This is a genomic window from Paenibacillus sp. SORGH_AS_0306 (assembly GCF_030819345.1).
Taxonomy (GTDB): domain Bacteria; phylum Bacillota; class Bacilli; order Paenibacillales; family Paenibacillaceae; genus Saccharibacillus; species Saccharibacillus kyungheensis.
This window is the reverse complement of record NZ_JAUTBP010000001.1, coordinates 3,114,257-3,171,927: the sequence shown is the minus strand read 5'-3', so window position 1 is coordinate 3,171,927 and position 57,671 is coordinate 3,114,257. Positions and strand designations below refer to the sequence as shown.

51 protein-coding genes and 1 pseudogene (1 of these 52 cut by a window edge) are annotated in these 57,671 nt (G+C 39.5%); 40 read left to right on the top strand and 12 right to left on the bottom strand.

Annotated elements, in window-relative coordinates; genetic code table 11:
• The first annotated feature begins 103 nt into the window (after positions 1 to 103).
• Both QE450_RS13745 and QE450_RS13740 read left to right on the top strand, forming a co-directional pair.
• The gene (locus QE450_RS13745; RefSeq protein ID WP_307299818.1) at positions 104 to 1,681 is read left to right on the top strand and encodes a PTS sugar transporter; all 1,578 of its coding nucleotides are present in this window, start codon (positions 104 to 106) and stop codon (positions 1,679 to 1,681) included.
• A complete protein-coding gene (locus QE450_RS13740) occupies positions 1,678 to 2,154 on the top strand; it encodes a GNAT family N-acetyltransferase (protein ID WP_307299816.1) in 477 nt (158 codons plus the stop codon). Before QE450_RS13745 ends, QE450_RS13740 begins: the two co-directional genes overlap by 4 nt.
• Before the next feature lie 157 nt (positions 2,155 to 2,311).
• Here QE450_RS13740 and QE450_RS13735 read toward each other — a convergent pair.
• Together QE450_RS13735 and QE450_RS13725 are read right to left on the bottom strand one after the other, a co-directional pair.
• Positions 2,312 to 4,055: pseudogene (locus QE450_RS13735) on the bottom strand (glycoside hydrolase family 13 protein).
• An 85-nt stretch (positions 4,056 to 4,140) separates the two neighbouring features.
• Positions 4,141 to 4,695 carry a GNAT family N-acetyltransferase gene (locus tag QE450_RS13725; RefSeq protein WP_301262748.1) on the bottom strand — a complete coding sequence of 185 codons (555 nt, stop codon included), beginning with the start codon at positions 4,693 to 4,695 and terminating at the stop codon, positions 4,141 to 4,143.
• A gap of 244 nt (positions 4,696 to 4,939) precedes the next feature.
• Here QE450_RS13725 and QE450_RS13720 point away from each other — a divergent pair, with 244 nt between their 5' ends.
• Positions 4,940 to 6,139: an acyltransferase family protein gene (locus QE450_RS13720; protein ID WP_307302707.1), complete on the top strand. Its 1,200-nt coding sequence runs from the start codon at positions 4,940 to 4,942 to the stop codon at positions 6,137 to 6,139.
• Here the strand turns inward: QE450_RS13720 and QE450_RS13715 are convergent.
• A complete protein-coding gene (locus QE450_RS13715) occupies positions 6,055 to 6,942 on the bottom strand; it encodes a LysR family transcriptional regulator (protein ID WP_307299808.1) in 888 nt (295 codons plus the stop codon). The genes QE450_RS13720 and QE450_RS13715 overlap by 85 nt on opposite strands.
• Before the next feature lie 48 nt (positions 6,943 to 6,990).
• Between QE450_RS13715 and mdcA the strand changes: the two genes are divergently transcribed.
• From mdcA to QE450_RS13660, 11 genes are all read left to right on the top strand, one after another.
• On the top strand, positions 6,991 to 8,658 hold the full coding sequence (gene mdcA, locus QE450_RS13710) for a malonate decarboxylase subunit alpha (protein ID WP_301262750.1): 1,668 nt from the start codon (positions 6,991 to 6,993) through the stop codon (positions 8,656 to 8,658).
• A 1-nt stretch (position 8,659) separates the two neighbouring features.
• Positions 8,660 to 9,631, top strand: coding sequence for a triphosphoribosyl-dephospho-CoA synthase (locus tag QE450_RS13705; RefSeq protein ID WP_307299804.1), 972 nt, complete (start codon positions 8,660 to 8,662; stop codon positions 9,629 to 9,631).
• Positions 9,631 to 9,930: a malonate decarboxylase subunit delta gene (locus tag QE450_RS13700; RefSeq protein WP_307299801.1), complete on the top strand. Its 300-nt coding sequence runs from the start codon at positions 9,631 to 9,633 to the stop codon at positions 9,928 to 9,930. The genes QE450_RS13705 and QE450_RS13700 overlap by 1 nt, the downstream gene beginning before the upstream one ends.
• Positions 9,920 to 11,650, top strand: coding sequence for a biotin-independent malonate decarboxylase subunit beta (locus QE450_RS13695; protein ID WP_307299798.1), 1,731 nt, complete (start codon positions 9,920 to 9,922; stop codon positions 11,648 to 11,650). The genes QE450_RS13700 and QE450_RS13695 overlap by 11 nt, the downstream gene beginning before the upstream one ends.
• Positions 11,641 to 12,303, top strand: coding sequence for a malonate decarboxylase holo-ACP synthase (locus QE450_RS13690; RefSeq protein WP_307299795.1), 663 nt, complete (start codon positions 11,641 to 11,643; stop codon positions 12,301 to 12,303). Before QE450_RS13695 ends, QE450_RS13690 begins: the two co-directional genes overlap by 10 nt.
• Before the next feature lie 28 nt (positions 12,304 to 12,331).
• A complete protein-coding gene (gene mdcH, locus QE450_RS13685) occupies positions 12,332 to 13,264 on the top strand; it encodes a malonate decarboxylase subunit epsilon (protein ID WP_307299793.1) in 933 nt (310 codons plus the stop codon).
• Between the two features lie 180 nt (positions 13,265 to 13,444).
• Complete coding sequence (locus QE450_RS13680; protein WP_301262756.1) at positions 13,445 to 14,914, top strand: carboxylesterase/lipase family protein; 1,470 nt, start codon at positions 13,445 to 13,447, stop codon at positions 14,912 to 14,914.
• A gap of 542 nt (positions 14,915 to 15,456) precedes the next feature.
• Entirely contained in the window at positions 15,457 to 16,359 is a 903-nt protein-coding gene (locus QE450_RS13675; protein ID WP_307299790.1) for an HD-GYP domain-containing protein, read from the top strand.
• 193 nt (positions 16,360 to 16,552) lie between these two features.
• Positions 16,553 to 17,512, top strand: coding sequence for a DNA-3-methyladenine glycosylase family protein (locus QE450_RS13670; RefSeq protein ID WP_307299787.1), 960 nt, complete (start codon positions 16,553 to 16,555; stop codon positions 17,510 to 17,512).
• 501 nt (positions 17,513 to 18,013) lie between these two features.
• The gene (locus QE450_RS13665) at positions 18,014 to 20,056 is read left to right on the top strand and encodes an alpha/beta hydrolase family protein (RefSeq protein WP_307299785.1); all 2,043 of its coding nucleotides are present in this window, start codon (positions 18,014 to 18,016) and stop codon (positions 20,054 to 20,056) included.
• A gap of 59 nt (positions 20,057 to 20,115) precedes the next feature.
• The gene (locus QE450_RS13660; RefSeq protein WP_274172883.1) at positions 20,116 to 20,667 is read left to right on the top strand and encodes a GNAT family N-acetyltransferase; all 552 of its coding nucleotides are present in this window, start codon (positions 20,116 to 20,118) and stop codon (positions 20,665 to 20,667) included.
• A 190-nt stretch (positions 20,668 to 20,857) separates the two neighbouring features.
• On the opposite strand, the gene QE450_RS13655 is transcribed toward QE450_RS13660, so the two are convergent.
• Positions 20,858 to 21,580, bottom strand: coding sequence for an S-layer homology domain-containing protein (locus tag QE450_RS13655; protein ID WP_307299782.1), 723 nt, complete (start codon positions 21,578 to 21,580; stop codon positions 20,858 to 20,860).
• Between the two features lie 799 nt (positions 21,581 to 22,379).
• Between QE450_RS13655 and QE450_RS13650 the strand changes: the two genes are divergently transcribed.
• A complete protein-coding gene (locus QE450_RS13650; RefSeq protein ID WP_307299779.1) occupies positions 22,380 to 23,171 on the top strand; it encodes an alpha/beta hydrolase in 792 nt (263 codons plus the stop codon).
• Between the two features lie 137 nt (positions 23,172 to 23,308).
• On the opposite strand, the gene QE450_RS13645 is transcribed toward QE450_RS13650, so the two are convergent.
• The 3 genes from QE450_RS13645 to QE450_RS13635 all read right to left on the bottom strand — a co-directional run bounded on the left by QE450_RS13645 (position 23,309) and on the right by QE450_RS13635 (position 25,972).
• Positions 23,309 to 24,394 carry a mechanosensitive ion channel family protein gene (locus QE450_RS13645; protein WP_307299777.1) on the bottom strand — a complete coding sequence of 362 codons (1,086 nt, stop codon included), beginning with the start codon at positions 24,392 to 24,394 and terminating at the stop codon, positions 23,309 to 23,311.
• 154 nt (positions 24,395 to 24,548) lie between these two features.
• Entirely contained in the window at positions 24,549 to 24,806 is a 258-nt protein-coding gene (locus QE450_RS13640) for a GlsB/YeaQ/YmgE family stress response membrane protein (protein ID WP_069329254.1), read from the bottom strand.
• A 263-nt stretch (positions 24,807 to 25,069) separates the two neighbouring features.
• Positions 25,070 to 25,972 carry a manganese catalase family protein gene (locus tag QE450_RS13635; protein WP_273613280.1) on the bottom strand — a complete coding sequence of 301 codons (903 nt, stop codon included), beginning with the start codon at positions 25,970 to 25,972 and terminating at the stop codon, positions 25,070 to 25,072.
• Positions 25,973 to 26,321: 349 nt separating this feature from the next.
• Between QE450_RS13635 and QE450_RS13630 the strand changes: the two genes are divergently transcribed.
• The 3 genes from QE450_RS13630 to QE450_RS13620 all read left to right on the top strand — a co-directional run bounded on the left by QE450_RS13630 (position 26,322) and on the right by QE450_RS13620 (position 29,318).
• Positions 26,322 to 27,257 (top strand): DNA-binding transcriptional repressor DeoR, encoded by a 936-nt coding sequence (locus tag QE450_RS13630; RefSeq protein WP_273613279.1) that lies wholly within the window; start codon positions 26,322 to 26,324, stop codon positions 27,255 to 27,257.
• A 174-nt stretch (positions 27,258 to 27,431) separates the two neighbouring features.
• Positions 27,432 to 27,890 carry a MarR family winged helix-turn-helix transcriptional regulator gene (locus tag QE450_RS13625; protein WP_307299772.1) on the top strand — a complete coding sequence of 153 codons (459 nt, stop codon included), beginning with the start codon at positions 27,432 to 27,434 and terminating at the stop codon, positions 27,888 to 27,890.
• Between the two features lie 54 nt (positions 27,891 to 27,944).
• A complete protein-coding gene (locus QE450_RS13620; protein ID WP_307302703.1) occupies positions 27,945 to 29,318 on the top strand; it encodes an MFS transporter in 1,374 nt (457 codons plus the stop codon).
• Positions 29,319 to 29,415: 97 nt separating this feature from the next.
• On the opposite strand, the gene QE450_RS13615 is transcribed toward QE450_RS13620, so the two are convergent.
• Complete coding sequence (locus QE450_RS13615; protein ID WP_307299770.1) at positions 29,416 to 30,423, bottom strand: formylglycine-generating enzyme family protein; 1,008 nt, start codon at positions 30,421 to 30,423, stop codon at positions 29,416 to 29,418.
• A 305-nt stretch (positions 30,424 to 30,728) separates the two neighbouring features.
• On the opposite strand from QE450_RS13615, the gene deoC reads away from it, so the two are divergent.
• The 7 genes from deoC to QE450_RS13580 all read left to right on the top strand — a co-directional run bounded on the left by deoC (position 30,729) and on the right by QE450_RS13580 (position 37,643).
• Positions 30,729 to 31,394, top strand: coding sequence for a deoxyribose-phosphate aldolase (gene deoC / locus QE450_RS13610; RefSeq protein WP_069329256.1), 666 nt, complete (start codon positions 30,729 to 30,731; stop codon positions 31,392 to 31,394).
• A gap of 146 nt (positions 31,395 to 31,540) precedes the next feature.
• Entirely contained in the window at positions 31,541 to 31,948 is a 408-nt protein-coding gene (locus QE450_RS13605; RefSeq protein ID WP_069329257.1) for a cytidine deaminase, read from the top strand.
• A 148-nt stretch (positions 31,949 to 32,096) separates the two neighbouring features.
• The gene (locus tag QE450_RS13600) at positions 32,097 to 33,278 is read left to right on the top strand and encodes a NupC/NupG family nucleoside CNT transporter (RefSeq protein WP_307299767.1); all 1,182 of its coding nucleotides are present in this window, start codon (positions 32,097 to 32,099) and stop codon (positions 33,276 to 33,278) included.
• Between the two features lie 246 nt (positions 33,279 to 33,524).
• Entirely contained in the window at positions 33,525 to 34,706 is a 1,182-nt protein-coding gene (gene deoB / locus QE450_RS13595; RefSeq protein ID WP_137223376.1) for a phosphopentomutase, read from the top strand.
• A 405-nt stretch (positions 34,707 to 35,111) separates the two neighbouring features.
• On the top strand, positions 35,112 to 35,825 hold the full coding sequence (gene deoD / locus QE450_RS13590) for a purine-nucleoside phosphorylase (protein WP_069329260.1): 714 nt from the start codon (positions 35,112 to 35,114) through the stop codon (positions 35,823 to 35,825).
• 24 nt (positions 35,826 to 35,849) lie between these two features.
• Entirely contained in the window at positions 35,850 to 37,151 is a 1,302-nt protein-coding gene (locus QE450_RS13585; RefSeq protein ID WP_273613273.1) for a pyrimidine-nucleoside phosphorylase, read from the top strand.
• Between the two features lie 309 nt (positions 37,152 to 37,460).
• A complete protein-coding gene (locus QE450_RS13580) occupies positions 37,461 to 37,643 on the top strand; it encodes an aspartyl-phosphate phosphatase Spo0E family protein (RefSeq protein ID WP_274172111.1) in 183 nt (60 codons plus the stop codon).
• A 2-nt stretch (positions 37,644 to 37,645) separates the two neighbouring features.
• Here the strand turns inward: QE450_RS13580 and QE450_RS13575 are convergent, their stop codons facing one another.
• Positions 37,646 to 37,879 (bottom strand): hypothetical protein, encoded by a 234-nt coding sequence (locus QE450_RS13575; protein ID WP_273613272.1) that lies wholly within the window; start codon positions 37,877 to 37,879, stop codon positions 37,646 to 37,648.
• Positions 37,880 to 38,281: 402 nt separating this feature from the next.
• Here QE450_RS13575 and QE450_RS13570 point away from each other — a divergent pair, with 402 nt between their 5' ends.
• The 7 genes from QE450_RS13570 (at position 38,282) to QE450_RS13540 (ending at position 44,777) form a co-directional block, all read left to right on the top strand.
• Positions 38,282 to 38,899, top strand: coding sequence for a hypothetical protein (locus tag QE450_RS13570; protein ID WP_273613271.1), 618 nt, complete (start codon positions 38,282 to 38,284; stop codon positions 38,897 to 38,899).
• 208 nt (positions 38,900 to 39,107) lie between these two features.
• A complete protein-coding gene (locus QE450_RS13565) occupies positions 39,108 to 39,848 on the top strand; it encodes a hypothetical protein (protein ID WP_307299761.1) in 741 nt (246 codons plus the stop codon).
• A gap of 220 nt (positions 39,849 to 40,068) precedes the next feature.
• Complete coding sequence (locus tag QE450_RS13560) at positions 40,069 to 40,923, top strand: amino acid ABC transporter substrate-binding protein (protein WP_307299759.1); 855 nt, start codon at positions 40,069 to 40,071, stop codon at positions 40,921 to 40,923.
• A gap of 138 nt (positions 40,924 to 41,061) precedes the next feature.
• On the top strand, positions 41,062 to 41,730 hold the full coding sequence (locus tag QE450_RS13555) for an amino acid ABC transporter permease (RefSeq protein ID WP_307299757.1): 669 nt from the start codon (positions 41,062 to 41,064) through the stop codon (positions 41,728 to 41,730).
• 49 nt (positions 41,731 to 41,779) lie between these two features.
• Positions 41,780 to 42,532: an amino acid ABC transporter ATP-binding protein gene (locus tag QE450_RS13550; protein WP_274172884.1), complete on the top strand. Its 753-nt coding sequence runs from the start codon at positions 41,780 to 41,782 to the stop codon at positions 42,530 to 42,532.
• 138 nt (positions 42,533 to 42,670) lie between these two features.
• The gene (locus QE450_RS13545; RefSeq protein WP_307299755.1) at positions 42,671 to 43,411 is read left to right on the top strand and encodes an MORN repeat-containing protein; all 741 of its coding nucleotides are present in this window, start codon (positions 42,671 to 42,673) and stop codon (positions 43,409 to 43,411) included.
• Positions 43,412 to 43,748: 337 nt separating this feature from the next.
• Entirely contained in the window at positions 43,749 to 44,777 is a 1,029-nt protein-coding gene (locus QE450_RS13540; protein ID WP_273613267.1) for a Gfo/Idh/MocA family protein, read from the top strand.
• A gap of 135 nt (positions 44,778 to 44,912) precedes the next feature.
• Here the strand turns inward: QE450_RS13540 and dctA are convergent, their stop codons facing one another.
• The gene (gene dctA / locus QE450_RS13535; protein ID WP_307299752.1) at positions 44,913 to 46,280 is read right to left on the bottom strand and encodes a C4-dicarboxylate transporter DctA; all 1,368 of its coding nucleotides are present in this window, start codon (positions 46,278 to 46,280) and stop codon (positions 44,913 to 44,915) included.
• A 330-nt stretch (positions 46,281 to 46,610) separates the two neighbouring features.
• Between dctA and QE450_RS13530 the strand changes: the two genes are divergently transcribed.
• Positions 46,611 to 46,844: a hypothetical protein gene (locus tag QE450_RS13530; protein WP_273613264.1), complete on the top strand. Its 234-nt coding sequence runs from the start codon at positions 46,611 to 46,613 to the stop codon at positions 46,842 to 46,844.
• Here QE450_RS13530 and QE450_RS13525 read toward each other — a convergent pair.
• Entirely contained in the window at positions 46,812 to 48,119 is a 1,308-nt protein-coding gene (locus QE450_RS13525) for an MFS transporter (RefSeq protein ID WP_307299749.1), read from the bottom strand. The two genes, QE450_RS13530 and QE450_RS13525, sit on opposite strands and share 33 nt — an antisense overlap.
• Positions 48,120 to 48,286: 167 nt before the next feature.
• Entirely contained in the window at positions 48,287 to 48,610 is a 324-nt protein-coding gene (locus QE450_RS13520) for a DUF3817 domain-containing protein (protein ID WP_273613261.1), read from the bottom strand.
• Positions 48,611 to 49,003: 393 nt separating this feature from the next.
• On the opposite strand from QE450_RS13520, the gene QE450_RS13515 reads away from it, so the two are divergent.
• From QE450_RS13515 to QE450_RS13485, 7 genes are all read left to right on the top strand, one after another.
• A complete protein-coding gene (locus QE450_RS13515; RefSeq protein ID WP_273613260.1) occupies positions 49,004 to 50,560 on the top strand; it encodes an ABC transporter substrate-binding protein in 1,557 nt (518 codons plus the stop codon).
• A 135-nt stretch (positions 50,561 to 50,695) separates the two neighbouring features.
• Positions 50,696 to 51,637, top strand: a complete 942-nt coding sequence (locus QE450_RS13510; RefSeq protein WP_307299746.1) for an ABC transporter permease — start codon at positions 50,696 to 50,698, stop codon at positions 51,635 to 51,637.
• A 12-nt stretch (positions 51,638 to 51,649) separates the two neighbouring features.
• Positions 51,650 to 52,480, top strand: coding sequence for an ABC transporter permease (locus QE450_RS13505; RefSeq protein WP_307299745.1), 831 nt, complete (start codon positions 51,650 to 51,652; stop codon positions 52,478 to 52,480).
• Between the two features lie 29 nt (positions 52,481 to 52,509).
• Positions 52,510 to 53,229 (top strand): DUF1028 domain-containing protein, encoded by a 720-nt coding sequence (locus QE450_RS13500; RefSeq protein ID WP_301262777.1) that lies wholly within the window; start codon positions 52,510 to 52,512, stop codon positions 53,227 to 53,229.
• 4 nt (positions 53,230 to 53,233) lie between these two features.
• On the top strand, positions 53,234 to 54,502 hold the full coding sequence (locus QE450_RS13495; protein WP_307299744.1) for an amidohydrolase: 1,269 nt from the start codon (positions 53,234 to 53,236) through the stop codon (positions 54,500 to 54,502).
• 58 nt (positions 54,503 to 54,560) lie between these two features.
• On the top strand, positions 54,561 to 56,330 hold the full coding sequence (locus QE450_RS13490; protein ID WP_307299743.1) for a helix-turn-helix domain-containing protein: 1,770 nt from the start codon (positions 54,561 to 54,563) through the stop codon (positions 56,328 to 56,330).
• A 189-nt stretch (positions 56,331 to 56,519) separates the two neighbouring features.
• On the top strand, positions 56,520 to 57,671 hold the 5' portion of the coding sequence (locus tag QE450_RS13485) for a methyl-accepting chemotaxis protein (RefSeq protein ID WP_307299742.1). It continues 534 nt past the right edge of the window; 1,152 of the gene's 1,686 nt are visible here — the first part of the coding sequence; the start codon lies at positions 56,520 to 56,522; its stop codon lies beyond the right edge, outside the window.

Below are 57,671 nucleotides of genomic sequence, written 5' to 3'. Positions count from 1 at the left end.
TACTTCCGGTTAAGTATATCGGGTTAATGAGTTATCGCTTTACCACAGAATCGTTAAAAAGGTATAGTAATTAGAATCGAACACATAGACAGGGGAGGATCGTATGAAAAATATTATTATTTTAGGGAGTAGCGGAGGCAATTTATATAGTCTTGGTGGCAAAAATCCAGAAGGGCTATTGCAAGAATTACTGATACAATTAGAGGCAGCAGAGCTTCATTGTGTAGGTATCCAATTTATTGCTGCGCAAACATCTATGGATCATATCAAAGAATCCACCCCTGCTTCTTTATACATATGGAACGAAGAAGAACAACGTCCGGTGATTAGTGTGGAAGGCACGTTAGAAGAAATCAATCAAGCGGCTGTAGCCCAAGATGAGCGATTAGCTGCGATGATTGCTAGTGGTGAAGTTGATGGTGTTATTTTGATGAGTGCAAGCCCTGGTGGAGCGAACCGATTAGCGATTGAAGCGGCTGCAACTGCTCAATTGCCCGTTACAGGTACAGGTGGAACATCGATGGCGGCAGCGGCAACCAAAGGATTGAAAGTGATCTCTACGTCCGGTACAACAGGAACAACGAACCGTACGCGCGCAGTTTCTTTTGTTACTTCTTTGAGCAAGTATTGGGGTCTATCGTACCGTCCGGTGATCGGCAAAGCTTCCGGCGGGCAAGGGATACAGCAAGGTACAGGATTTTCACGTATTAATATTCGAGGGATTATGCTGGCATCACTACCGGGATTTATAGCGATGGCGTTGATTCTAGCGGCAAGTCAGATTCCCGGATTGACTGCTTTGAGTAAAGTGTTTGATATTATGATTGCGGCATTGCCTGTTATTATTGCAGTGGTTGCCGCCAAGCAAGTGGCTGAATTAGATGAAGTATCGATTGTAGCTGGTATTGTAGCCGGTGTATTGTCTGTGAATGGTGGTATTATTGGCGGGTTGATTGGTGGGATCGGAGCTGGATTGTTAGCCAATTATTTATTTCGTAAATGTGTCGAATGGCGATTTCCTGCCACAACCGTTAATATAGTAGCAGGTGGAGTATCGGGTCTTGTAGCCGGGTTAGTGGTGTACTTTTTTATCGCACCTCTTGCCGCTCAAGCTGGTGAAGGGATACGATATTTATTAGAAACACTGGTAGCCGCCAATAGTGCACTTGCTGGTCTAATTGCTGGATTGTTAATCTGGCCTGCTATTTTGGGTGGAGTCTATCATGCTGCCATTTTGCCAATCGTATTGTTAGAAATGGAACGAAGCGGTAACAGCTTTTTGGGAGCTGTCGATATGACAGGCTTGGTGATGGTATCCGCAGGGATTACACTTGCCAATATTATTGCTCCACAAGATAAAGGCGCAGCCGCTGTAGCCGCACCCGGATTTCTAATTAATATTGGCTTTGGCACATTTGTAGAAGCGGCTTATCCGTTTATGTTTGCAAGTAAATGGGTATTTGGAGGAGCGATTGTATCTGCTGGGTTAGGTGGATTGTTAGTTGGTGTACTGAATGTACGTGGGATTGCCTATGTTCCAGCATTTGCCGCTCCATTCTCATCGAATCATATCGCAGGTTTTGCTATCGCTATGTTGGGAAGTCTTACCTGTTCGTTTGTAATTACGTTGATCATTAATCTTATTTTTAAAAACCGCAAAAAGAAAGAGGCTATTGTATGATTGAATTAGTATTGATGAATCAGAAGCAATATGAAGCTTTTCGCGATCAATCGGCAGCGGATTATGCTGCTGAAAAAGTATTGGCAGGTACATGGGATGCTGCCGATGCACAGCGATTAGCCCAAGAAAGTTTTGCCAAATATTTGCCTCAGGGAAAAGATACACCGGGAGCTTATATTTATCATATTGTTGAGGTGGCGAGTGAGCAGATTATTGGATATATCTGGTTACATATCAGTGAGGCTCCAGCAGGGAAGCAAGCCTTTTTATACGATATTTTGATCTATGAGGAACATCAAGGCAAAGGATATGGTCAAGCAACGATGCAAGCACTTGATCAGGTGGCAAAACAAGAAGGAGCAGTTAAAATAGGACTGCATGTATTCGGTCATAATCTTAAAGCGCTACATGTATACGAAAAAGCAGGCTATCAGATTACAGACTATCAAATGTCCAAAACATTAACTCCATAAAGAAATACAACATTATTTATACATTTAAAAAAGCTAGAAGCTACAGATTTTTATTAAAAAGACCTTTTTCTAATCTGCTTGATTGTGCAGATGAAAAAGGTCTTTTTGATCATTAGATTCATTTATTCGATGATAAGTGTTGATTGGATCGGCGGAATTACATTCGATAAATCAATACTTCATAAGGGCGCAAATATTGCAGATCATCAATATGATGTTCTTCTTCCAGATGAGGAGGGTGAGCATTATGAGGATAATTGCCGAGAATTTTGACCATCGAAGTAGGAAAGACTCTATATTCCTGCGTCCAATCAATCTCGGCTTCTATATCAGCAAAATTCAGTAAAATTAACCATCGTTGTCCTTGCCATTCTCGTATAAAAGCAAACACTTCTGGATGATCTTTTAATAACATTGTAAACGAACCATGCGACATAATCGGGAACTGCTTACGCATCGCAATCAGATGGCGGTAATACGAAAGGACAGAGCCGCGCTGTTCTTCTTGTTCAGTGACACTCAAGTGGGTTAGATTCTCTTTAGCTGGAAAAGGAATCCAGGGTGTTGTAGTAGCAGATGGGCTAAAGCCAAAGTTCTCACGATTTCCATCCCACGGCATAGGTGAACGTGAACCATCACGACTGCGCTTATGAATACCAGATAACACTTCTTGCGAAGACTTACCTTCTTGTATCGCTTCGTTATAATAATGAATTGTTCCTTGATCCCGATAATCTTCAATTCGATCGTAAGTAGTATTACGTAGTCCCAATTCTTCACCTTGATAGACCAGTGGTACACCGGGAATAAGATGGAGAAATGTGCCTACTAATTTGGCGGCTGTCATATTATGTTCATTATGCCCGATCACATCAGGAATCATACGTGGATGATCATGGGTACTCAAGTACACACCATACTCTCCACGGGCAAAAACATGTTCATACCATTTGGATACCGATTCTTTTAACTGTAATACCGACCAATCGGCTGAATCCCAGGGATCATGAGGGTCTTTACCAATACGCATCATATCCATTGCCAGTACCATATTCAATTCTTTGCGTTCAGGCAACGTATATTCCAACACTTGTTCCATCGTTAATGAAGGCGCTTCCCCTATTGTCAAAATATGTGGATAATGAGCAAACGTTTCTCGATGTAACTCTTGCAAAAACTCATGAATACGAGGACCATTTTTATAAAATTTTTGCCCGATTGGATGTGGATCGTCTTCTGAAGCATCAGGAAGATCAGGATGCTTGGAGATCATATTAATCGCATCCAGACGAAAACCATCAATCCCTTTATCTAACCACCAGCGTATCATTTTGTAGACTTCCTGCCGTAATGGTGGATGTTCCCAGTTCAGATCAGGTTGTTTGCGGTCAAATAGATGTAGATAATACTCGTCAGTCTGCTCATCATACGTCCAAGCCGATTCACTTTGAAAAGAACGCCAGTTGTTCGGTTCAGTGCCATCGCTTTTGGCAGGTCGCCATATATAATAATCCCGATAAGGATTGTCTTTCGCACTTTTGGATTGTTGAAACCATGGATGTTCGTCTGAAGTATGATTAATGACCAGATCCATAATTAGCTTCATATCTATATCATGTAACTGATCAAGTAAAGACTCGAATTGTTCCATCGTGCCATACTTGGGGTCAATCTGATAATAATCTCTGATATCATAGCCATTATCAATCATCGGCGAATCGTAAATAGGGCCGAGCCAGATCGTATCAATGCCTAGTTGATGAAGATAAGGAATCCGCCGAAGCAATCCCATTGAGATCTCCCCAACCATCGTTGTTGCTATCCATAAAACTAGGCGGATAAATCTGATAAATAACAGATTCTCTAGCTTTTTTGTTTTCCATGATGATCCTCCTATGCATGTTAACCAAGCTATTAATTTCAATTATTTAACATAATTAGCCTTTAATACATGGTTAAACATCGGAGTACATGTTCAAACAATAGCTACACTATCTTAATCATCCGATAAAATTCATGTCCATTCACAGTGATCTGACCATCTTCGGTATAGCCTAACCGCTCATATAATTTTCTCGCTTTAGGATTTTCTTTATCAACAATCAACATTACTTTGTGATGCCCTAATTGCTGTGCTTGCTGTTCAAAAGCATGGATTAATACTGTTCCGATCCCTTGTCCTTGATAAGCCGCATCGACAGCAAGTGAGTCGAGATAATATTCGTCTTCCCGGGCTTCAGGAATAATAGCTGATGGATCTTGTCCACGTTGTCGAACACGTTCGATAAGGGGCGCATCGAGTGAAGCAATCTGACTGCCATGATAGGCAAGCACAAAGCCAATCACTTGATCTTCACGTTCTTCTACAAATATATTTTCATAACTGATTCGATTGCCGGTTTGCTCAAACAATGGACGAAGAGCAAGTAGAGATTGTTCTTTGTTATTTGTCCCTGTAAAAGCATGGGCGATATCACCAATAGCGGTATACATTAATTCTAAAACAACAGGTGCATCTGTAGGTGTAGCGGGTCTTATCATAATATCCTCCTGATTTGAAACATGATTTGTACGTCTTGTTCTATACCAAATAGGTTATAAGCTGATAACTCGTTCTGTATTATACATAGCCGTATATCTGTTCTACTATTATAAATGTAAGGGAATTGAATATGAGATTTCAAGCGCTTGATGATACATATTCATCGTAAGGATTTTATTCAAAAAGAACCGTTAAGCCATGTGCAATACATTGTGGCTGGTCACTGGAGGTGTCATTTTGAGTATGTCATCCACATCTCCTGCTGTGCGTGTAAGTGGAGCGACTGAGCCGGAGATCATGAAGACGTTAGCGGTAAGTGCTGTAATATGGCAATTGATGTTAAATGTTATGTTACTTCATTACCATAGTACAGCCCAAAAGATAGAAATTGGCATATTATACGATCTGGTTAAATTTTCAGCACCTATGTTTATTTTTGCGATTGCGTTTGATCTGGCGAAGTTAAGAGACACCTATTATTCTCATTATGTATGGCACAAAACGAAAGAGATTATAGGGCCTTATCTTGCCTGGACAGCTGTCTATATGATTGCTTTTAATGCAGGTCATTATTCAACGATCTGGAGTGTTGTTAAAGGTATTTTACTCGGCGGTGCCGCACCACAGCTCTGGTATACGATTATGATGTTTCAGATTCATCTGTTGTTGCCACTGCTTACAGGATTGGTATTCTTTTTACTGAAAAATAAAAAGAATACGATTGGGGTAATGATCATTACCGTAATCATCTATGCAGGATTGATTGCATGGTACTCTATTTATGCGTTTCATAATCAAGAACATCCCGGCTGGGTTCAGTGGGATCGGCTATTGTTCATGTTTGGCATTTATGCAGTACTCGGTGTGATTGCATCTACGTACAATCAGCAATGGCGTGCATTAGTAGAACGTATTCGCTGGTGGGCATTACCTGTCGGTGCATTACTATTTATAGTGGTCAATCATGAATTATTTTCATTCGGACTGGATACGCTAAATTTACTAGATGCCAGTTATTTGAAATGGTCGATGGTGCTATTCAATATTACATTGATCATTATCGTGTATGGATTCACTGTATCGTTAATCAACACAGGCTCCCAATCGTTACAGCACTTTAAATTTATCGCTAAATATGCATTTCGTGCGTATCTCGCCAGTTATTTTGCGCTCCAACTTACAGTGGCTTTGATAGGAGATTATTTTAGTGAGATTCCTTTAGGTCTGAATCTGTTGATAACTTTTGGAATAACTGCTTTTTTCTCCTTTACTATCGTGTATATCGTAGAATGGATTTGCAAAAAAATAATGGCTTTATTTCACAAATCATCCCTACCGACATCACAGCAGACGACTACTCAAGATAATGTGGTAGGATCAGAAGCATTGGCAAAAAATTCAATCGTAAATTCACGAAATACGAGTGCAGCACGAGACAAATAATGATCTCCACGCCATGAGATACCAATCGTGCGCTGACAGACAGGTGTATGGATAGGAATAAGCGAAATATCCGGTCCTGTTGATCCTTCCCACGAGACAGCCGGAATAAAAGCAACACCTTGTCCAGCTCGAATCAGACCGCGTACTGTAGCAGGATCGTCACTTTCAAAAATATGCTTGGGCTTAAAGCCAGCCATATGACAATAATCATCGGTCGTCTCACGCAAGCTATGCCCATGACGAAGCCCGATAAAATGTTCGTGAGCGGCTTCAGACAGAGCAATACTAGGGCGATCTGCTAGAGCATGACCTTTGGGTACAGCTAGAAATATCTGTTCTGTTACCAGTGGAATACTTTGCATATGTTCATAATTCAGCGGCAATGAAGAGATGCATAGATCGAATTCAGGTTTGACATTTTCTTCGTAATGCTGAAGCAATTGAAAATGAATATCAGGATATTGTTCACGAAAAGCTGTGATTAGATTCGGTACGATATGTGAGCCTACAGGAAAAGCAAGCTTAATATAGCCTACAGTACCTGTCGCCAGATCATGAACTTCGCGGGTAGCATCTTCCAGCGATTGTAGCGCCTTTTCCACATGTTTGAGAAATGTTTTTCCATATTCGTTGAGTGTAATATAACGTCCGGTACGGTCAAATAAAGAAACACCGAGTTCGGTTTCGAGCATTTTAATCGATTTACTCAGTGCAGGTTGAGCGATATGAAGTTCTTCCGCAGCATGGGTCATATGTTGAAGTTTTGCCACTTTGCAAAAATATTTTAAGTGAAGCAGTTCCATTCAGAACACCATCCAATCTCAGTTAATCAAACATCAAGGAGGAGTATCATGTCAACCCACATCAGCAAGTTGAAAACTGGAACACCGCGTATTTGGACGACCCGTCGTGATGAAAAAAAACGTCGTATGGAAAAAGTTCGCTCGATGTTAAACGGTGTGATTTTGCCTACAGATCATATTGTAGATGCACTGGAAGTACTATTGGTTAGCGGTGATCGAGTAGCTTTAGAAGGGAACAATCAGAAGCAAGCTAGCTTCTTATCTCAAGCACTATCCAATGTGAATCCACAAGTAGTGAACAATCTGCATATGATTATGTCCAGTGTATCTCGTCCCGAACATTTAGATATTTTCGAGAAAAATATTGCGAGCAAACTCGATTTTTCTTATGCAGGGCCTCAAAGTCTACGGATTGCACAAATGGTGGAAGATCAGACACTGAGTATCGGTTCGATTCATACGTATCTAGAATTGTATGGTCGGATGTTTGTTGATCTGACTCCCAATATCGCACTGGTTGCCGCAGACAAAGCGGATCGTCAAGGAAATCTCTATACAGGAGCCAATACCGAGGAAACGCCAACGATTATTGAAGCGGCTGCTTTCCGCGATGGGATTGTAATTGTACAGGTCAATGAAATTGTAGACGAATTACCACGTGTCGATGTGCCAGCTTCATGGATTGATGTGATTGTCGAAGCCGATCAACCGTATCAATTGGAAGCTTTATTTACTCGTGATCCTCGTCATATCAAAGAAACGCATATTTTAATGGGGATGATGGCGATTCGCGGGATCTATGAACGTCATCAAGTGCAATCGCTGAATCATGGAATTGGATTCAATACAGCTGCTATTGAACTATTATTACCTACGTATGGAGAATCGCTCGGATTACGGGGCAAGATTTGCAAAAATTGGGTGCTTAATCCGCATCCTACATTGATTCCAGCTATCGAAAGTGGTTGGGTGGAAAGTGTCCATTGCTTTGGTGGCGAAGTAGGAATGGAAAAATATACAGCCGCTCGCCCGGATGTCTTTTTCACCGGACATGATGGTACAATTCGATCCAATCGAGCTATGGGACAAGTAGCCGGACAGTATGCCGCAGATATGTTTATTGGAGCCAGTCTACAAATCGATCCAGATGGTAATTCATCGACCGTCACTTCGGGTCGGTTAAGCGGTTTTGGTGGTGCACCGAATATGGGTAGTGATGCTCGTGGTCGCCGTCATGATACAGAAGCTTGGCTGAATATGATTACAGATAAAGAACCGATTGTGCGTGGACGTAAATTAGTTGTGCAAATGGTCGAAACGTTCCAATCAGGAGATCAACCGACATTTGTCGATTCTCTAGATGCGATTCAAGTCGGTCATGATGCAGGTCTGCCACTCGCTCCAGTGATGATCTATGGAGATGATGTGACCCATGTCGTTACAGAAGAAGGAATCGCTTATTTATATAAAGCGCAAAATATCGAAGAACGTCGTACAGCCTTGGCGGCAATCGCAGGGGTCACACCTTTGGGACAACGTCATGATACCGATCTGAATGAGAAGTTACGTCAGGATGGATTGATCGCTTTTCCAGAAGATTTGGACATCCGCCGTACGGATGCGAAGCGTTCATTGTTAGCTGCTAAAAGTATAGAAGAACTTGTAGACTGGTCAGATGGACTATATGAACCACCATCCAAATTCCGGAGCTGGTAATATGAACACTCTTGATATTTTCCCATCTGTATCTATACCAAATCATCGAAAAGCAGAAGCCGATTATTATGCAAGGTGGTTAGGTGAACTTGCTGTCACTGCTCTGAAAGACGAAGCTTCATTGACACCTAAGCCCGGGCTTGTCGATCTACATCATAATGGTTCACATCAAGATATGAATATAGAGTTAATGTATAATTCAGCAGAATCATTGCGCTCTACATTTATCCAGATAGCTCAATCATCGTATGGTAATAGCGCTAATCAATCATTACGTGAACAACTGGCTTGGATCGGGCGTCAGGGTGAACAACATATGTTAGAAGTGACCAAAGGTGTGAATACCCATCGGGGTGCTATCTGGGCACTAGGATTATTGACAGGGGCGACTTCACTATGGATCGCTGAATCAGATCATTCATCAGCAGATGTATCTTCATTAGATACTATATCTGCTACACAAATCGCTGATATAGCAGCAACTATCGCTCGCTATACCGATCGTTATGCACCTAATAGTGGTTCGCATGGAACCCATGTGAAGCGTCAATACGGAGCAGGTGGAGCAAAAGACGAAGCAGAAAGTGGATTTCCGCATGTGATTGATATCGGTCTGCCAGCGTTGCAACAAGCTCGTCATCATGGGATTGCTGAATGTTCTGCGCGTTTAGATAGTTTACTTTCGATTATCGCTGTGTTGCCAGACACCTGCATTTTATATCGTGGAGGGAAGCAGGCACTTGTGCAGACACAGGAACGTGCGTCAGCGATTTTGGAGCAAGGTGGAACATCTACCAATAAAGGCTGGCAAGCGCTATTAGCATTCGACCAGTGGATGGTGAAGCATCATTTTTCACCCGGTGGTAGTGCTGATCTGCTTGCAGCTACTTTATATATTGATTCTATACTCACAGGTATTACACATATGTCGTATACCGAATCCTTTTCAAAAACGACAGGAGGTCGTATGTAATGCAAATTATTCATCTGCAATATCCAGCTCAGCAATCGTTGACCCAGCGCGCTCATATTGGTGTAGCGGGTTCAGGAGATTTGGAACTATTGATCGAACCTTCAACAGACAATCAAGCTTATATTCAGATCAATACAAGTGCTAATGGATTTGAAGAGATCTGGCGTGCAGTATTTGATCGTTTTTTCAAACTTTATTCTTATGCGGTTAAGATCGAAATTAATGATTTTGGCGCTACACCAGGTGTTGTTAATTTGCGGTTAACTCAAGCCATGGAGGTGCTTCGTGATGAACAATAATACTCAACCGATAGAGATCGCTAATGCAAGCTTTATCGAATTATCTGGACGAGAACGTGCGCAAGCTGTATTGGATCAAGGTAGCTTTCGTGAATTGATCGGTCCTTTTGATCGAATCACTTCACCTCATTTACCGTTACAAGGAATAGTGGCACAAAGTGATGATGGTGTCATTGTAGGTAGAGGAACGATTGATGGAGAACCTGCGGTAGCGATTGCTTTAGAAGGTGCTTTTCAAGGTGGAGGTATAGGGGAAGTCTGTGGAGCCAAAATCTCAGGTGCATTAGAGCAAGTACTGCTTGACCATCAAAAAGGGATCAAAACACGTCCGGTATTATTGCTGGAAACAGGTGGAGTACGACTACAAGAAGGAAATTATGGTCTGCTCGCTATTGCCGAGATTGGTGCAGCTATTATGGCACTTCGTCCATACACCCCGGTCGTTAGTGTTATTTCCGGTATGATTGGCTGTTATGGTGGGATGTCGATCTGTGCGGCAGGATTATCCAGTCATTTGATTATGACCCGTCAAGGTCGCTTACAACTGAATGGTTCAGAAGTCATTGAGCAAGAAGCAGGGATTCAAGAAATGGATGCTTCCGATCGTTCCCGAATCTGGTCGATGGTAGGTGGTGAACAACGGGTAGGTGCTGGATTCGCTGATGCACTTGTAAATGATGATGTACAAGAAATCAATCAAGCGATTCATGACGTGTTCCGTCAAGGGATAAAAGAAGTGACTCGTACAGCTCAAGTGGAGCGTTACCTGGAATTACTAGCAGCAGTAGATGCCGATACATTAATTGTACCATCGTCTATTCGTGAATCATGGAAATCCGGTGTCGTAGATCAAGAGGCTCTTCAACAACAGCAAGCGAGAGCAGAGCAAGTTCAAGTTAGTAGTAGCGAAGCACCTATCACTAGAGGACGGACATGGTTCGAAGCGTTGTCTGGTCGATCAGCATCAGACCAACAAGGCATTGCTTCTGTATTATGTGCCGATACATCGTTAGAAGGTCAATCGGTACGTTATATCTCCGTTGTTCCAAATCCTAATGCACGCTTTGTCCGAGCTCGCCAAGGAGAGATTGGATTAGAAGAAGGCTGGAATATTGCCCGTTATATTCGTGAAGCTATTGAAGCAGATCAAGACGGAGAAAAGCGTGCTATTGTAGCGATAGTCGATGTACCAAGTCAAGCCTATGGGTACCGCGAAGAAGTGTTAGGTATTCATTTATCATGCGGATCAGCGGTAGATGCTTATGCTAGTGCACGTCTTGCCGGTCATCCTGTGATTGCTCTCATTGTAGGAAATGCGATCTCTGGAGCATTTCTAGCACATGGGATGCAAGCGAATCGATTACTTGCGTTAGATGATGAAAAAGTAACTGTACAAGTTATGTCCAAACAGTCTGCGGCACGTATTACCCGTCGCTCTATCGATCAATTAAATGAAGCAGCAACCAAAGTGCCAGGTGCAGCATATGATATTCGTTCCTTTGCCAAATTGGGAGCGCTAGATCAATTGATCGAAGGTATCGAAGCCGATCAACCACAATCAGAAGATATTGAACGTATCCATCAGTATCTGATGACAGCGATCACAGAGGCACGTCAAGGTTCTCGCGATCTCAGTAACCGTCTAACCAGTGCAACAGCGGCTACAGGTAGAGCTTCTTCGATCAAAGTAAGACAGTTGCTTGCAGAACAATGGGATTAATTACAGCTCCTCATGATCTGCTCCAATTGCATCCGCACTGGACAGAAGCAGAAGAGTTACAGGATATACCGTCATGGGTGCATGTGTCTTTACAGCAGACACCGTGGGTGGTCGTGCGGCGCGCTCCTGCATTAGAAGGACAGATTGCTGTTGGTGTGCGTGGTCAAGAGCGTCATTTACGACAAGCATTAAATATTCCTGCATCGCTAATTTTACAAAAAGTAACACCAGAGCAATTGATAGCATCACAGTTCGATTCGAATCTACAGACTGCATCTGCCAACGATCGTTGGGACAGTATGCCAGTGTTGCAAGCATTAAAGCAACTGTATTCATATTGGAACAACAACCAGATGATCTGGGGACCGACAGGCAGTGCTGGATTTGAATTGGCTACAGGACATCCTACATTAACGATGACTAGCGATCTGGATATTTTACTACGCTGTTCTCAATCTATTGATCGAGTTAGAGCAGAGCAATTATGGCAACAGACGCTTGATCTGCCTGTGCGTGTAGACGTGCAAATCGAGACACCTTATGGAGCAATCGCTCTTAGTGAATGGGCAAAGCCTGCTACTGATCGTGTGTTAATGCGTACACTACAAGGGCCTGTACTGGTGAAAGATCCGTGGAATCCACGTCTAGCATAGACATGATAAGAGAAAGGAGCGATGCCAGATGAGTGTAGTGATGCTTTTTCCAGGGCAAGGTTCACAGCGTCCCGGAATGTTGCATGAATTACCTGATCATTCTGTTATCAAGCAGACACTGACAGAAGCAGAAGAAATACTGCAATTATCGATCCAGCAACTGGATAGTGAAGAAGCATTACAGACAACAGATCATGTACAGATGTCTCTATGTATTGCAGGAGTAGCGGTGTCTAGAGCTTTGGCAGCAGAAGGTGTTTTTCCTGATCTTGTTGCAGGTCATAGTGCAGGTGCTTTTGCTGCGGCAGTGGTTGCCGGTTCACTTTCATTTCAAGATGCTCTGCATTTAACCCGTTTACGTGGACAATTGATGATGGAAGCTTATCCACAAGGATATGGAATGGGCGTTATTACAGGAATGACTGCGCGTCAGGTAGAACAGATTCGCTTGGGTATTCATTCAGATGAACATCCCGTATATATCGCTAATCTAAATGCACCAACACAGATTACAGTAGCTGGTCAATGGGAAGCGATTGATCAGTTGTTAACGACTTGCAAAAGTAATGGTGCGCATACTGCCAAACGACTCAATGTTAGTGTGCCTTCCCATTGTCCTTTGTTATCTTCGGTTTCTGATCAATTAGCTACAGCGCTGAGCAAGATGGAAGTGTCTCGACCTAAGATTCCTTATGCAGGCAATTACAAAGGACGAGCTGTGCGTACAGCAGACGGTATTATCGAAGATTTGTCATTAAATATTGCACACCCTGTACGCTGGCATGAAGTAACGACTTTATTTTACGAACTGGGTGCTCGCTTATTTCTTGAAATGCCACCGGGTCAAGTGCTCAGTGGTCTGGCTTCTGCTGCTTTTCCAGAAGCACGTGTCGAATCACTGTCTTCCAGTCGTCTGGATAATGCTGTTATTTTAGCGAAACGAGAGCAGAATACATTGTAGTTGGATATGATGATATAGATATATACGTGTAATTTTGATAAACATACGTGCTCTTATCTTCAAAAAGAGGGCGTATGTTTATATACATAGAAGAAGTGTACTATACTAAAGATAGTCATTATGTATAAATGACCATTTGATCGATTGTTGTTGCAGCGTATTAGAGAGGATGAGACAAAGATGGAAACGACACAAATTCATACACAATACGGAGAAATACAAGGTATACGTGAACATGGAGCAGTGATCTGGAAAGGGGTTCCTTTTGCAGAACCACCTGTGGGAGAACTGCGTTTTCAAGCTCCAAGACCGCCGCAACCATGGCAAGGTGTCAAAGAAGCATTGCATTTTGGTCCGATTGCTCCTCAACCAGTATATGAGGGGGCGAGTATGTTTGGTTCTGGAAGTGAACCTCCTGTACAATCAGAAGATTGTCTGTATTTGAATATATGGGCTTCTGATAAATCCACTCAAAAACGACCTGTGATGGTCTGGATTCATGGTGGTTCTTTTGTAACTGGTGCAGGCAGTATTCCTTTATATGACGGAACATCGCTTGCAGTCAATGGAGATATGATTGTGATTACGATTAACTATAGATTAGGGCCGTTTGGATTTTTGAATTTGTCATCATATGGTGATGATTATCATGCTAATGTAGGCTTGCTGGATCAGATTGCAGCATTAGAATGGGTCAAAAATAATATTGAAGCTTTTGGTGGCGATCCTGAACGAGTAACGGTGTTCGGTGAATCAGCAGGAGCGATGAGTATTGCGTCTTTATTAGCGATGCCAGCAGCTAAAGGGTTATTCCAAAGCGCTATTATGCAAAGTGGAGCTTCCCAAGCGATGCCAGCTGAAGTTAGCAGACAAATTGCAGACGGATTTGTACAAGCACTTGGTGTAGGCGAACAAGATTTATCCAAATTGTATACCGCTTCGACAGAAGAGATATTGCAAGCAGGTAATCGTGTTAGCCAAACGCTGGATAATGATACATGGGCGTTGTTGTTCCAACCAACGATTCATCCACATACATTACCGGTTGAACCTGTACAAGCGATCAAAGATGGCTCTGCCAAACATATTCCTTTGATTATCGGTACTAACTTGGAAGAAGGTACATTATTTTTCAATCAACCGACTCAGTTAATGAGTGAAAGTCAAATTGTGAATATTGTCCAAGCGTTGCTCGGAGAAGATACTCATGGATTAGCGAAGCAATATCCGTTAACAGTAAGAGGTCATGCGGATCTGATGACTGATTTGTTCTTCTGGCGTTCGGCTTTACAATATGCAGAAGCACAGGTTGGGCATGCTCCTGTATGGATGTATCGATTTGATTGGTGTCAACCCGGTCATCCGTTGCTAGGAACAGCTACACATGGTGCTGAAATTGCATTTGCATTTAACAATCTACCTCTATTTGCACATCTTGGATTAGAAATAGATGAAGATACGTATAATCTAGCAGAGCAAATGCAGACCGCCTGGATTAATTTTGCACATAACAGTATGCCAGTTACAAGCAATTTACCATGGTCTGATTATGATCTTAAAGACCGTTCCACAATGCTCTTTAATCGCGAACTGAATGTGGTACACGATCCAGAAAGTGCAAAACGTCAACAATTAATTTCGTATTCTTAAGCTGTTGCAGATGTAATAAATGATCTTAATAGGTAAATAAATAATGAGAGATGAACCGTTTATTAGGCGGTTCATCTTTTTTGATATGAGATGCAACAGCATAATTCGCAAATAAGAGATTTACTTCAAAAAGAGATCATCCACACTATAAATCTATTTTTGCATAAAGGCGAAGGTCATTTTACCTAGAATTGAGGATTAAGAGCTATACAATATTTCAGTAATTTGTCGATATAATAGAGTAAATATCAGAAAAAGGTATACATAATTTTAGAAAAACATCTGTGTATCATTTACCTTCTATCTATAGTTACTGATCTGGCTTCTATTTACTCGTATATACGCTATTTTGATTTTTGACATGTAAATATAAAAACGATGAAATGGGGAAAAATATTTGATTATACATATTACTGAACTCAAGCAAGGCCAGCGGTTAAGCAGTGATACCTTTAATAGCTCGGGTGTCCCATTACTCAAAAAAGGAGTAGATATTAAAGAGGAAGATATCACTCTATTTACTACGTCATAAAGTAGAATATGTGGATATTGAAGCAAAAGAAGAAATCAAACCAGTCGCTGATATGATAGCGATTACAGGATTATCACCTGTGTTGAAAGAGAAAATCAATCGTTCGATTGATGCGTACCAGTCGATCTTTTTGGAAGCTCTCACAAAAGGCAAGTTCAATGCTGAGGTGGTTGACGAATTGTTGCAACCGTTACTGCTGGATCTGGATGCACAAAAAGATGTAGTCGCTCTTTTATTGCATTTGGAAAAAGAAGACGATCATTTGTATAGTCACTCACTCAAAGTAGGATTGTTGAGTTACTATATTGCAGAATGGCTCGATTATTCCAAACATGATTGTTATCGAATCAGTAAAGCCGGGTATTTGCACGATATCGGCAAAAGCCGTTTGCCTTCTATTTTGCGTAGCCGTCCTGAAGAATTGAATGCTTCAGAGTTAAAAGAATACAAAAACCATACTACCTATGGTTACGATATTATTATGGAATCGATGAATGATAAAGTGACAGCATCTGTTGCTCTACAGCATCATGAACGTGGAGATGGCTCAGGATATCCAAATCGTCTGTACAAAAGAGGAATTCATCCGTTTACCCAGATCGTTTCAGTAGCAGATGTATTTGTAAATATGACTGCCGCCAAAAATGAACAAAACAAACAGGGATTTGTGGCTGTATTGCAAAGTATTTATGAATTAGGATTTTCCAAATTAAATGAAAAGCCTGTTCAAGCATTGATTCATCATCTTGCTCCTAATCTGATAGGCAAAAAAGTGCAATTAACCAATGGAGAACAGGGCACGATTATTTTAAATAATCCGCTCGATATTTTTAGACCATTGGTGCAGGTGAATGATCAATTTGTAGATTTGACTAAAGTAAGAGCACTGCATATTGAAGAGATTTTTGTGTAATCGTTAATAGAATAGATATCATTCAAGGGACTTGTTATTGCAAGTTCCTTTTTGTGTTGTGCGCTGTAAGCCATTGATATTAGATATCATTCCGTTAATGAATAGACAGAGATGGTTAATAGGTTGATACATCCTGATACGGATACATGGTTATTTTGTCGATCAAGGATAGGAATGGAGGCAGTCTAACGCTATGCAACATGAACTTCATGCTCACTCTAATCTATCAATTACGAATCAAATACAAGATCATGGACAAGATATGTTGATCTCTGTACCGAAGGAATTTAGCTTTACCGAAAATTACAGTCATTTATCAACGGCTACCAATGAAAGTCTATATACTTTACGAGACGGTATGATTTACAAGGCGATTGCTGTCGATCAAGAAGCGGCGATTGTAGAGATTAGCAATTATGATGAACACCATATGTTAATTCGATTCGTAGACGAACATCAATCGATCTCATCTGCATTACGTATAGGTGTTGCTCAATATGTGTATGATTGGTTCGATTTAGGCACAGATTTAGCTCCTTTTTATAAAATGGCGGCTCAAGATCCTTTGCTAGAGAAAGCAGTTGTTTCCTTTTATGGATTGAGAAATATGGGTATTCCTGATCTGTATGAAGCGATCTGCTGGGGGATTCTGGGTCAACAGATCAATTTAGGATTTGCTTATACTTTAAAAAGACGATTGGTAGAACATTTTGGACAAGCGCTGACGTATGAAGGGGAGACGTACTGGCTTTTTCCAACAGCCGAAACGATCGCTAGCCTTACTGTGGATGAACTGTCTGCCGCAGGTATGACTACAGTCAAAAAGTGTGAATATCTGATCGATACTGCAAAGTTAATCGTAGATGGTACATTGTCCAAAGAACAATTATTACAAGTTACAGATGTCAAACAAGCTGAAAAATTACTGGTGAAAATTCGCGGTATCGGCCCCTGGACTGCTCATTATGTATTGATGCGCTGTCTACGCATGCCGTCCGCTTTTCCTATTGATGATGTAGGTCTACACAATTCGATTAAGCATGTATTGAAAATGGATGCCAAACCGACAAAAGCCCATATTTTAGAACTTTCCGCAGGTTGGACGTTATGGGAGTCCTATGCAACATTTTACTTGTGGCGGTTTTTATATTGAAAGTGTATAAGGTGTTTAATGGGAGGGACGCTACGGGCGGTGGATGGTTCCTATCGTCGCTGGTAAGATCGGATATCTTGAATGACCGTTTAGCGGTCGATATCCGAATCTTAAAGGCGACTTACGGAACAATCCTCCGCCCTTCGCTAGCAGCATTTGGAGGTGAACACAAGATATACACTGAAATATAATGGTGGATTGGTAGTGGGGAAGATTGAGGTAGTTTTAAGTTGCTATATTAAGTTTTTAGAAAAAAGGCTATTGAGTGATAATTGTAAGTAATCTAAGGGTGATGAAGGTTCCTTTAAAGTGATGAGAGTTCCTTTGAAATGTTGACTGCTAGAGGAAATGTAATAAAAGGGATTATCCTTTAATAGTGATGGTAAAAAAGATCGTAGTGTAGGAGTGATCTTCTTGCGATTGAAAATGTTATCATATAGTATTTAAGCAAGAATACGCATACATTTTGTACACTCTAAATATGATGGGGGATAACGAAATATGGGAAGTAGACGTGGAGTCATCGCTGAAGATTTATATCGCTTTAACTGGGTCAAAAATCCAGTCATTTCTCCGTTAGATGGTACGATTGTATATGAGGTGCAAAAAGTTAATGCCAAGCAAGATGGGTATGATTCGCATTTGCGCCGTATGAATGCAGACGGTAGTGAAGATATCCAATGGACTGCTGGACAAAGTGATCGCTTGCCTGTATGGTCACCGGATGGCAAACAGCTTGCTTTTTTACGTAAAAGTGGGACAGATCAACATCCGCAAGTCTGGATCATGTCTGCTTATGGCGGAGAAGCGCATCAAGCAACAGATATAGCAGATGGAGTAAGTTCTTTTCTATGGTCGCCAGATAGTCAATCGTTATTAATTGCAGCAACAAATAAATCATCACAACCTCATCAAGCCATCTCTAATCAATCCGAACAATTAACATCGACAAATTCAGATCATGCTGAGGATCAATCAGTTCCATTATCGAAAAAGGCTATCGAAATCAATCGTATCATTTACAAATCAGATAGTGGTGGATTGTGGGATGGAGGTCGAACGCATTTATATGTACATAAGATAGCAGACCAGTCTGGAACATGGATTACGTCAGGTGATTACGATATTGACGATTTTGCATGGTCACCGGATGGCAAACAAATCGCTTATATTGCTCATATCCCATCAGCAGATGAAGGTGATCCTGATTTTTCGCTTAAAAATGATCTGTTTACGATCAATGCAGAAGGTCATGAGCGCCATCAGTGGACACAACATCAATATGTGATTTCGAGTGTGAATTGGTCACCTGATGGACAATTTATCGCTATGGTATCAGACGATCAGTCTTATTATAATGCTACATTAAATCGATTGTATCAATTGTCATTAGCTACAGGAACGATCACTGGTTTATGTGATCATGATGATATTATGTTGTTAAATTCTGTAGTCGGGGATACAGGACTCAGTTCTACGTATAAGCCGATCTATCAAGCGAATGGTCAAGCGATAGATGTGTTATGCACTACATTTGGAGCTTGTCATTTGCTATCGATAGCAACCGATGGATCAGGAGTGCAGACGATATTAGGTGGTCAGCGCAATATTCATTATTTTGCCCGCACAGCAGAGCAACATCTGATCTTTATAGCGGCTGATCCACTACAACCGGGTGAATTGTTTGGCTGGAATGTAGAGACAGAAGTAGAGACACGTCTGACTCATCATAATGATGATTTGCTACAACAACTGATTTTGAGTAAGCCTGAAGAAATGAGTGTTACTTCTGTAGATGGCAAACATCTTCAAGCGTGGATTATGCGTCCAGCAGGAGATCAAGCAAATAACCAGAAAGTACCGACCATTCTAGAAATTCATGGCGGGCCGCATGCAATGTACGGGTATACATTTATGCTTGAATTTCAATTGTTAGTATCACAAGGGTATGCTGTCATTTATGGTAATCCGCGGGGTAGTCATGGATATGGACAATTATTTGTGAATGCGTGCCGTCATGATTATGGTGGTGGAGATTATCAAGATTTAATGGAAATCACAGATTATGCGCTAGAACATTACGACTGGATCGACAAAGATCGCTTAGGTGTAACCGGCGGTAGCTATGGTGGATTTATGACCAACTGGATAGTAGGGCATACCGATCGTTTCAAAGCAGCAGTCACTCAGCGTTCGATCAGTAACTGGATTTCAATGTACGGAGTAAGTGATATTGGTTTTCACTTTGTAGAAGATCAGATTGCCGGTAATCCATGGGATCATTTGAATACATTGTGGGATCATTCGCCATTAGCTTATGTGGCTAACGTCAAAACACCTATTTTGATTTTGCACGGGGAAAAAGATTTGCGTTGTCCGATTGAGCAAGGAGAACAGTGGTTTATAGCGCTAAAACGGTTAGGTGCTGTGACCAAGTTTGTACGTTTCCCGGATGCCAATCATGAGTTATCTCGTAGCGGTCATCCACAATTACGTATACAACGACTCAATCATATTGTAGGTTGGTTCAATGAGTATTTATAAATGTACCTATAAGATTCAAACCGATGATCCAAAAGTCAGATTGAAGGAGCTGAAGGCATATCGAGTATACCGATCAAGAATTACACATTCGCCCGATAACTGAAGTTGATATCCCAATACTATGGGAATTGATATACAAAGAAGAATCTCCAGAATGGAAAAAGTGGGATGCTCCTTATTATGATCATGTTCATGTTCCGTATGAGCAATACTGGCAAGATCGACTGCGTATTATAGACAGTCCAAGCTTTTGGATTATTGAAGTGAATCAGCATATCATCGGGATCGTCAGTTATTACTGGGAGCATGAACCTTCACTGTGGTTAGAGGTAGGAATTATTATTTATGAGCCTGCTTATTGGAGCGGAGGATATGGTACTAGAGCGCTGACATTGTGGATCGATCATTTATTTACAGCAATGCCACTGGTACGAGTAGGTTTCACCACATGGTCAGGCAATGAACGGATGATTGCAGTCGGTTACAAATTAGGCATGACGATGGAAGCGCGTCTGCGTAAATGTAGATTGTATAACGGTGTCTACTATGATTCGATTCGTATGGGTATTTTACGTGAAGAATGGAATCAGCAGATGCAAAACGGGATCTAAATGATAAATAATCACGATTTATAAATATATCGCGGTATATTACAGCAAAAACAGAGTCTATTCCTACATTGCGATAGGGATAGACTCTGTTTGTTTATACTCGTTATCAATTGGAGAATGTGATTGAGCTATTTGATGGATTAATTAGATTCAGAAACAATTCTTTTACAATTCCAAGTGAACGTTATTTTTATTTATCCAAACTATCATCGGATGGAGAAGGGGATGGTGATGGTTCAGGTATTGGATCGATAGTAGGTGTTTTGATTTTACTCATATATTCGAGAGCATTATAGATCATCACTGCTGCTTCTGCGCGAGTAACTTCGCCTTTCGGATCGAAATTACCTTTGCTATCTAATGTGTTAATATCGAGTGCTAATGAACGTTGAATCGCTCCCTGATAAGAAGGATTGATTTGGCTATCGTCTTTGATATCAACCGGCTTAATATTAATCATAGGTAGATTGCCCGCTTTTTCCATCGCTTGCATCACAAATGTTGTGAATTGCTCTTTGGTCATTTTAGACGCAGGATTCACATTTTCAGGAATATCTACACCGTTAAGCTTGGCAATAATAAACGCATCAGAGTACCACACATTGTCTTTTACATTATCATAAGAGTCTTTTGCTTCTGGAGCTTTGATGAAGTTAAAGTTAGCCAGACTCAATTGGAAGCTTTTTACGATCATTTGGACGCCTTGTGCTGAATTGATGGTTTGATTAGGTTTGAATTGATCATCGGTAACACCGTTAATAAATCCACGATCTTTTAATGATTCAATTTTTTCATGTCCACGTACTTTACTGATATCTGAAAAATCTCCACTCGCTGCAAAAGTTGGAGCACTCAACGATAATGTTAATACAGAAGCCGCTACTACAGTCATCCATTTTTGTTTATTTTTCATGATCCATCACCTCAATAAATTATTAGCCTGATTTGGCTTGCTTATCGTTACAGACGCAAGCTATTCCAAATAAGTTGCAAAAGGATAGTTAAAAATTAATATTTTAAATTTAGGAATATATTTTATTAGTTTTATATGTAACTAAAGTCATATTGTCGATTATAGGACTTTAGAATTTGTTTTCTACAGCATCCGACAAACGTGATCCTGGTTAACATAACCCTTTTGAACTTGGATCAGGGTCTATAGAATCAATTACCAAAAATATACTAAAATATGTGTTATTTATGTTTTCATTCGCAAAAAGCAGGGGTATATACACATTACAAGATACAAAACAAAAACAAACAAATTCGATAAACGAAAGGAAGCGTGAAGCAAATGAATATGAGTATCCACCACATGACACCATACAACCACAACCACTTCAGACAGCAATCTAACGCAACCGTTCAAAAAGCTGTAGACAAAGAAACACCTAAAAGCTTTCAAGATATTTTGAACGCACAATTGAGCTCTACACGAATCCCTGTTAAAACTCGTGCTTAATCCAAATAGTATAAAATAATATATACATATTAAGCATGTTTCTTTATGAATACATGCTTACCGTTATGCATACCATAGAACACCTGCAAAAGTAACCCGGTGAATATAATCACCAACGGTTACTTTTTTTGTTTGCTTTTCTTTATATCATGGTGATATCGCTTTCATTAGTGAAAAAAGGTATGATAGAAAAGAAGAATAGATGTCTCAACAAATGACACATAAGCACAAGTTCGAGGAGGATATCATAATGGCTTTGATTCAATGTGATTTTTATTCAGAAGTACTAGGGCTTTCATCCACGATGAATGTCATTTTACCCCAGGAAACTCATTCTCAGATTGGGATGGAAGGCAAAGTAACAGGTGGCAAGCATCCTACATTGTATTTGTTACATGGTCTTTCGGATGATCATTCGATCTGGTTACGACGGACATCGATTGAGCGTTATGCAGCAGAGTATGGTATTGCTGTTGTTATGCCTGCGGCGCATCGTAGCTTTTATACAGATATGAAGCAAGGTGGCGACTATTTTAAATTTGTCAGTGAAGAATTGCCACAGCTTGCAGAATCGTTTTTCTCGCTATCTAATCGTCGTGCGGATCGCTTTGTAGCAGGTTTATCTATGGGCGGATATGGAGCGCTCAAGCTAGGCTTACGCTTACCTGATCGTTACGCAGCGGCAGCAAGTCTTTCCGGTGCGACAGATGCGTCAGCTTTGTTCGAACGTGGCGATGTAGCATACACTCAAGAACTAGAACGTATTTTTGGAACAGTAGAAGAGTTACGTGGTTCTGATAATGATTTATTCCATTTAGCTGAGCAATTAGCTTCAGATAAAAGTAAGCAAGCTCCGCAATTGTATCAATGTTGTGGCACAGAAGATTTTTTGTATGATCATAATATTCGTTTTCGCGATCATGTGAATGGGCTTGGATTGCAATTAACGTATGAGGAAGAGCCTGGAGAACATGAATGGGGATATTGGGATACCAAAATTCAGCGTGTCCTTGAATGGTTGCCTTTGCGTAAATCTATCTAGTGGCTATAACACTGTAACATCACTAACAAAACCTACAACAAACAAAACCACCTGTCTTGTGCATGAAGCAAGGCAGGTGGTTTTGCTGTGTAGTGATTAGTTCTGATGAGATAAGTATACATATCTGATCGACTATATTATGAAGAAGCTTCGGCTTCCTGCATGACAATACGTTGCGTGGGATAAGCTAATTTTACTTTTTCTTCTTCTAAAATATCCAGAATCATCAAATTAAGATATTGACGGTATTCTAGATTTTCGCCCCAGGCTGCTGTTTTAGTAAAACATTGTACCAGAATCCCCAGACTGCTTTCGTTAAATTCATTAAATTTGACCATTGCTGAATCATCTACAACATTATCATCCTTTTCTAACTGAGATTGAATACGAGATACCACTCGTGATAATGCATCACGATTAGAATCTAGCGCAACCCGTAGTGGGAAAGAAATTTTGCGTTTCCCCATCTGACTACCATTTGTAATCGGCTGAGCTGCTAGTTTGGAATTCGGAACAATCACCAGTGCATCGGTAAATGTACGGATTTTGGAACTACGGAATGTAATATCTTCTACGATTCCTTCGATATCCGGTGTAGAGATCCAATCCCCTTTCGAAAAAGGTCTTTCCAAAATAATAATAATCCCTGCAATCACATTACTTAATGTCTCCTGAGCAGCGAGAGCGACAGCCAGACTACCCAGTCCCATACCGGCGACTACGCCGTTAATACTGAATCCCCATTCTCCACCCACAATTGTTATAACAAGTACTACCACGATCACACGCAATACTTTAGATAAAAAAGGAATAATCATACTGGTTGCATCTAATCCAAATCGCTTACTCATACCTTCTAGCATAATAGAAGAGGAGGCAGACACATTATAAATTCCCCAACCTAATAGAATAATACCGATACTGCGATAAATACGATCTATACCGATAATAAAAGTCCATTGTTCATGCATAAAGTATCGTAACGCCAAATACGTCCCGATCAATGTGAAAAAGGCCTGCAAAGGTCGTTCAAATGCTTGTAACCAGCGAAGCATCGCTAAATGACCATCAAATCGTCGTAAAACAAAAGTGAACAAATAGCGTGTAAATAATTTGCGAAAAGCGAGAAAAATAAACAGGATAACGATTGATACAAGCAAATCGATCCAGCGGATATTATAATACCACGCAACAATATTATCCCAAAACGAATATAAGTACATATCCACCATCCCTTGCTACATCTTCTATGTTGTTACGTATTATTAACCGATTTTCCAGTGCACGATAGAATGATTTCCAAAATCATAAAAAAAGCCTGCTCCAAAGGAACAGGCTTCTGATTGAATATTATATTCAAGTTAAGTATGCTTTGTGTTAACCGCGTGATCTTCTAGAAGAACGCATGATAGCACTCACGATAGCAATCACGATGACTGCACCGATAATCGCTTGAATAATAAAGAATCCACCGATTTCAGGACCCCAAGTACCAAGCAACATGTTACCTAACCAACCACCGATGAAACCAGCGATGATGTTACCAATAATACCACCTGGAACGTCACGTCCTACGATCATACCTGCGATCCAACCAATAATACCACCTACGATTAATGCCCATAACCAACCCATTGTTGTCGCCTCCTAATAATTGAATGTCTTTTTTAAGATAGTTGAATAACTACACTAAATCACTTTTCATAACATTTGTGTTACAACAAGCACTTAGAAGATTTATTCAGCAATCTCTTCTCGTCTATTTATTAACCATTGTTTAGCAATCGAAACCATATGTTCAAAATTTAATAAATAAATAACTAAAAATAATAGGTGGAATTCGCTAAATATGAAGAATAAATTATGTAAAAAAAGGCTGGAAACCAGCCTTTTTTGCTTTAGTCTGTGATGTTACCAGCCATTTTGAGACGCTTCGCAATTTCTTTGAAATCTTCTTGAGAAATTCCTGGAGCGAACTCTTCATCCAATGGAGGATACTCAGGAACAGGCACACCTTGAGGGAATCCATGAATCACTTCAAGCGGCAAACCGTCTTCTGGATGAGTCCCTTTCCAGATCTGATCGATAGCTTTGAAGTCCTCTGTGCTATGTGTATACAGACGAGTATGAACGCCTTTTTCCTCGTATTTACGTGCTTCATTAAACGATTTGTTGCTTAATGAAGGAACAGGTACAAGTTTGGTTACATTGACGCCTGTTGCAACTTCAAGTGCTTTAGCATAAGCAACAACGTGTACACCGCCACGTACTAGAAGGAAACCAACAACTTCGCGTGCAGCTGGATGGTCAGTTGTTTCATAGACTTTCATTTTATGTGTTCTTGCGCCACACTCTAAGAAGAAGTTATGCAACAAATCTTCTACAAGATTACCGCTGTTAAATACATTATCACCTGTCCAAGGACGACCCATAGAATCACGAGGCATTGCACCTTGTGCGCCTGCTAAATGATGATAGCTTAGACGAACATCTTTAAGCGGATCAAGTGGTGTAGAATCAGGTTCGCCTGGCAAGCTAGAACCTGCCAAAATTTTGTTAATCCCATGGGCAACTAACTCAACGTGACCCAATTCTTCTGCTGTAATACTGGTTACCAGGTCATAAAAAGGCTTTAACTTGGATTTATTGCGGAAGTTAAACGATTGGAATAGATAGTTGTTCAAAGTCGACATTTCACCGAATTTACCACCTAGTAATTCTTGTACAGCCGCAGCTGCATTAGGATCTGGTTTTTTGACATCCGGGATTTCAATCATGATTTGGTCAAGACGTGTGAACATTATCTTACCTCCAGTATTATTGTATTTGTAGCCTTCTGCAAAAATGTTCAGCAATGGGTGTGCACCCAAATTGTTGAAATAAAAGGCCCTCTTAATCCATACCCTATATTGCCGAAAACAAACGCCTTATATGAAGGAAATTCTAACCGACCATCGGTAAATAACAACTTGCTAAAAATATAAAGGAAGTAGACAAAGCTGTTAACAACTGGAAAGCGAGAAGCAACAATGATCTTAAGCGTTCTTGAAATAAATTTTTAAAAAATGTATAAAAAATGTATAATATGTGAAATGAGATGCTTTGAACTGTTCAACTAGATTCTGATAGAGATGTGGGATGATAAAAGCCGTGGATAATGACAAACAGCGTTTGAGTATAGAAACAGCAAGGTTGTATTACCTTTCTGATTATAGTCAACAAGAGATAGCGACTAAGCTAGGTGTATCTAGACCAACTGTATCTAGATTGCTACAGTATGCGAAAGAAAAAGGTTATGTGCGGATAGATATTGTAGATCCTCTAGAAGATTTGGATGCACTCGGAGAACAATTGAAAAAACGCTATGGATTAGATACAGTACATGTCTGTTATTCACCGATCAATGAATATAAAGAAATCCAAAAGCATATTAGCAAACGTGCCGCAGATTATTTATTTGATACTGTCAAAGACACCGATATTATTGGAGTCACATGGGGAACAACGATGCATGCAGTAGCAGAACATCTGGAACAGAAGCAAGTACGCGGAGTGGAAGTCGTACAGCTCAAAGGCGGAGTCAGCCACTCGCACGTAAACACGTATGCCGCAGAAACAGTCAATCTGTTTGCAGAAGCTTATCATACGATTGCTCGTTATTTGCCTTTGCCTGTAATTTTCGATAGTATCGAGCTCAAAAAAATGGTGGATGAAGATCGTCATATTCAGCGTATTATTGAATTAGGTAGACAAGCGAATATCGCTGTATTTACAGTAGGTACAGTGAAAGAAGATGCGCTTTTGTTCAGGCTGGGTTACTTCAATGAAGAAGAACAACGGTTGTTACAACAGACCGGTGCTGGTGATATTTGTTCTCGCTTTTTTGATAAAGAAGGTAATATCTGTAGTCCTGCGATTAATGATCGTACAGTAGGCATAGATCTGGTCGATTTGCGTAAAAAAGAAAAATCAATACTGGTCGCTGGCGGTCAGCGCAAAATTGAAGCAATCGAAGCTGCGCTAATCGGCAAGTATGCTAACATTTTGGTAACAGACCAATTTACAGCCCAAGCATTATTAACATAAACAAGAAAAAATATACTTATCTTATGTCAACAGTCTTTTACTGCTTTGTAAAAGGCTGTTTTTGTTTGTTTTGTGCGATATCGAAATAAAAATATAATCATCAACTTGTATTGACAATAGTTTTATTTTGAAATAAAATTAGTTCGAATTCGAACTAAGAGAGAAGGAGACACATTGAGTTCAAAAGATAGAGAGCAACATGAACAGTACGCACAAGCCGCTTTGAATAGTCCTACACCCTTAATCAAAAAAACATATATAACGATTAAGCGTCAGATTGAGCAGTCTTTACGCTCACTGGATATGACTTCACAGCAAAGTCAGGCTTTATATGAAATAGCGACCCAACCTGGTATTACCAATCATGAGCTAGAACATCAATTACTGATAGAGAAATCTAGTGTGACCAGTCTGGTAAACGGTATTGAAAAAAGAGGCTGGATCGTACGCCGTTCTCATCCGAATGATGCTCGCATGAAGCAAATAATGCTCACTCCGGCAGGTCAGCAAAAGCATATTCAAGCTCAACAAGCCGTAAATGAAGTGAAAAGTCGTTCTGCTCATACATTTACCGATCAAGAGTTAACCCAGCTTAAAAAGTTGCTACAAAAATTAGTGGATGTGTATCAATAACAATCAAAATAAGCAGTAACGGTATGAGTAGAGAGGATGACAGCATAAGTGTCTATAAAACAAGAACGAGTCTATCCTAATGGCGATAAATTAATGCGTGTACTCGCATTTACATTAGTATTCTCGGTAATGAACGCTTCGATGTTCAATGTCGTAATGCCTACTATCAGTAAAGAATTTAATATTGGAGCCGCAGATGTAACATGGTTATTGACCGGTTATATGATTGTGTATGCTGTAGGTTCGGTCGTATATGGTAAGCTTGCCGATAAATATCGGTTAAAAGATTTGTTAACGTTCGGTCTGATCTTTTTTGCATTAGGATCTGTAGTTGGATTATTTGCTAGTGAATTTTGGATGATGGTGGTCGGACGTGTACTGCAAGCCGCCGGAGCCGCGGTAATTCCAGCGACAGCCATGATTGTACCTGTACGTTATTTTTCTCCTGAAAAAAGGGGTAGAGCACTCGGTACAACAGCGATTGGTCTATCTCTCGGAACAGCGATAGCACCGATTGTTGCCGGACTGATCACAAGCTTTGGAAGCTGGCGCTTTTTATTCTTATTATCTCTGTTCCCTTTGATTGCTTTGCCATTTTTCCGTAAATACCTTGATGATTATCGGGGCGAAGCGCAAAAGATCGATTTTATCGGTGGACTGTTATTAAGTGGAACTGTAGCGATGTTGTTATTATCTATTTCTCAAGGAAATTGGTTGTTTGCTGTCATTGGAGTCATTTTGTTAATCTTATTTATTATTCGGATACGTACAGCAGCAGAGCCTTTTATCCAGCCCAAGTTGTTTAGCAACAAACAATATTCATTCGGGTTGTTGATTGCTTTTCTAGCGACAGGTCTTAGCTTTGGCTTACCGTATGTAACACCGCAATTTCTAAGTGCTTTAAATGGATTATCTCCAGCTTTGATCGGATTAATTATGTTCCCGGCGGCAATTTGTTCAGCTTTGTTAGGTCGTCAAGGTGGGAAGTTAGCCGATCGTAGAGGAAATCCATTACTTGTATATATTGCGACAACATTAATTTTTATTTGTTTTGTCTCATTATCCATCGTGGTCGGAATATCTCCATATATCGTATTATTTATTCTAATTTTCGGTAATGTAGGGCAGACCTTTATGCAGATAGCTATGTCTAATACGATCTCACGTACATTAACTAAAGATCAAGTCGGTGTAGGGATGGGATTGTTCTCACTGTTAAACTTTATAGCAGGAGCGACAGCAACCAGTATTATTGGTAAAATGATCGAAGCTAATCATGGCTCGGTTCATTTGAATCCGCTGGCAATATATGCAGATGGATATGTATTTAGCAATATTTTCTCTATACAAGCATTGTTAGCGATTGTAATTATTGTTTTGTATTATGTACAATCTCGTATAATTACTCGTCCTTCCATTTCAAAATAACCAATCAAACCCCGTCAGCTTAGAAAGCGAACGGGGTTTTTGGTATAGATTTATTTGCAATAAAGCTGTTGTTCATACGCTAGTAATAATATCGCTTTTATAGCCGAATAATGCGCCGATAATGCATCGAACTGATTCGTTCATTCCACTCCAATTGATCTTGATAAGGATTACGGTAATAAGTCGCTACAGGTAAATAACCTAATAAAATACCAACACCTCCACAGATGCCACTACCACCGTCACTTCCTTTGTAGATCACCTGATTGTCTGACGTAATCGTTAGTTCTGCTTCATAAGGATCGCCAAGAAAATAAATACCGAATCCGTTCGGTTGTTCCAAGTCGTAAGGAAGTGCAGAGTCTGTATCAGAAGGTTCATCTTCGGCTGGATTTAGATTGCCGTAATGTCTGACATTCATCGTATAGTCAAAGCTGTCCCCCCATGGAAATAAAGTTCGAGCTCCACCGCCATATACATATTCCCATTCATCTTCGGTAAAAATAGTAAATGGGTATTCTAGAGAAAGCTTTTGCCATTCATGAACATCTTCTGTTTCTTCAAATACATAAATACGGATTTGTTGCCCATCTCGTACGAAGCGATAATCTTGATACATTTCATGACTGCTATAATTTGAAAGAGAGAAGGTAGCGCGAGCATCTATAATCTCTTTATTTTCGATAGGATCAAGTTCTTCAAGTGTGTATTCCTGCCAACCTACAGAATGAGTACGGCGTTCTACTAATAACGATGGAATATGTACTGTTCGCACAGGAGACATTTGTTTGGCAATCATCGGTATAGCTTCGTCTATAGTTAGCTCGATTTCCTCTAATCCACTTTCCAAGTCCTCTAATGTAGATGGATCCCATGACACATAAGGATCATTCCAACCGAGTGTAACTTCATCACCAGGTACAAAAACAAATTCAGATTGTTGATATGAAAAAATACCTGTTTCGATCTGTTGTCCATATCTGTTAAAGGATTGCATCTTTTTCAAAGCAAACCCTTCAGGAAGACGGGTTACTAATTCTTGCAACCATTGAAGCCGCTGCTCACTACTGAGCTTATTCCATTTATAACGTGTCCATTGAGTCATGATCTAATATTCCTTTCAGAAGTGAAGTGGTAAAGTCATAAAGGAAATCATCCATCAAAAAAGCTACATACAATACCGTATTATAACGAAAAAATAGCACGAATCCTACTTTCCTGTTACACTGATATGCGGCTAGCGGACAGAGTAATGCAATCTGCAAAAGAATGTTTACAAGATCATCAAATTGTGTCTGAACATAATTTCAAAAATCATTTTACATATGTTCATGTTGGTGTTATGATGTGGATATTGAAGCGATTTACTACTATGTTTCCTATCTAATTTACTCAAAGGAGCTTAAAAATATGAACTTAGCAAAATTGATCGACCATACGTTATTGAAAGCGGATGCTACACAAGCAGAAGTGACTAAATTGACAGAAGAAGCTAGAAAATATGAGTTCGCATCTGTATGTGTTAACCCAACATGGGTAGCGTACTGTGCAGAACAATTAAAAGGTAGCCCTGTCAAAGTATGTACGGTAATCGGATTCCCTCTAGGAGCAACAACTCCAGAAGTGAAAGCTTTTGAAGCAAGCAATGCTATTGCAAACGGTGCTACTGAAGTTGATATGGTTATCAATATCGGCGCATTGAAAGATGGTAATAACGAGCTAGTGCAACGTGATATCCAAGCTGTAGTAGATGCTGCTAAAGGTAAAGCTTTAGTCAAAGTCATTATCGAAACATGCTTACTAACAGACGAAGAAAAAGTTCGTGCTTCTGAATTGTCTGTAAAAGCTGGAGCTGATTTTGTAAAAACATCAACTGGTTTCTCTACAGGTGGAGCAACACCGGCAGACGTAGCTTTGATGCGCAAAACAGTAGGACCTGATGTTGGCGTAAAAGCATCTGGTGGCGTACGTAATCTTCAAGACTTGAACAACATGGTTGAAGCAGGTGCAACACGCATCGGTGCAAGCTCTGGTGTCAAAATCGTTGAAGGCGAAGAAGGAACTTCTTCTTACTAGCATTTGGAAGTATAAATGCGATATCTTCTGGTAGGATAAAAAGTGATTTTTGCAAAGCAAAATATCTTACTCAAGCATTTGGCAGTAAAAATGCGACATCTATCTTAACAATCTAATTATCTTATCCGTCAGAGGAGAGACCTATCATGAAAGATCAATTGATTCAAGCAGCAATCGAAGCACGTAAAAATGCCTATGTACCTTATTCCAAGTTTCAAGTAGGTGCTGCTCTGCTTGCAGATGGCAAAGTCTACGGGGGATGTAATGTAGAAAATGCTTCTTATGGTCTTACCAATTGTGCAGAACGTACCGCTATTTTCAAAGCTGCATCTGAAGGTCAGCGTAAGATCGAAGCGATTGCGATCGTAGCGGATACAGAAGGTCCAGTCTCTCCTTGTGGTGCTTGTCGTCAAGTTATTGCTGAATTCAGTGATGAGAATACGAAAGTATACCTGACTAACCTTAAAGGTGATGTGACCGAGTGGACGATAGCTCAAATGTTACCGGGATTTTTCCAGGCACATGATATGGACCATAGCCAGCCTGCTGAATAATCCAAAAAAAGAATATATCCGCAAGGATTTGTTCTTTTTTACGAATAATGTAAGCGCTTAATGTATAATTTCTGATTATTTCAATTTGTTTCAAAAGATTTTAAGTAAGTGATTATGAAGCAGAGTGCAGAATGGGAGCTAATTATTTATGAGTTATATTATCGCAATTTTGGGGATTCTTTTGGTGTTTGCATTAGCTTACTTGGGAAGTAACAATAGAAAAAATATTCGTTATCGTCCATTGTTTGTTATGATCGTGTTGCAAGCCATTTTAGCATTTCTACTTCTAAATACAGTAGTAGGAACATGGATTATCGGAGGATTTGCAGCTGTATTTACACATTTATTAGCGTATGCTGGTGAAGGTATTAGCTTTGTATTTGGTGGTATTGCTAACGAAGGTTCTTCACCGTTCTTCTTAGGCGTATTGATGCCTATCGTATTTATCTCAGCTTTGATCGGTATTCTGCAATACTTCAAAATTCTACCGTTTATTATTAAATACATTGGTCTTGTACTTAGTAAAGTCAACGGTATGGGTAGATTGGAATCATACAATGCGGTTGCATCTGCAATCCTAGGTCAATCTGAAGTATTTATCTCTGTTAAAAAACAAATCGGTGCGCTTCCTAAAAACCGTCTGTATACACTTTGTGCATCTGCAATGTCTACGGTATCGATGTCTATCGTAGGTGCGTATATGCAAATGCTTAAACCTGAATATGTTGTAACTGCATTAGTGCTTAACTTATTCGGTGGCTTTATTATCGCTTCTATTATCAATCCTTATGTAGTTACCAAAGAAGAAGATATTCTAGAAGTACAAGAAGAAGAGAAACAATCCTTCTTCGAAATGTTGGGCGAATATATTTTAGATGGATTCAAAGTTGCTATTATCGTAGCAGCCATGTTGATTGGTTTCGTAGCATTGATCGGTATGATCAACGGTCTATTCGGCTTAATCTTTGGTATTACGTTCCAACAAATCTTGGGTTATATCTTCTCACCATTTGCATTCATGATGGGTGTTCCTTGGAGTGAAGCTGTAACAGCAGGTAGTATCATGGCAACGAAATTGGTATCGAACGAGTTCGTAGCGATGCTAGATCTAGTTAAACACACAGAACTTAGCTCACGTACACTAGGTATCGTATCTGTATTCTTAGTATCTTTCGCTAACTTCTCTTCTATCGGTATTATTGCTGGTGCTGTGAAAGGTCTACACGAGAAACAAGGTAATGTTGTAGCTCGCTTTGGACTGAAACTGTTATATGGTGCTACACTGGTAAGTGTGCTTTCTGCTACAATTACAGGGTTGTTCTTAAAATAAGTAAGATGTCTCCACATTTGTTACCATCAATACAGTTTGGTTTATAATTAGAGGAGCAATGTTACATCTTCATATCATGAACCGACTTTTCAAAAAGCAGATATAGGTATAACATAGAGCATTTGGTACACTATTTTTGCATAAGCATGATAGCAGCCAAATGCTCTACTGCGCATTTTGGATATGGGAATGTATACGAGCAACGAGCACAATAGAATATGGACAACATTGAAAGGGGTAATACAAATGAGCGAATTTAAACGTATTCATCTAGTAGTTATGGATTCAGTAGGAATCGGAGAAGCACCGGATGCAGCTGAATTTGGAGATGTTGATGTCGATACATTCGGACATATTGCACGCGAAAATGGCGGTTTGAACATGCCACATATGGCAAGTCTAGGATTATCAAACATCAGCGAGATTCAAGGCGTACCTGTAGCTGATCAACCGCTTGCTTATTACACTAAAATGCAAGAAGCATCCCGCGGTAAAGATACAATGACAGGACACTGGGAGATCATGGGATTATATATTGATACACCTTTCCGTGTATTCCCGGACGGATTCCCGGATGAATTGATTGGACGCATCGAAGAAAAAACAGGACGTAAAGTGATTGGTAACAAACCTGCAAGTGGAACAGAAATCATGGATGAACTAGGCGAAGAACATGTGAAAACAGGCGCACTAATCATCTATACTTCTGCAGATTCCGTATTGCAAATTGCAGCACATGAAGATGTTGTTCCTTTGAAAGAATTGTATGAAATCTGTGAATTCTGTCGTGAGATTACACTTGAAGATCCGTACATGTTGGGACGTATTATCGCTCGTCCATTTATCGGCGAAGTAGGTAACTTCCAACGTACATCCAATCGTCATGACTATGCACTCAAACCGTTCAAACCGACTACAATGAACGCTTTGCAAGATGCAGGTCTAGATGTAATTGCTATCGGTAAAATTGCTGATATCTACGATGGTGAAGGCGTAACAGAATCGATTCGTACCAAGTCTAATATGGACGGTATGGATCAACTGGTAAACGTTCTAGCGAAGCCTTTCCATGGACTAAGCTTCTTGAATCTGGTTGACTTTGATGCGCTATTCGGACACCGCCGCGATCCTAAAGGATATGCTGATGCATTGGAAGAATACGATGCTCGCTTACCAGAAGTATTTGCAGGTATGGAAGAAGATGATCTATTGATCATTACAGCTGACCACGGTAACGATCCAACCTACACAGGAACAGATCATACTCGTGAATATGTACCATTACTTGTATATTCCAAACGTTTTGCTAATGGTGGTAAAGAATTGCCATTACGTACAACATTCTCAGACATCGCTGCTACAGTAGCCGAAAACTTCGGTGTAACAAGTCCTGAGTACGGAACAAGCTTCCTGTCTGATCTTAAGTAATATAAAACATGCATCAAAGTTGTTAAGAAACGATAGAAATCCCAAAGACGAAGCTTACATTTATTGAGGTATCACAAAGAAGTATCAAACTATACCCCAATAACCGGTAGCGCAATCCTAAACCAATGTCTAAAATCAATGTTTAATCTTTAATCCTTGCCCTACCCGGTCAAGCGAGTCCCAGCGCTGACCACCAACCTTTTTGTTTTATCATATTGTTGCATCCGCACAGAGCGAAGGCTAATGGATTGGAGTGTAGTCTCTCCTCGTAAGTATAGATATCGACTGCATCAGCAGTCTTTCAAGATATCTATACTTACCAGAGAGCGGAACCCAATCCATTAGCCGTAGCGGATTAACCCGAGCAATTACTATCTAAACACACACTTTGGAGGTTTTTATAAAATGAGCGTTCATATTGAAGCCAAAGCTGGCGAAATCGCTGAAACAATTCTTTTACCAGGTGATCCACTTCGTGCTAAATACATCGCAGACACGTATCTTGAAGATGTAGTCTGCTACAATCAAGTGCGCGGTATGCTTGGATTTACAGGAACATACAAAGGTAACCGTATCTCTGTACAAGGTACAGGTATGGGCTTGCCATCGATCAGCATCTATGTCAATGAATTGATCAGCGAATACGGCGTCAAAAACTTGATCCGTGTAGGTACATGTGGCGGAATGCAAGAAAATGTACGTGTTCGTGACGTCATTTTGGCACAAGCATGTTGTACCGATTCCAGCATGAACCGTCATATTTTCGGCGGATACGATTTCTCACCTGTAGCTAGTTTCCCTTTACTCAAAGCTGCGTATGATCGTGGTGTAGAAAAAGGATTGAACTTGCATGTAGGTAACGTGTTCAGTTCAGATTCATTCTACCGCGACGACAAAACAGTAACAGGACTATTGATGCAATATGGCGTACTAGGCGTTGAAATGGAAACAAGCGCATTGTACACATTAGCAGCGAAGTTCGGTGTGAATGCTTTGACGATTCTGACAGTAAGTGATCACTTGCTAACAGGCGAAGAAACTACATCTGAAGAAAGACAATCTACATTTAACGAAATGATGGAAGTTGCACTAGATGCAGCAATCTCTTTTCAAAAATAAAACGTACAAGGAGCTAGAATAATTATGAGAATGGTAGACCTTATTGAAAAAAAACGTGATGGTAAAGAACTAACAACAGAAGAAATTAACTTTATTATTAATGGTTATACACACGACGAAATTCCAGATTACCAAATGAGCGCATTTGCAATGGCTGTCTTTTTCAAAGACATGACTGAACGCGAACGTGCAGACCTGACAATGGCAATGGTGAACTCCGGTGATACGATCGACCTATCGGCTATCGAAGGAATCAAAGTCGACAAGCACTCCACAGGCGGCGTAGGCGATACAACAACATTGGTATTGGCTCCTCTTGTAGCTGCATTGGATATTCCAGTAGCTAAAATGTCCGGTCGTGGTCTAGGTCACACTGGTGGTACAGTCGATAAATTAGAAGCAGTAGAAGGTTTCCACGTAGAAATCACCAACGAAGAATTTATCAAATTAGTCAACGAAAACAAAATCGCAGTTATTGGACAAAGCGGTAACTTAACACCTGCGGACAAAAAGTTATACGGTTTGCGTGATGTAACAGCAACGGTTAACTCAATTCCTTTGATCGCAAGTTCAATCATGAGTAAAAAAATCGCTGCTGGATCAGACGCTATCGTATTGGATGTTAAAACAGGCGCTGGTGCATTTATGAAAACAGCAGAAGATGCTAAAGAATTAGCTCATGCTATGGTAAGTATCGGTAACAACGTAGGACGCAAAACAATGGCAGTTATTTCAGATATGAGCCAACCACTAGGTCTAGCTATCGGTAACTCTCTTGAAGTGAAAGAAGCCATCGATACACTAAAAGGTGAAGGTCCTGCGGATCTAGAAGAATTGTGCATGGCACTTGGAAGTCAAATGGTATATCTTGCAGGTAAAGCAAGTTCACTTGACGAAGCAAGAGAAAAATTGAAAGAAGTTATCGCTAACGGTAAAGCGTTAGAGAAATTTAAATTATTCCTTGCAAGCCAGGGTGGAGATGCGTCTGTTGTCGATCAACCAGAACGCTTGCCACAAGCTAAATTCTTGATCGAAGTTCCTGCGAAAGAAGACGGATTTGTCGCTGAACTGGTAGCGGATGAGATCGGTACAGCAGCAATGTTGTTAGGTGCTGGACGCGCAACGAAAGAATCCGAGATCGATCTTGCTGTAGGTCTAATGTTAAACAAAAAAGTAGGCGACGCTGTTAAAGTGGGCGACTCTCTAGTAACCATCCACGCTAATCGTGAAAATGTAGACGATGTATTGAAAAAACTATACGAAAGTATTCGTATCGCAGATCATGCAGATGCTCCAACATTGGTGTACGGAACAGTTACGGAATAATAGATATATCCCTTATATAATGTAAAATAATAAAAACCCGACTAATGAACAGATTGTTCAATAAAGTCGGGTTTTTTCTATTTGCATATAGCTAACAACGTAGCACATGTGATTATAATGTCGAATAAAGCAGACTTCGGAACTATTCACACAACAGTCAAAACTGCTCGATATAAAGTATATAGAAAAAAGAATAATCGATTTTCATATGCTCTTTATAGATATCACATTAGAAAAAGTAACAGAATAATAAAGATGATAAAGATCTGTCTGTATCCAAGAAAAAATGAGAGGGAGTAGAGTGGCACATTGAACTTACACCAATGCCTACAGAAAATAGAACAACAACGTCAAGAGATGCATCAATTAGCTGAAATGTACGGATTTTCAGATGATCGTGTTTTGGATAAATCTCAACAATTAGACGTAACTCTAAATGAATATAATCAATACGCTATCCTCTATCAAAGAACACATATGAATATGTTCTAACTCTACATTAATAGTCCAATAGCCAGAATAGCCACTCCGCCTACGGCAATAGCGCCAAAAGCTATATAGCCAAACCAGCGTATCGGAGCAGGCATATCCGAAATATTTTCGATATTCCCGGTACGGGGAACTCCTAGAATCGTATGATTGTACTCGGTAACACTATTAAAAGAAGAATCTGTGTTCATTTCTATCGTCGATCTTGATTCAGCAGATGAATGATGAGGTTGAGTCATTAGTATTCACTCCATTCGTATCTATCGAATATGTAAGCTGTGTATCTTATCCTAAGTCAGTCTACTAATCTAAGAGCTTTTTCGAAATAACTTCGCTACCAACCAACGTACTGCGATCACCAAAGCGACCAATACAATAATAGACAAAATAAGCCCGTATATACCTATACCCTGTAACATCATATACCCTCCTTTAGATTAAATAATATACTAAAAATGAAATATATTTCAATTTCGCGTCATTTCTACTATTTTACAATAAAATAAGTTGATTTAATTGTAAAATAGCATAAGATAAAAGAAACAACCGTTTGATGATCTCTATTTCTACTTCTAAATCTAGCTATCTAACCCTACCTGAGAACGTTTACAACTTGATAAGCAAAAGAAAGTGGGTGTCCTATGGAAAATGTAGTGACCGTTATTTTTACAGATGAGTGTAAAGCATATCGAGCATTATCTACACTTCGACATAGTCGAATTACGGAAGGATATGCGGTACTGGAAGCTGCTATTGTAGCACGTGAGAAAGGCAAAGTCGTATTTTGGGATGGATTCGGTACACAAGGAGCACTTGCAGGCGAATGGACAACAGGTGGTTTGTTAGGTTCAATGATTGGTATTTTTGCAGGCCCTTTGGGTGTTTTATTAGAACGTAGTATCGATTCGATCATCAGTATGCCATTTACTCACGAAGTTGCAGAACAAGAAATGGGACTGATTCAATCTACACTATTTTCACTAGATGAAGGACAAATGGCTTTGATCAGTATTGTGCAAGAAAATAATGTAAGCGTATTCAACTATGTGTTAAGTCAATTAGGTTCTCAATTCATATGTCGCCATGATGTGATTGATGTCGAAGCAGAGATTGATCAAGCATATGAAGTAGAGCGTGAATTGCAACGTGAAGCCAGACAACGAATGAATAACCAGCGTCAGGCTTATTTTAAAAACGGGGCAGAAGATGTACGAGATCGGATACGTCATCAATTTGATCAGTTAAAGCAAAACTTTTGATGATCCTGATGTTTTCGATGCAATCATACAATAAAAGCATCTTGCTCACAAAGGGAATAGGTCTTAAGAAAGACTTTTCTGCTAGCAAGATGTTTTTATTAATAATTATAAATTACATATATTTATAATAAAGGTAATTTGCAATTGTTTAATATATATGTTACCTTTTGGGAGTTCGAAAATTAATATTGAGAAAAGGAGAGATTTTATGAGAAAGTTTATTTTTATATTTTTACTTATGTTACTTCCGTTTAGCAATAATGTTTCTGCTTCAAATTCAAATGTGGTTCAAAAAGAAGTACAATCTAATATACCTGAAGGTTATGAAGTTATTAAAGTATATGGTAATGAAGAAAAATTAAAAATATCTAATTTTTCTGTTTCTCAAGATAGCTATTTAAATTTAGAAGTTACCCCAACTATAGTAGATAATGTTAATAATGAGAATGTAGAAGTAAAAACATTAAAAAATGAAATGAGACCTTTATATGATTTGAAAAAAATATCCACTGGAGAAATAGCTACTGAGTACATAGCTGAAGTACAAGCATCTGCAACAAAAAATACTAGTACATGGAGTAATAGCCAAGCCGAAAAATCTGGTGTCACTGCTTATGCTACTCTCTATTTATTACACAGTAATGATGAATATTTTGGATCAAGAGTAGCTTTAGAAAAAGTAGATTGGAGATACGAAACTATTACACCATCAAGAGTAGTAAGTAGAACACATGTAATTAAACAAGAGGGTGGGGGACCTTCTGGCGCAATTTTTCATTCTAAAACATTTAACCCCACTACCAATTCCGGAACAAATTTACCTAGAGAATGGGGTTGGACACCAGTAGCTTCTGTTGGCACCTATTATAAATTAGGTATAGACATGACAGCTAATGTGGGAAAAACTTGGGGATTAAATCTTCAATGTTTTTATGCAGTTTCACCATAAATTTAAATCTAGTCCTTTAAAAAATAATGTTAACATTATTTTTTAAAGGACTTTTTACTATCAAATTATTATAATATTAATAAAACCAAGTATTTTTATCGGAAAAAGAGTTGACGTGCGATGAAAGACAGTGTACTATACAATTTGCAGTACGTTATTAATAAGTAGTGAATCACCAACCATAAGCGTGATCACCAACATCTGAGAGGGGTCTTTTTAAATGAAAAAATGGGGTTCTTTTACACTGGTTATGATACTGACCATGCTTTTTCTTGCAGCATGTGGTAACAGTTCTAATACAGCAACGACAGGCAATACAGATACAACTGGAGCAGCTACAACAGACAACACAGCTTCTTCTGGTAAAGCTGCAACATTAGAGTCTGTCAAAGCAAGCGGTAAATTGCGTATTGGTACAGAAGGAACATATGCACCATTTACGTTCCATGATGAAAGTGGTAAATTAACTGGTTTTGATGTAGACATCGCAACAGAAGTAAGTAAACGTCTTGGCGTAGAACCTGAATTTGTAGAAACACAATGGGATGGTATGATTGCAGGGTTAGATGCTAAACGTTTTGATACTGTATTTAATGAAGTAGGAACAAGTGACCCAGCACGCAATGCTAAATATTTATTCTCTACACCATATATTACTTCTAAAGCTGTATTAATTGTAGGACAAGATAATACAACTCTTAAATCTTTTACAGATTTAAAAGATAAAAAATCTGCTCAATCTTTGACTAGTAACTTTGGAAAAATTGCTACAGAAAATGGTGCACAATTAGTATCTGTAGATGGATTTCCACAAGCAATAGAATTGTTAGCTTCTGGTCGTGCAGATGCAACTGTTAATGACAATCTTTCTTTCTTAGATTTGAAAAAACAACAGCCTGAAGCACCAATTAAAGTAGTTGCTGAGCAAACCGATGCTTCTAAAAGTGCAGGACTTTTTAACAAAGGTAGCGAAGATTTGGTTCAAGCAGTAGATAAAGCGTTAAAAGATATGATGGATGATGGAACATATTTAAAAATCTCTGAAAAATATTTTGGAGAAGATGTATCTAAATAATACATTATATTATTAATTTTAAATTATTATATAAACAGGACAGAACAAATATCTTGACGAGTTTTATACCGTCAAGATATTTGTATGTTTATTATACGAAGAGATAATAATTAAAACTATTTGAAAGGAAGTCTAGATATGAGCGATCGCGAAATACAAATCATTATAGATTCGTTCTGGCCATTACTTAGAGCAGGGTTGTTATATACGCTTCCTCTTGCAGTCAGCTCTTTTATTTTAGGACTTATACTCGCAGTTTTATCTGCTTTAGCTCGTATATCTGGCGTGCCAATATTATCTGCTATTTCACGTTTTTATGTATGGATCATACGAGGAACTCCATTACTAGTTCAATTATTTATTATTTTTTATGGATTACCATCAGTCGGTATTATTTTGCCAGAATTTGTTGCAGCGTTGATAGGATTCTCACTTAGTGTAGGTGCATATGGTTCTGAAATAGTTAGGGCAGCAATCCAATCCATTAGTAAAGGTCAGTGGGAAGCTGGATATTCTTTAGGAATGACGCGAGGCCAGACATTAAGACGTATTATTTTACCACAAGCATCACGAGTATCAGTACCTCCATTAGCTAATTCTTTTATTGGACTTGTTAAAGATACTTCGTTAGCAGCAAGTATTACGTATATTGAAATGTTCCGCAAATCACAAGAAATTGTAGCAAGAACGTATGAACCACTAGTATTATACACTGAAGCAGCAGTGATATATCTTGTATTCACTTCAATTTTATCGTTTTTCCAAAATAAATTAGAAAAAAGATTAGGTCGCTCGTCAGCGGACTAACTATCATACAGAGTAGTCATTGAAGAAGTAAAGGAGAGATTAGCCGATGATGATCGAGATTCGTAATTTGCACAAGTCATTCGGTGCATTGGAAGTACTTAAAGGAATCGATGTAAGCTTGGATAAAGGAAAAGTACTGGTAATAATCGGGCCTTCTGGTTCAGGCAAAACCACTTTGCTACGTTGTATGAATCTACTGGAGACTCCAGATCAAGGAACTATCAAATTAAGTGATCGCTCCTTGAATTTTCAAAAAGGTCGTAAAGTGTCTAGCAAAGAAGTGACTGAACTTCGTAAACGGACAGGGATGGTTTTTCAATCCTATAATCTGTTTCCTCACAAAACGGTGATCGAGAATGTAATGGAAGCACAAATTACAGTACAGAAAAAAAGCAAAGAAGAAGCTCGCCAATCCAGTCAAGAATTACTTGCCAAAGTTGGCTTAGGCGATCGTGGCAATTCATATCCACATCAATTATCCGGTGGACAACAACAACGTGTAGGAATTGCACGTGCAATGGCTGTAGAGCCTGATGTACTCCTTTTTGATGAACCTACTTCTGCACTTGATCCTGAATTGGTTAGTGAAGTGCTGAAAGTTATCAAACAATTAGCAATTGAAGGTAGAACGATGGTTATTGTAACGCATGAAATGAAATTTGCCGCAGATGTTGCTGACCATGTGCTTCTGATGGACGGCGGATATATTATAGAACAAGGACATCCCAAAGATGTACTGAACAATCCACAAAGCGATCGTGCCAAGCAGTTCCTTAATCGTCTGACTGGCGAAGATATCTAATCCATTAGATTATAAATGACCTGTTGAGGGTATAAAATAGCATAAAGGTAACTGGCTTTAGAGAGAAGAAAATCGTACAGACGAATATGTATGGTTTTCTTTTTTTCTATCGTTAGAGACACTAAAGGGGATGAAGCAATGAGAGCATTAGTACATACATATACAAAGATAGCTTTAACTACGATAATGATTGCTACTTCGATAGGTCTATTTGTGCCGGCAACGATACATGCGGCTACGGATAAAGAATCCTTGCAACTTTCTGGTCGTGCTTCTTATTACGGACAGGTGGAAAATGGCAAACCTAATGGAACAGGTACGATTCGCTGGGGCGATTCCAAATCCTACGCCGGACAATGGGTCGATGGAATTCGGCAAGGTACCGGAAAATATGTAAACAAATATACGTTAAAAGGACGGACATTTGTCGTTACTTATAAAGGGGAATGGAGCAAAGACCAACGGAATGGTCTGGGCGAAGTGAGACAAATTATTAAAAGTAAAGCCGGTCAAACGGAAGCGAATTTGATCCAACAAGGTCAATTTGTAAATGATGTTTTTCAAAATGGCTATACGGTAACTCAAGCGTTAGCAGATCCTGCTTTTAGCTTCAATTACAAAGATAAAGATACATGGTTACAGATTTATGGAGATAACCAGAATATAGCGGAATACTGGGCAACCGGTAAGTTGATTCAAATTCAGTATCGCAAAGGCAAAATAGATAAAGAATACTCTATTTTCCCGGAAAGTGATGCTGCCAAAAAGCTAGAGAATCAAGCGAATCTGAAATACTTTAAAAAGATCCAACCTCAAGTGGCTACGTATCTCAAAACATTCCAAACATTATCAACAAAAGTACCGATCACTTCCAAATAAATAGAAAGATAGCTCATTATAAAATGTAGTTCAATCTGTTGTCTATCTAACAGGGTTGAACTACATTTTTTGATGTTTTTACACGTTGTAATTATTAAATTTAAAAATAAATATCTAGATTTTTTTGTCGAAATACTCTGGATATTCGACCTATATTTAGAGCGTGAAATAATATTATTTCTATATATGGTAGATAAACAATAACTGTTTTCTATAAAAAAGCTGTTTTTTAGCTCTGAAAATGTAGAATCTTTAGCGCAAGAGGTAGATAATTTGAGCGGATTACTATAAGATAGCTGTGGAACACTTAACTTCATATTTCAGGAGGAATGTAACGATGACTAAAGTCAGAGTAGCAGTTATAGGTTGTGGAAGTATCGCGGAACGTCGCCATATTCCAGAGTATGCAGAACATCCGAATGTAGAATTGGTAGCGTTTGCTGATCCAATTATAGAACGTGCTGAAGGTTATGCGAAACGTTTCGATGCCAAAGCATATAGTGATTATAAAGAATTATTAGCAGCTGGTGGGTTCGATGCTGTAAGCGTGTGCACACCGAATATTTTCCATGCTGAAATGTCGATAGCGGCTGCTAATGCTGGCGCGCACGTATTGGTTGAGAAGCCTATGGCTGTGTCTGAAGAAGAAGCACAAGCTATGATTGATGCAGCGAAAAAGAACAATGTTTACTTGATGGTAGGTCATAATCAACGCCTTATGCCACCACATGTAAAAGCGAAAGAAGTATTGCAAACAGGGAAATTGGGACGCGTTCTCACATTCCGTACTGCTTTTAGTCATGGAGGTCCAGAATTCTGGAGTATCGATGGTAAAGAAAGCTGGTTCTTCCGCAAAAATGAAGCAATCATGGGTGCGATGGGTGATCTAGGCGTACATAAGTCAGATATGATTCGCTGGTTGCTAGATGATGAAGTCGTGGATGTGAGTGCATTTATCGGCACATTGGATAAAAAAGATACCGATGTGGATGATAATGCGATCTGCTTGCTTCGTATGAAGAGCGGTGCGATCGGTACACTGGTAGCGAGCTGGACAGCTTATCGTGGTGAAGATAACGGTACTTACTTGTGGTGCGAGAACGGTATTATGAAAATTGGTACTGATCCTGATGATCAAGTTATTGTAGAGCTTCGTGATGGTACTGTTGAGAAATATCGTGTTGGAGCCATCTCCACAAATGAGAAGCAAGAAGTAAGTGGTGTGGTAGACGCATTTATCGAATCTATCGTTACCAATACACCACCATCCATTTCAGGTGAAGAAGGCAAAAAATCATTATCAGTGATTTTGTCTGCTTTCCAATCTCAAGCGGATAACAAAACGATTTCTTTAGATAATAAGTAAAAAGTTGTACCAGAATGACTATAGTGGAATGACAACAAAAAGCTGTTACCCTATGCTAAAAGGTAACAGCTTTTTGCTGTGGTGGTAGAGAACGGTAATACCTAGATATATTCGTAGCTAGATTAGCAGACTACATTAGGTTTTATCGTATACAGTATAAGATTGAGCCAATGGATGACCAAGTGGAGAAGGGATAGTTTCTGGTGATTTCGTATGTTTGGTAGTAGCGATCTGCTCGCTTTCTTCTTCTGTCCATTCTCCTGAAAGTACAGCTTTCATTTTCTTCGTATCTAACATGCCTTCCCATTTAGCCACCACAAAAGCAGCTACACAATTACCCATAAGATTGGTAAATACACGCATCGTATCCATAAATCGATCTGCGCCAAGCAATAGCGCTACAACCGCTACAGGGAAAGCATTCAGCGCTGCTGCTGTAGCAGATAACGCTAGAAATGCTGAACCCGGCACACCTGCCATTCCTTTTGAACTAAGCATCAATACAGCTAAGATCGTAATCTCTTGTCCTAACGATAGGTCGATTCCTACAGCTTGAGCAAGGAATACGGTAGCTAATGATAAGTAGATCGAAGCGCCATCAAGATTGAACGAATAACCTGTCGGTACGACTAATCCGACTACGGCTTTATCGCAACCTGCTTTGTTCAGCTTTTCCATCATACGCGGCATCACTACTTCGGATGAAGCTGTACCGATTGCAAGCATAATTTCTGAACGAGTGTATTTGATAAATTGTAATAGATTCATTCCTGTTATCCACCATGCAGCAAGTCCCAGACATACCAGGAATAAGATTGCCGATAGATAGCAGGCGATAATAAGCATTCCGTAAGAAGCTAAAGTAGCTGCGCCATAAGCACCTACAGTATAAGCAATTGCTCCGAACGCTCCCAACGGTGCTAATTTCATAATATAACCGACTACTTTGAAAATAAGTTCCATAATCTGATCGACTAGAGTTAATACATTATCTTTTAATTTACTTTCACTTGCTGCCAGCGCTGTGCCGAATAGACAAGCCAGTAGTAGAACTTGTAGCAGTGCATTTTGAGCAAAAGCATCGACAGCACTGGTCGGAATAATATTAAGAATAAAATCAACAGTATGTGGAAGTTCTGCACCGCCTGTTTTGGCTGCCACTGCATTAGGGTCAAGTGTACTGGCATTGATATTCATTCCATCTCCCGGACGCAACACACGAGCGGCTACCAGACCGAGCATTAATGCAACGGTTGTAGCAAGCTCGAACCATAGAATTGCTTTGAGACCGATCCGACCGACTGCTTTGAGATCACCTGCTTTGGCAATACCGGCTACCACAACGAAGAAGATTAAAGGTGCAATTAACATTTTGATTAGTTTGATAAATCCAGTTCCAAGCGGTTGTAACTGCTCTCCGAAGTCGGGAAAGGCTATTCCTACACCAATACCGATCACAACAGCTACAATAATTTGAAAAAACAACGATTTAAAAAAATTCATAATAAACCTCCTTGATATTCAAATGCTTGGCTACGATACGTGATCATTGCATAAAAAAGTAATCATATGATAGGGGTTGTTGTTATCAATCTGCAATTATCTTATGTAGCATTTTATAACATTTGAATAAAGGGGTTACTATAGATTTTATCCTTTTTGTATATTTCACAATTCAGAACGACAAATTTTGAGTTTTAAACAAAAATAAGCGAATAATATGTGATAATAAGTAACATATTATTCGCTTATTCAACTATTTATTCTATTTGGAGAAATATGGTATACTCATAAAGAACGATATTATTTATATTCAGGAGAGTGAATGATTTTATGGCACGTACACAGACTCAAAAAGCTATTCGTAAAGCTAAACGCAGTGGCAGTTGGATTCCAGAGTATAGTCGCAAAGCCAACGAAGATTATGCGGCAATCTCACAACATACTCGTATAACTTCTACCAAACAAGAACGATTACAAAAAGTAAAACACAAGAAGCATATCACACACGATGATGCTTCTTTTTTATGCCTTTTAGTCGAATCGTCTGATCGCAGGTACGCATAACCCGATAATCACCAGTAACATCCCAATCCCCGAAAATAAACTAATCGTTATTATGCCTCCAATCTGATCTGCTAACCAACCAATCAATAGAAATCCAATTGGTAAAAAAGCGAACGAACCAAACATATCCAGACTAGCTACCCGACCAAAGCTTTCTACAGGGACTAACTCTTGCAGACTGGTCTCCCAGACTAGAGCAAACATCATCAAACCGAATCCTTCCAGAGCCATAATCATCACCATACCTGGTGGCCATGTAATCACAGATAATAAAAATAAAGCGATTCCGCTTAACAATGCTCCACCATAACCAATCCAACCTCGTTTGCGCCAGTGCTTTCGACTACCAAATAAGACTGCCCCGATAATAGCGCCCACTCCAGCAGATGTCATAGCCAGTCCATAGACAACAGGATCTAACTGATGATGAATTTTGAAAAGCCATGGAATCAGAACGCTCGTAATACCGACATAACAGATATTCAGTAATGAGAAAATAACAATTGTAATCCACAACCAGGGTTGTTTTTTCAAAATCACAAACCCGGCGGTAAATTCTTGCCAGACCGATGTTTTGGTTGCTACAGATAGAGAATTAGTAGGGTCTGCATTGGCGACAGTCTGTTGATTTGCCCGTTGTTGCTGACGTGCGGATATAAAGTGCTTACTAAGTAATGTAAAACAAAGCAATGAGAACAAATATGTAAGGGAATCGAGTGCAAATCCGCTTCCCGGAGAAGCTACTGTAACAAGGATTCCTCCCAAAGTCGGGCCTAATAAACGTACAAATTGAATACTGACTTGAGTGAGAGCATTCGCCGCATTTCGAATATCAGGTGTAAATATTTCAGCACGCAACGCAGAATACGCAGGTTGGAATATTCCTTCCATCAATCCATATAGTGCAAGTCCTACATACAATACAGGTAAAGACAGATGATCTGTAAAAATCAATATTGCTCCACTAAGCATCAAAACAAACCGGACGCTATTGGTCAGTAAAATCAAGCGTACACGATCAGTATGATCTACAATCCAACCGGATATCGGTAAAATAATGACGATCGGCAACATATAGATTGTCATCGCAAGCCCCATAATAGTAGAAGAACCGGTTAAGCTGTAGACTAGAATCGGCAAAATAATCATAGTAACCGAACTACCTAACATGGCTATCAATTGACCTAACCAGAGATATGTAAATGCTTTAGATTGACGTACAGGTGAAAGAAAGCGTCTTAATGCAGAGTCTTGATGTTCTTGCTCCAGTTGCATTATACATGTCTCCTTTGTGCAAATCGTTATCTTTGTATTTAAGTTCATTGCTCTTCTATATACAATACTATACAAAAAAGACAATTCTCTCAAAAGAATTGTCTTTGCCACAATAAAGCTAATCTATCTCTTTTTATGTATATTCACTCCTGATGATCTGTCAACAATTAAGAAATTTGAGTCTGTTCTACCGCATCACGTTGATGTTGGCGATGCAAGTAACGATCAAATACAAATGGTCCAAACGGAAGAACAGAAGCGATTAATCCCAATACAGCTTGTTTGAATGATATTTTACGCAAAATCAAAGTCAATCCAATCGCTGCTACATAAGCTACAAATAATACCCCGTGAATCATTCCTACATAAGTTACTGCAAGAGGCATATCCGCAAAATATTTAAGAGGCATCGCAATCAGCACTAGCGCAAGATAAGATACCGCTTCCACGTTACCAATCACACGTAACATACTTAGAGCATTTTTGATCATAATAAGTACAATCTCCTTTATTACAATTTTAATAATTCAAATATAACGTAAATACTCTGCTAAAAGTATAATTAAAAGTTACAAAATATCGAAAGTGCCTATTTATAAGAAACTATATACGTAGTTTATGTTTATGATAACTTAGCTGACAAACGATTATAGACAAAAATCGTTATTTCTTTAATTGTAGTACTTATTCAACAGATGATATTGGATAAAAATACATAGGTTTTGGTAGTTGAATCGAATTATTTGGACAATGGTCAATAGTTTGTTTGGGAATTATACCAATTAGTGCTCTTCGATTTTGGTAGATTTAACGTATGTTTAAAAAGTAAACATTGTTAACATGAAAAACATCAAATATAACAATTTATAGATGAGGTGAGTATATTGAGAAAGATAACAGGCGGAATTTTGATTGCAATGTTAATTATGTTGACAGCTTGTTCTAGTTCAGCTCCAAATACAACACAAACCACAACCTCTTCAACAACAACTGGTCAATCTACAGCATCGAATGTGATTAGAGTAGCAGTACAATCTGATGGCAAAACGCTTGATCCTCATACTGCTACAGATGCAGGTTCAATGCATTATATCGAAAATATGTATAGTACATTAATGCAATACAATGGCAAATACGGTGAAATTGAACCGGGACTTGCTGAATCGTATACGATTTCGGATGATCTACTCACCTACACATTTAATCTACATCAAGGAGTGAAGTTTCATGGTTCTGGTAAAGAAATGACTTCAGCCGATGTGAAATATTCCATAGAACGAATTATTGATAAAGGAGTACGAGCGAATCAATTTACCGCTGTCAAAAGTATAGATGCAACAGATCCATATACAGTTGTATTTCATTTAAAACAGCCGATGGCTCCTTTTCTTACTTACCTAGCGAACCCGATGAATGGCATTGTAGATAGTGATATTGTAAAAGCAAACAACAATAGTCTGGATAATGTGGATGCAGGAACAGGGCCTTTCGAATTGGTCAAATGGGAAAAAGATCAACAGCTAACATTGAAAAAAAATCCTGATTATTATGAAAAAGGGTTACCTTATTTGGATGAGGTCGATTTCAAGCCTATTGCAGATGCAACTGCTCGTACAACCGCTCTTCGTAATAATGAGATTGATCTAATTTTGGAAACGACAGAAAAAGAAAATAAAGTATTAGAAAATGTAGAAGGAATAACTTTGAAGTCAGAACCGGGTACTTTCTGGGAATATATTGGTCTGAATGTTAAAGACCCTGCACTACGTGATGTTCGTGTTCGTCAAGCGATTGCCAATGCGGTAGATCGCAATCAGATCAATCAACTGGTGAAGTTGGGTAAAGCGACTGTGCTTGATGGTGGAAATATTCCTCCAAATCACTGGGCATACCCTGATATTCATCCATATGCTCAGCGGAATGTAGAAAAAGCCAAACAATTATTACAAGCTGCAGGAAGTCCAGCTATTTCGCTTACACTTAAAGTTGGTTCTGAATATGATTATCAGGTACAAGCCGCGCAAGTGATTAAGCAACAATTAGCTGAAGTGGGGATTACAGTCAAAGTGGAATCTCAAGAATCTAGCGTCTTTTTTGATGCTTTAGGTAAAGGGGATTTCCAGATGGCAGTAGTCGGCTGGCAAGGATTTGTTGATCCAGATGAATATACGTATAACCTATTCCATACAGGTGAAGCGTATAACCAACAAGGTTACTCTAATCCAGAAGTAGATGCTTTACTCGAAAAAGGCCGCACAACTGCGGATGAAGCAGCACGTAAAGACATTTACAAACAAATCGAGACTACAGTAGCCGATGAAGCTCCGATGGTATTCTTGTATATGAATGAACGTGCAGCCGCTTATCGTAATAATGTCACAGGCTTTATCGTAGAACCAACAGTAACTTCTATTTTCTTAAAACAAACCAAAGTCCAGTAAATCGAAATATAGAACACAATGATCTATCTATACAAAAGATATGCGTATATCGTGTGAACTGTAAATATTAGAGATGAACAAAGGAACTGACAGGCTTGTCCTTATCAGTTCCTGTTTGGTTAAAGGAGGGATAAGATGTTGAAGTATATTGTCCGGCGGATTCTGGTTTCTATCCCTGTGTTATTCGGAATTTCTATCGTTACTTTTTTGATGATTCGGTTAGTGCCCGGAGATACGGTTACTGCTCTATTGGGAACACGTTATAGTGAAGAACAAGCAGTACAATTGAAAGCTTATTATGGGCTTGATAAGCCTCTTTATGTACAATATCTGATCTGGATTGGCAATGTACTACGTGGCGATCTAGGACGTTCTTCATTTAGCGGAGATTCGGTAATGCAATCGATTATCGAACGGTTACCCGTCACCCTAGAATTAACATTGATCAGTGTATTGATTGCCAGTCTTATAGGAATTCCACTGGGCATATGGGCAGCTTATCGTCATAACCGACTACCGGATTATATGGCAACTGTTGTAGGGCTATTAGGAATTTCGATTCCAGGATTCTGGTTAGGAACGATCTTTATTTTATTATTTGCATTGAAGTTAGGTTGGGCTCCTTCCAGCGGGTATATCTCATTTGGGGAAAATCCACTCGAAAACTTACATCATATGTGGATGCCAGGTATTGCACTTGGTGCAGCGGTATCTGCTGTAGTTATGCGGATGACACGTTCAACTATGCTTGAAGTATTGAGTGAAGATTATATGAAAATGGCTCGTGCCAAAGGAATGTCACCTTTGCGAATATTAATAAGACATGCACTCAAAAATGCGATGATTCCGATCATTACAGTACTCGGTATCCAGATTGGTTATTTGATCGGTGGCTCTGTCGTTATTGAGCAAATCTTTTCGTTACCCGGAATTGGACGATTAGCACTTCAAGCGATTACGAATCGAGATTACGCATTGATGCAAGGAACGATATTATTTGTAGGTTTTTGTTTTGTAGTCATTAATCTGATTGTTGATATTCTGTATTCGATCTTAAATCCCAAAATTCGTTATTAGGAGGAGCTCTGAATGAAAGAGATTTGGTATCGTTTTAGCAAAAACAAACTCGCCATGATGGGCCTCCTATGTATTAGTTTTTTTGTACTGATCGCATGTGGTGCAGGCTGGGTAGCTCCATTCGATCCGTATGCACTGGGAAGCGAAATGTTAGGCAAGCCTAGTATTCATCACTGGCTAGGTACAGATCAGTTAGGACGCGATATTCTTTCTCGCATTATTTATGGAGCAAGGATATCATTGCGAGTAGGTGTTATTGCTGTAGGGGTTGCTTTGCTTATCGGAGCAACGATGGGAATTCTTGCAGGTTATTTTGGCAAATGGGTCGATGCTATCATTTCACGTATCACTGATGTTCTATTTTCGATTCCTGATATTTTGTTAGCTTTATCCATTATGGCGATTCTAGGTGCAAGTATAACAAACCTGATGATCGCTATCGGTATTGTCTATACACCGATATTTGCACGTATTGCTCGTAGCGCTGTATTGTCGATTAAAAGCTCTCTTTATATCGAAGCCGCTCGTTCAATCGGTGTAGGACATATTCGAATCATGCTCAAGCATGTATTGCCTAATATTATGGCTCCACTTATTGTACAGATTACTTTATCTTTTGCATTCGCTATTCTAGCAGAAGCAGCACTTAGCTTTCTAGGACTGGGTGCAGAGCCAGATACCCCATCATGGGGAACGATGCTGAATGAAGGCAAAGACTGGATGGAATCTGCTTGGTGGATTGCTGTATTCCCGGGTCTGGCGATTACGATAGCTGTATTAAGCTTTAATATTTTGGGAGATGGTCTACGAGATGTTCTTGATCCCAAATCCAATAAACATTAAATCATCTTAGAAGAAAGGAGTGGTGTGTGATGCCTATCTTTTATCCGACAGATCGACCTTTAGCTGATTTTAAATGTAATACCTTTGCTATTATTGCCCGTTGTCCCCAAACAAAGCGGTTTGGTGCGGCGGCGGCTTCTAAATTTCCCGGTGTCGGCGCATTTTCTCCTTGTGTTGATCCTGAATATGGTGTGGTAGCTACGCAAGGGTGGATGAATCCAGCACTTGGACCTCGTGGTATTGAATTGCTACGACAGGGGCTTACCGCTAATAAAGTGTTAGATGATCTACTCATGGAAGATCCAGGCCGGGATTTGAGACAGGTTGCTGTGATGGATCGGTTTGGTCATTGTGCTGCTTTTACAGGTAGTGAGAATGATGATGTCAAAGGGCACTTGATCGGTGATCAATTTTGTTTATCTGGCAATCTGCTTGCAAATGAAGATGTTTTGCCTGCTATGAAGCAAGCTTTTGAACAAAGTACAGATATTGAACTAGCAGAGCGTCTACTTGCTGCTCTCAAAGCAGGTTCAGATGCTGGTGGAGATCGTCGTGGCAAGCAAGCATCCGTGCTCAAAGTAGCGGCTACGCCTGGTTTTCCTTATGTCGATTTTCGTGTAGATGATCATCCTGAGCCTATTCTTGAATTAGAAAGAATTTATTACAGCAATCGGTCAGTACTAATTGAACAATACTACGACTGGGTGGACACCGTTATGAAAGGCATTCCACTCGAAAAGAAAGGTTGAGTCGATGAGTTATTTTCCAGAACATGATCCTTCTTTTACTACACCATCTCTTTTGAACACATCCTCTATCCTGATTACCAATGCAACTCTGTTAACGATGGAGGGAACAACGATAAATGAAGGTTGGATTCATATCGTAGATGATAAAATTGCAGGCTTAGGCGATACAACTGAATGGGAATGGTACAAACAACAAGTGAGCAATGTATCCAATACTCGAATTATTGATGCACACCATCGCTTAGTCTCGCCCGGGTTGATCGATCCTCATACTCATATCGGTATAGATGAACAAGGTATCGGGTGGGAAGGTGCAGATTATAATGAGACATCTGAAGCGGTGACTCCTCATCTGCGCGCCTTAGATGGAATCAATCCTTATGATGATGGGTTTATTGATGCCGCTAGAACAGGGGTGACTACCGTTCAAGTGTTACCGGGTAGTGCTAATGTGATTGGAGGTTTAATGTGTTGTCTCAAAGTACTTCCAGGCTCAACCGTAGAGCAGATGTTAGTACTACATCCGTCCGGTCTTAAAATGGCATTAGGCGAAAACCCTAAAAAATATCATGGCGTAGCGAGTGGACGAGCCCCATTGACTCGTATGGGGATAGCTGGTATTATTCGTGAACAATTAGTACAGGCTCAACATTACTTAGCAGAGCGGCAATCGATAGAGACAGAACAATCGATACCAACATTGCCACGTAATTTACGCATGGAAGCTTTAGCGCTTGCATTAGAAAAGAAAATCCCTGTTCGCTTTCATGCACATCGTGCCGATGATATCGCTACAGCACTGCGATTAGGAGATGAATTTGAATTAGATCTTACGATTGAACATACAACGGATGGGATCAAAATCGCCAAAGAATTAGCAACATCTGGTCGCTATTGCAGTATAGGGCCTACGTTATCTGCACGTAGTAAAGTAGAATTGCGTAACCTTTCGTGGGAAACGTATCCTGCTTTGTACCAAGCTGGAGTGCCAATATCGATCACAACTGATCATCCTGTATTACCTATTCAATATTTGCCAACGTCAGCCAAAATGGCTATTCAAGCAGGATTACCACTAGATGCGGCATGGGAAGCGTTGACGATTCAAGCTGCTCGTCATTTGCATCTAGCAGATTCTACAGGTTCATTACAAGTAGGCAAAGATGCAGATGTTGTGATCTGGAATACGCATCCATTAACCGATTCCGGCGAAGTGGCATTCACAATTGCAGGTGGACAGATTACATTTGAACAGTCTGGATCACCCGTATAGATACACAACAATTACTTGTAATCTATAGCACAAAATGAACTTAAAGGAGGCGTAACCGATGGAGCATCCACCGATTCATTCTCTGATGCGCTTCATGAAGACGATTATGTCTCCTGTTCATGAAGAACAGATGCTTCAACTGATTCTGCAGACAGCGATAGATAGTATTCCAGCCGCAGGGGCAGGATTTTTATTTTTGCATGATCCGTTAATTAATAAGTTGATTATTCAAGCTACGGTCGGCTATCTTCCGGCAGTGATGACGATGACTCGATTGTCTTCAGGTGAAGGGATATCAGGCAAAGTTTTTGCAGAACGTATGCCTATTCGAATCAACAATCCTTCTGAACTACAAAGCGCTATGGATAATATGAGCGCTTTTAATTACAAATATTATGTAGAATCATCTACTCAAGGGGAAACTCCTTGCTGTTGCATTTCAGTACCTTTATTATCTGATAATCGTTGTATAGGAGTAATAACGCTTGATAATTTTACTGATTCACAAGCTTTGACCGAACATGATCTTCAAACGTTACAAATCTATTGTGATCTGGCAACGATAGCGATTGAACATCATCGTTTATTTCGACAGGTGCAAGAGCAGAATCATGAATTATTTTTGACTCACGATGCTTTACGTCAAGAACATGAACGTTTGCAAATTACAATGGATTTTCATAATCAGATTAACAACTTAGCGGCCAAAGGATATGGAACGCCTGAAATTTTGTCTGCTTTATATCGCAATGTCAAAATGCCTATCGCTGTATTTGATCTATTACTCACACCGATTGATTATTTACCTGCTGAAGTGACCCCTCATTTACCCGATCAATTTCTGCAACATCCTGCGATGCAGTGGGTACAACGTAGCAAAAAGTGGCAACGAATTGTACTGGAAGAAGATAATTCTCAATCTATTATTGTTACTCCGATTGTTGGCACTGATCGGTTGCTCGGTTATTTGTGTGCATGGACAGGAAGTCAGGAAGTTATGAGTACCAATAAAATGATTTTTGAATACAGCGCTACTGTGCTTGCGCTAGATTGGGTGAAAAAAGAAGCCGTTCAACAATCTCAAATGCGTGCCAAAGATGTTTTTTTCGAAAGTATTCTATCGGGTGAAATGAATATGTCTTTACAAGAACAAGCTCGTGTACTTGGATTTGAACAGGAAGATCATTATGCAGTGATGTTAATGCAACCCCTGTCAGTGACTGCGCGACATTCGTTTGAATCTATTATGAGTCAGCTACATATCCATTATCTATTGGTTGAACGGCATCATCATACGATTATTATTGTTAATATTGCAGGACATCTAAATAAAGAAGAACGTCAATCCCAATTTCAATTATTGTTACGAGAGCTCCGCCGAGATCGTCAATTGTCATCGGGTATCGGTAGAATGTATCAAGGGTTAGATAAAGTGAGTCGGTCTTACAAAGATGCAGAACAATGTATGCAATTATTGCTCAAAGAAGGCAATCAACAGCGATTGATTTATTTTGGCGATCTAGGTGTGATTCGCTTTTTTATGCAACAATCGCGTGAAGAGTTAGAAGAGTATTTGAATGATGTATTAGAACCAATTATTCAATATGATCAGCAAAAAAAAGCCAATCTAATGATCACGCTAGTCTCATTTGTAAAATATGATCGTAATCTTAAAAATACTACTCAATCGTTAAATATTCATCATAATACGCTGTATTATCGTCTTGGACGGATTCAAGAATTATTAGGTTATTCTTTTGATCATGGAGATGAGTGGTTTAACGTACGAATGGCATGTCAGATTTACTTATATTTGTATGAAGAATAACCGCAATACAGAAAAAAATATAAAATAAACACGAAACTTTATCATACCAGAGATAAAGTTTTTTTGATTTGTTAACGCAGTGTAAAATTTTCGAAAAAAGCTAATACATAATACGACAAAATTCGATAATATTATTAGGTCTTATTTACTAATATTTTTATACAAGAATATACCGGAGGCAGATACACCATGACAGTCAGAACACGATTAATTACCACCATCAGTTTATTGATTTTTACTATTTTAGGGAGCGGGATATTATCTTATGTCACCATCTCTAATACGATTGAACAGAGTGCTCTATTGCAATCGAAAATGGAAATGCAAAAAAATATGAAACAAATCGATTTTAGATTAGCAGGACTTTCAAATGATGAACGTGGTTACTTACTTACAGGTGAACAAGAATACGTACCTGAGATGCAGAAAAAGATCACTGAAATTAATAATATATTACAGTTGTTACAACAATCATCCGCAGGTGCACCTTATAAAACGTCTTTGCAAAACATCAGTACCACTTTTGCTAAAGTCGTAGATTTAAATGCCAATGTTGTCAAATTACAAAGCGAAAATCCTACCGCTGCTAGTCAATATCATTTCGGCGAAGAACGTACACTACGCAAAACAGCATTAACACCAGTAGTCAATGATGTGATTACCAAACTGGATCAAGAAGTAGCTCAATTACAAGCGCAAAACGAAAAACAAGCACATATCAGTAAAGTCGTTATTGTCGTTGTCATTATCGTTTCGTCTGTAATAGGCGTTATTCTAGGTATTCTTTTATTACGTGCTATTCTCAAACCGTTGCATCTATTAAATCGTCAAATGTTAGAGATTGCTCAAGGTGAAGCAGACTTGACTCAAACGATTGATTTGAAGCAAAAAGATGAATTTGGTACATTGGCTTCTAGTTTTAATCTTTTTGTAGCTACATTACATTCGATTGTTAGCCAGATCGGGGTATCATCTGATATGGTTGCAGCTTCAGCAGAAGAGTTTTCAGCCAGTGCAGAGCAATCCAAGTCTACCTCTCAACAGGTTGCTGAATCGATGCAAGTGATTGCAGATCAGACAGGTGGACAAGCCAAACAACTAGGGTATCAATCTACATCTTTACAAAATTCATTCCACAAATTGTCTGAAATTTCAGATAATACAGCTCAGATGGTGAACTTCTCTCAATTGATGAAACAGCAGTCTGAAAAAGGAACAGAGTCTATAGAACGTGTAGGCGAGCAAATGACGTCTATCCAAAGTTCAGTGTCTCGTGCAGATCAAAGTGTTAGCGTACTGGCAGGACATGCGACTAAGATAGATACAGTTACTACCCTAATC

Coding starts and splice junctions, on each gene's coding strand:
- QE450_RS13670 (WP_307299787.1), top strand. CDS start 16,553: ATGCAACATGAACTTCATGCTCACTCTAATCTATCAATTACGAATCAA.
- QE450_RS13565 (WP_307299761.1), top strand. CDS start 39,108: ATGAGAAAGTTTATTTTTATATTTTTACTTATGTTACTTCCGTTTAGC.
- QE450_RS13615 (WP_307299770.1), bottom strand. CDS start 30,423: ATGACTCAATGGACACGTTATAAATGGAATAAGCTCAGTAGTGAGCAG.
- QE450_RS13655 (WP_307299782.1), bottom strand. CDS start 21,580: ATGAAAAATAAACAAAAATGGATGACTGTAGTAGCGGCTTCTGTATTA.
- QE450_RS13520 (WP_273613261.1), bottom strand. CDS start 48,610: ATGATCAAAAATGCTCTAAGTATGTTACGTGTGATTGGTAACGTGGAA.
- QE450_RS13510 (WP_307299746.1), top strand. CDS start 50,696: ATGTTGAAGTATATTGTCCGGCGGATTCTGGTTTCTATCCCTGTGTTA.
- QE450_RS13545 (WP_307299755.1), top strand. CDS start 42,671: ATGAGAGCATTAGTACATACATATACAAAGATAGCTTTAACTACGATA.
- QE450_RS13500 (WP_301262777.1), top strand. CDS start 52,510: ATGCCTATCTTTTATCCGACAGATCGACCTTTAGCTGATTTTAAATGT.
- QE450_RS13605 (WP_069329257.1), top strand. CDS start 31,541: ATGAAAGATCAATTGATTCAAGCAGCAATCGAAGCACGTAAAAATGCC.
- QE450_RS13600 (WP_307299767.1), top strand. CDS start 32,097: ATGAGTTATATTATCGCAATTTTGGGGATTCTTTTGGTGTTTGCATTA.
- mdcA (WP_301262750.1), top strand. CDS start 6,991: ATGTCAACCCACATCAGCAAGTTGAAAACTGGAACACCGCGTATTTGG.
- QE450_RS13540 (WP_273613267.1), top strand. CDS start 43,749: ATGACTAAAGTCAGAGTAGCAGTTATAGGTTGTGGAAGTATCGCGGAA.
- QE450_RS13575 (WP_273613272.1), bottom strand. CDS start 37,879: ATGACTCAACCTCATCATTCATCTGCTGAATCAAGATCGACGATAGAA.
- QE450_RS13525 (WP_307299749.1), bottom strand. CDS start 48,119: ATGCAACTGGAGCAAGAACATCAAGACTCTGCATTAAGACGCTTTCTT.
- QE450_RS13715 (WP_307299808.1), bottom strand. CDS start 6,942: ATGGAACTGCTTCACTTAAAATATTTTTGCAAAGTGGCAAAACTTCAA.
- QE450_RS13530 (WP_273613264.1), top strand. CDS start 46,611: ATGGCACGTACACAGACTCAAAAAGCTATTCGTAAAGCTAAACGCAGT.
- QE450_RS13680 (WP_301262756.1), top strand. CDS start 13,445: ATGGAAACGACACAAATTCATACACAATACGGAGAAATACAAGGTATA.
- QE450_RS13640 (WP_069329254.1), bottom strand. CDS start 24,806: ATGGGTTGGTTATGGGCATTAATCGTAGGTGGTATTATTGGTTGGATC.
- QE450_RS13700 (WP_307299801.1), top strand. CDS start 9,631: ATGCAAATTATTCATCTGCAATATCCAGCTCAGCAATCGTTGACCCAG.
- QE450_RS13745 (WP_307299818.1), top strand. CDS start 104: ATGAAAAATATTATTATTTTAGGGAGTAGCGGAGGCAATTTATATAGT.
- QE450_RS13720 (WP_307302707.1), top strand. CDS start 4,940: ATGTCATCCACATCTCCTGCTGTGCGTGTAAGTGGAGCGACTGAGCCG.
- deoB (WP_137223376.1), top strand. CDS start 33,525: ATGAGCGAATTTAAACGTATTCATCTAGTAGTTATGGATTCAGTAGGA.
- QE450_RS13705 (WP_307299804.1), top strand. CDS start 8,660: ATGAACACTCTTGATATTTTCCCATCTGTATCTATACCAAATCATCGA.
- QE450_RS13740 (WP_307299816.1), top strand. CDS start 1,678: ATGATTGAATTAGTATTGATGAATCAGAAGCAATATGAAGCTTTTCGC.
- mdcH (WP_307299793.1), top strand. CDS start 12,332: ATGAGTGTAGTGATGCTTTTTCCAGGGCAAGGTTCACAGCGTCCCGGA.
- QE450_RS13645 (WP_307299777.1), bottom strand. CDS start 24,394: ATGTACTTATATTCGTTTTGGGATAATATTGTTGCGTGGTATTATAAT.
- QE450_RS13585 (WP_273613273.1), top strand. CDS start 35,850: ATGAGAATGGTAGACCTTATTGAAAAAAAACGTGATGGTAAAGAACTA.
- dctA (WP_307299752.1), bottom strand. CDS start 46,280: ATGAATTTTTTTAAATCGTTGTTTTTTCAAATTATTGTAGCTGTTGTG.
- QE450_RS13695 (WP_307299798.1), top strand. CDS start 9,920: ATGAACAATAATACTCAACCGATAGAGATCGCTAATGCAAGCTTTATC.
- QE450_RS13495 (WP_307299744.1), top strand. CDS start 53,234: ATGAGTTATTTTCCAGAACATGATCCTTCTTTTACTACACCATCTCTT.
- QE450_RS13690 (WP_307299795.1), top strand. CDS start 11,641: ATGGGATTAATTACAGCTCCTCATGATCTGCTCCAATTGCATCCGCAC.
- QE450_RS13490 (WP_307299743.1), top strand. CDS start 54,561: ATGGAGCATCCACCGATTCATTCTCTGATGCGCTTCATGAAGACGATT.
- QE450_RS13570 (WP_273613271.1), top strand. CDS start 38,282: ATGGAAAATGTAGTGACCGTTATTTTTACAGATGAGTGTAAAGCATAT.
- deoD (WP_069329260.1), top strand. CDS start 35,112: ATGAGCGTTCATATTGAAGCCAAAGCTGGCGAAATCGCTGAAACAATT.
- QE450_RS13560 (WP_307299759.1), top strand. CDS start 40,069: ATGAAAAAATGGGGTTCTTTTACACTGGTTATGATACTGACCATGCTT.
- QE450_RS13650 (WP_307299779.1), top strand. CDS start 22,380: ATGGCTTTGATTCAATGTGATTTTTATTCAGAAGTACTAGGGCTTTCA.
- QE450_RS13635 (WP_273613280.1), bottom strand. CDS start 25,972: ATGTTCACACGTCTTGACCAAATCATGATTGAAATCCCGGATGTCAAA.
- QE450_RS13725 (WP_301262748.1), bottom strand. CDS start 4,695: ATGATAAGACCCGCTACACCTACAGATGCACCTGTTGTTTTAGAATTA.
- QE450_RS13555 (WP_307299757.1), top strand. CDS start 41,062: ATGAGCGATCGCGAAATACAAATCATTATAGATTCGTTCTGGCCATTA.
- QE450_RS13665 (WP_307299785.1), top strand. CDS start 18,014: ATGGGAAGTAGACGTGGAGTCATCGCTGAAGATTTATATCGCTTTAAC.
- QE450_RS13505 (WP_307299745.1), top strand. CDS start 51,650: ATGAAAGAGATTTGGTATCGTTTTAGCAAAAACAAACTCGCCATGATG.
- QE450_RS13550 (WP_274172884.1), top strand. CDS start 41,780: ATGATCGAGATTCGTAATTTGCACAAGTCATTCGGTGCATTGGAAGTA.
- deoC (WP_069329256.1), top strand. CDS start 30,729: ATGAACTTAGCAAAATTGATCGACCATACGTTATTGAAAGCGGATGCT.